This is a genomic window from Methylobacterium sp. J-118, from assembly GCF_057836565.1.
Genome location: NZ_JBYQFA010000001.1, coordinates 5,740,875 through 5,797,170, shown reverse-complemented (window position 1 = coordinate 5,797,170; position 56,296 = coordinate 5,740,875). Strand labels below are relative to the sequence as shown.

49 protein-coding genes (2 of these 49 only partly in view) are annotated in these 56,296 nt (G+C 71.6%); 22 read left to right on the top strand and 27 right to left on the bottom strand.

Annotated features, from left to right (window positions below; all coding sequences use genetic code 11):
• The 11 genes from AC3IF3_RS28280 to AC3IF3_RS28230 all read right to left on the bottom strand — a co-directional run.
• A protein-coding gene (locus tag AC3IF3_RS28280) for a hypothetical protein (RefSeq protein ID WP_243967267.1) crosses the window boundary here: on the bottom strand, positions 1-219 show its 5' portion. It extends 21 nt beyond the left edge of the window; only the first 219 of its 240 coding nucleotides appear in the window; it begins with the start codon at positions 217-219; its stop codon lies beyond the left edge, outside the window.
• Positions 220-235: 16 nt separating this feature from the next.
• Positions 236-547, bottom strand: a complete 312-nt coding sequence (locus AC3IF3_RS28275; RefSeq protein ID WP_243967268.1) for an oxidase — start codon at positions 545-547, stop codon at positions 236-238.
• A gap of 1 nt (position 548) precedes the next feature.
• Positions 549-1,208: a cytochrome c oxidase subunit 3 gene (locus AC3IF3_RS28270; RefSeq protein ID WP_489231178.1), complete on the bottom strand. Its 660-nt coding sequence runs from the start codon at positions 1,206-1,208 to the stop codon at positions 549-551.
• On the bottom strand, positions 1,205-2,881 hold the full coding sequence (locus AC3IF3_RS28265; protein WP_489219180.1) for a cytochrome c oxidase subunit I: 1,677 nt from the start codon (positions 2,879-2,881) through the stop codon (positions 1,205-1,207). Before AC3IF3_RS28265 ends, AC3IF3_RS28270 begins: the two co-directional genes overlap by 4 nt.
• Positions 2,882-3,164: 283 nt before the next feature.
• Positions 3,165-4,130 (bottom strand): cytochrome c oxidase subunit II, encoded by a 966-nt coding sequence (coxB, locus tag AC3IF3_RS28260; protein ID WP_243970702.1) that lies wholly within the window; start codon positions 4,128-4,130, stop codon positions 3,165-3,167.
• Positions 4,127-4,615, bottom strand: a complete 489-nt coding sequence (locus AC3IF3_RS28255) for a hypothetical protein (RefSeq protein ID WP_243970704.1) — start codon at positions 4,613-4,615, stop codon at positions 4,127-4,129. Before AC3IF3_RS28255 ends, coxB begins: the two co-directional genes overlap by 4 nt.
• Positions 4,612-5,664, bottom strand: coding sequence for a hypothetical protein (locus tag AC3IF3_RS28250; RefSeq protein ID WP_489219179.1), 1,053 nt, complete (start codon positions 5,662-5,664; stop codon positions 4,612-4,614). The genes AC3IF3_RS28255 and AC3IF3_RS28250 overlap by 4 nt, the downstream gene beginning before the upstream one ends.
• On the bottom strand, positions 5,661-6,194 hold the full coding sequence (locus tag AC3IF3_RS28245; RefSeq protein WP_489231177.1) for a c-type cytochrome: 534 nt from the start codon (positions 6,192-6,194) through the stop codon (positions 5,661-5,663). Before AC3IF3_RS28245 ends, AC3IF3_RS28250 begins: the two co-directional genes overlap by 4 nt.
• Complete coding sequence (locus AC3IF3_RS28240) at positions 6,191-8,203, bottom strand: quinol:electron acceptor oxidoreductase subunit ActD (RefSeq protein WP_489231176.1); 2,013 nt, start codon at positions 8,201-8,203, stop codon at positions 6,191-6,193. The genes AC3IF3_RS28245 and AC3IF3_RS28240 overlap by 4 nt, the downstream gene beginning before the upstream one ends.
• Before the next feature lie 2 nt (positions 8,204-8,205).
• On the bottom strand, positions 8,206-11,445 hold the full coding sequence (locus AC3IF3_RS28235; protein ID WP_489231175.1) for a TAT-variant-translocated molybdopterin oxidoreductase: 3,240 nt from the start codon (positions 11,443-11,445) through the stop codon (positions 8,206-8,208).
• Positions 11,442-12,101 carry a cytochrome c3 family protein gene (locus AC3IF3_RS28230; protein ID WP_489231174.1) on the bottom strand — a complete coding sequence of 220 codons (660 nt, stop codon included), beginning with the start codon at positions 12,099-12,101 and terminating at the stop codon, positions 11,442-11,444. Before AC3IF3_RS28230 ends, AC3IF3_RS28235 begins: the two co-directional genes overlap by 4 nt.
• A gap of 439 nt (positions 12,102-12,540) precedes the next feature.
• Here AC3IF3_RS28230 and AC3IF3_RS28225 point away from each other — a divergent pair, with 439 nt between their 5' ends.
• The 5 genes from AC3IF3_RS28225 (at position 12,541) to AC3IF3_RS28205 (ending at position 20,300) form a co-directional block, all read left to right on the top strand.
• Positions 12,541-15,114: an ABC transporter ATP-binding protein gene (locus tag AC3IF3_RS28225; protein WP_489231173.1), complete on the top strand. Its 2,574-nt coding sequence runs from the start codon at positions 12,541-12,543 to the stop codon at positions 15,112-15,114.
• Between the two features lie 291 nt (positions 15,115-15,405).
• Positions 15,406-17,001: a TonB-dependent receptor plug domain-containing protein gene (locus AC3IF3_RS28220; RefSeq protein ID WP_489231172.1), complete on the top strand. Its 1,596-nt coding sequence runs from the start codon at positions 15,406-15,408 to the stop codon at positions 16,999-17,001.
• Entirely contained in the window at positions 16,902-17,729 is an 828-nt protein-coding gene (locus tag AC3IF3_RS28215; protein ID WP_489231383.1) for a TonB-dependent receptor domain-containing protein, read from the top strand. The genes AC3IF3_RS28220 and AC3IF3_RS28215 overlap by 100 nt, the downstream gene beginning before the upstream one ends.
• A gap of 239 nt (positions 17,730-17,968) precedes the next feature.
• On the top strand, positions 17,969-19,165 hold the full coding sequence (locus AC3IF3_RS28210; protein ID WP_489231171.1) for a L,D-transpeptidase family protein: 1,197 nt from the start codon (positions 17,969-17,971) through the stop codon (positions 19,163-19,165).
• A gap of 205 nt (positions 19,166-19,370) precedes the next feature.
• On the top strand, positions 19,371-20,300 hold the full coding sequence (locus tag AC3IF3_RS28205) for an MBL fold metallo-hydrolase (RefSeq protein WP_243970722.1): 930 nt from the start codon (positions 19,371-19,373) through the stop codon (positions 20,298-20,300).
• 6 nt (positions 20,301-20,306) lie between these two features.
• Here AC3IF3_RS28205 and AC3IF3_RS28200 read toward each other — a convergent pair whose 3' ends face one another.
• Positions 20,307-20,513, bottom strand: a complete 207-nt coding sequence (locus tag AC3IF3_RS28200) for a hypothetical protein (RefSeq protein ID WP_243970724.1) — start codon at positions 20,511-20,513, stop codon at positions 20,307-20,309.
• Between the two features lie 341 nt (positions 20,514-20,854).
• Here AC3IF3_RS28200 and AC3IF3_RS28195 point away from each other — a divergent pair, with 341 nt between their 5' ends.
• Positions 20,855-22,024 (top strand): complex I NDUFA9 subunit family protein, encoded by a 1,170-nt coding sequence (locus AC3IF3_RS28195; RefSeq protein WP_489220433.1) that lies wholly within the window; start codon positions 20,855-20,857, stop codon positions 22,022-22,024.
• Positions 22,025-22,089: 65 nt separating this feature from the next.
• Positions 22,090-23,055, top strand: coding sequence for an NAD-dependent epimerase/dehydratase family protein (locus AC3IF3_RS28190; protein WP_489231170.1), 966 nt, complete (start codon positions 22,090-22,092; stop codon positions 23,053-23,055).
• A gap of 15 nt (positions 23,056-23,070) precedes the next feature.
• Here AC3IF3_RS28190 and AC3IF3_RS28185 read toward each other — a convergent pair whose 3' ends face one another.
• The 4 genes from AC3IF3_RS28185 to AC3IF3_RS28170 all read right to left on the bottom strand — a co-directional run bounded on the left by AC3IF3_RS28185 (position 23,071) and on the right by AC3IF3_RS28170 (position 27,010).
• Positions 23,071-24,273, bottom strand: coding sequence for a CaiB/BaiF CoA transferase family protein (locus AC3IF3_RS28185; protein ID WP_489231169.1), 1,203 nt, complete (start codon positions 24,271-24,273; stop codon positions 23,071-23,073).
• A 171-nt stretch (positions 24,274-24,444) separates the two neighbouring features.
• Positions 24,445-25,245, bottom strand: coding sequence for an IclR family transcriptional regulator (locus AC3IF3_RS28180; protein ID WP_243970730.1), 801 nt, complete (start codon positions 25,243-25,245; stop codon positions 24,445-24,447).
• A 14-nt stretch (positions 25,246-25,259) separates the two neighbouring features.
• Complete coding sequence (locus AC3IF3_RS28175; protein WP_489231168.1) at positions 25,260-25,997, bottom strand: enoyl-CoA hydratase/isomerase family protein; 738 nt, start codon at positions 25,995-25,997, stop codon at positions 25,260-25,262.
• Positions 25,994-27,010 carry an NAD(P)H-dependent flavin oxidoreductase gene (locus tag AC3IF3_RS28170; protein ID WP_489231167.1) on the bottom strand — a complete coding sequence of 339 codons (1,017 nt, stop codon included), beginning with the start codon at positions 27,008-27,010 and terminating at the stop codon, positions 25,994-25,996. The genes AC3IF3_RS28175 and AC3IF3_RS28170 overlap by 4 nt, the downstream gene beginning before the upstream one ends.
• A 327-nt stretch (positions 27,011-27,337) precedes the next feature.
• On the opposite strand from AC3IF3_RS28170, the gene AC3IF3_RS28165 reads away from it, so the two are divergent.
• The 4 genes from AC3IF3_RS28165 (at position 27,338) to AC3IF3_RS28150 (ending at position 33,287) form a co-directional block, all read left to right on the top strand.
• The gene (locus tag AC3IF3_RS28165; RefSeq protein WP_489231166.1) at positions 27,338-29,410 is read left to right on the top strand and encodes a 3-hydroxyacyl-CoA dehydrogenase NAD-binding domain-containing protein; all 2,073 of its coding nucleotides are present in this window, start codon (positions 27,338-27,340) and stop codon (positions 29,408-29,410) included.
• Between the two features lie 157 nt (positions 29,411-29,567).
• Entirely contained in the window at positions 29,568-30,752 is a 1,185-nt protein-coding gene (locus AC3IF3_RS28160) for an acetyl-CoA C-acyltransferase (RefSeq protein ID WP_489231165.1), read from the top strand.
• A gap of 2 nt (positions 30,753-30,754) precedes the next feature.
• Complete coding sequence (locus AC3IF3_RS28155; protein WP_243970740.1) at positions 30,755-31,951, top strand: acyl-CoA dehydrogenase family protein; 1,197 nt, start codon at positions 30,755-30,757, stop codon at positions 31,949-31,951.
• Positions 31,952-32,132: 181 nt separating this feature from the next.
• The gene (locus tag AC3IF3_RS28150; protein ID WP_243970742.1) at positions 32,133-33,287 is read left to right on the top strand and encodes an acyl-CoA dehydrogenase family protein; all 1,155 of its coding nucleotides are present in this window, start codon (positions 32,133-32,135) and stop codon (positions 33,285-33,287) included.
• Positions 33,288-33,462: 175 nt separating this feature from the next.
• On the opposite strand, the gene AC3IF3_RS28145 is transcribed toward AC3IF3_RS28150, so the two are convergent.
• From AC3IF3_RS28145 to AC3IF3_RS28130, 4 genes are all read right to left on the bottom strand, one after another.
• The gene (locus AC3IF3_RS28145) at positions 33,463-34,335 is read right to left on the bottom strand and encodes a tetratricopeptide repeat protein (protein WP_243970745.1); all 873 of its coding nucleotides are present in this window, start codon (positions 34,333-34,335) and stop codon (positions 33,463-33,465) included.
• Between the two features lie 332 nt (positions 34,336-34,667).
• Positions 34,668-35,780, bottom strand: a complete 1,113-nt coding sequence (locus AC3IF3_RS28140) for a 5-(carboxyamino)imidazole ribonucleotide synthase (RefSeq protein ID WP_489231164.1) — start codon at positions 35,778-35,780, stop codon at positions 34,668-34,670.
• Positions 35,777-36,274, bottom strand: a complete 498-nt coding sequence (gene purE / locus AC3IF3_RS28135) for a 5-(carboxyamino)imidazole ribonucleotide mutase (protein ID WP_243970749.1) — start codon at positions 36,272-36,274, stop codon at positions 35,777-35,779. Before purE ends, AC3IF3_RS28140 begins: the two co-directional genes overlap by 4 nt.
• 78 nt (positions 36,275-36,352) lie before the next feature.
• Positions 36,353-36,571, bottom strand: a complete 219-nt coding sequence (locus tag AC3IF3_RS28130; RefSeq protein WP_243970751.1) for a YdcH family protein — start codon at positions 36,569-36,571, stop codon at positions 36,353-36,355.
• Positions 36,572-36,744: 173 nt separating this feature from the next.
• Between AC3IF3_RS28130 and AC3IF3_RS28125 the strand changes: the two genes are divergently transcribed.
• The 4 genes from AC3IF3_RS28125 (at position 36,745) to AC3IF3_RS28110 (ending at position 40,950) form a co-directional block, all read left to right on the top strand.
• Entirely contained in the window at positions 36,745-36,927 is a 183-nt protein-coding gene (locus AC3IF3_RS28125; RefSeq protein ID WP_243970753.1) for a YdcH family protein, read from the top strand.
• Positions 36,928-37,164: 237 nt separating this feature from the next.
• Entirely contained in the window at positions 37,165-39,090 is a 1,926-nt protein-coding gene (locus AC3IF3_RS28120; protein ID WP_489231163.1) for an AMP-binding protein, read from the top strand.
• Between the two features lie 97 nt (positions 39,091-39,187).
• Complete coding sequence (locus tag AC3IF3_RS28115) at positions 39,188-39,607, top strand: CopG family transcriptional regulator (protein WP_243970757.1); 420 nt, start codon at positions 39,188-39,190, stop codon at positions 39,605-39,607.
• 77 nt (positions 39,608-39,684) lie between these two features.
• Positions 39,685-40,950: an extracellular catalytic domain type 1 short-chain-length polyhydroxyalkanoate depolymerase gene (locus AC3IF3_RS28110; RefSeq protein ID WP_489231162.1), complete on the top strand. Its 1,266-nt coding sequence runs from the start codon at positions 39,685-39,687 to the stop codon at positions 40,948-40,950.
• Positions 40,951-40,983: 33 nt separating this feature from the next.
• On the opposite strand, the gene AC3IF3_RS28105 is transcribed toward AC3IF3_RS28110, so the two are convergent.
• Positions 40,984-41,460, bottom strand: a complete 477-nt coding sequence (locus AC3IF3_RS28105) for a phospholipase A2 family protein (RefSeq protein ID WP_489231161.1) — start codon at positions 41,458-41,460, stop codon at positions 40,984-40,986.
• 219 nt (positions 41,461-41,679) lie between these two features.
• On the opposite strand from AC3IF3_RS28105, the gene AC3IF3_RS28100 reads away from it, so the two are divergent.
• Complete coding sequence (locus AC3IF3_RS28100) at positions 41,680-42,810, top strand: NADH:flavin oxidoreductase/NADH oxidase (protein ID WP_243970762.1); 1,131 nt, start codon at positions 41,680-41,682, stop codon at positions 42,808-42,810.
• Positions 42,811-42,819: 9 nt separating this feature from the next.
• Here AC3IF3_RS28100 and AC3IF3_RS28095 read toward each other — a convergent pair whose 3' ends face one another.
• Positions 42,820-43,557, bottom strand: a complete 738-nt coding sequence (locus tag AC3IF3_RS28095; RefSeq protein WP_489231382.1) for a phosphodiester glycosidase family protein — start codon at positions 43,555-43,557, stop codon at positions 42,820-42,822.
• A gap of 201 nt (positions 43,558-43,758) precedes the next feature.
• Here AC3IF3_RS28095 and AC3IF3_RS28090 point away from each other — a divergent pair, with 201 nt between their 5' ends.
• From AC3IF3_RS28090 to AC3IF3_RS28080, 3 genes are all read left to right on the top strand, one after another.
• Complete coding sequence (locus tag AC3IF3_RS28090; RefSeq protein ID WP_243970871.1) at positions 43,759-44,262, top strand: hypothetical protein; 504 nt, start codon at positions 43,759-43,761, stop codon at positions 44,260-44,262.
• 130 nt (positions 44,263-44,392) lie between these two features.
• Positions 44,393-45,697: an MFS transporter gene (locus AC3IF3_RS28085; RefSeq protein WP_409564848.1), complete on the top strand. Its 1,305-nt coding sequence runs from the start codon at positions 44,393-44,395 to the stop codon at positions 45,695-45,697.
• A gap of 2 nt (positions 45,698-45,699) precedes the next feature.
• Positions 45,700-46,569 carry an amidohydrolase family protein gene (locus AC3IF3_RS28080; protein WP_489231160.1) on the top strand — a complete coding sequence of 290 codons (870 nt, stop codon included), beginning with the start codon at positions 45,700-45,702 and terminating at the stop codon, positions 46,567-46,569.
• Between the two features lie 7 nt (positions 46,570-46,576).
• On the opposite strand, the gene AC3IF3_RS28075 is transcribed toward AC3IF3_RS28080, so the two are convergent.
• From AC3IF3_RS28075 to AC3IF3_RS28065, 3 genes are all read right to left on the bottom strand, one after another.
• Positions 46,577-46,777 (bottom strand): hypothetical protein, encoded by a 201-nt coding sequence (locus AC3IF3_RS28075; protein ID WP_489231159.1) that lies wholly within the window; start codon positions 46,775-46,777, stop codon positions 46,577-46,579.
• 69 nt (positions 46,778-46,846) lie between these two features.
• On the bottom strand, positions 46,847-48,166 hold the full coding sequence (locus AC3IF3_RS28070; protein WP_489231158.1) for an MFS transporter: 1,320 nt from the start codon (positions 48,164-48,166) through the stop codon (positions 46,847-46,849).
• 316 nt (positions 48,167-48,482) lie between these two features.
• Positions 48,483-49,043: a cupin domain-containing protein gene (locus AC3IF3_RS28065; protein WP_243970771.1), complete on the bottom strand. Its 561-nt coding sequence runs from the start codon at positions 49,041-49,043 to the stop codon at positions 48,483-48,485.
• Positions 49,044-49,210: 167 nt separating this feature from the next.
• On the opposite strand from AC3IF3_RS28065, the gene aptA reads away from it, so the two are divergent.
• Positions 49,211-50,545, top strand: a complete 1,335-nt coding sequence (gene aptA, locus AC3IF3_RS28060; protein ID WP_489231156.1) for an omega-aminotransferase AptA — start codon at positions 49,211-49,213, stop codon at positions 50,543-50,545.
• 241 nt (positions 50,546-50,786) lie between these two features.
• Positions 50,787-51,848, top strand: a complete 1,062-nt coding sequence (locus tag AC3IF3_RS28055) for an SDR family oxidoreductase (protein WP_489231154.1) — start codon at positions 50,787-50,789, stop codon at positions 51,846-51,848.
• Positions 51,849-52,136: 288 nt separating this feature from the next.
• Here the strand turns inward: AC3IF3_RS28055 and AC3IF3_RS28050 are convergent, their stop codons facing one another.
• Together AC3IF3_RS28050 and AC3IF3_RS28045 are read right to left on the bottom strand one after the other, a co-directional pair.
• The gene (locus AC3IF3_RS28050) at positions 52,137-54,203 is read right to left on the bottom strand and encodes a rhamnan synthesis F family protein (protein WP_489231152.1); all 2,067 of its coding nucleotides are present in this window, start codon (positions 54,201-54,203) and stop codon (positions 52,137-52,139) included.
• A gap of 375 nt (positions 54,204-54,578) precedes the next feature.
• On the bottom strand, positions 54,579-55,364 hold the full coding sequence (locus AC3IF3_RS28045) for an ABC transporter permease (protein ID WP_243970779.1): 786 nt from the start codon (positions 55,362-55,364) through the stop codon (positions 54,579-54,581).
• A gap of 466 nt (positions 55,365-55,830) precedes the next feature.
• Here AC3IF3_RS28045 and AC3IF3_RS28040 point away from each other — a divergent pair, with 466 nt between their 5' ends.
• Positions 55,831-56,296, top strand: partial view of an acylneuraminate cytidylyltransferase family protein gene (locus AC3IF3_RS28040; RefSeq protein WP_489231150.1) — the 5' portion only. 221 nt of this gene lie beyond the right edge of the window; the window shows 466 of its 687 coding nt (coding positions 1-466); its start codon is at positions 55,831-55,833; the stop codon falls past the right edge of the window.

The following is a 56,296-nucleotide window of genomic DNA, read 5'->3' as shown; positions in this document are numbered from 1 at the left end:
CACGCGCCTTGCCCCTAGATGTAGGCTGACCGCGATCGAAAGCCAAACGGTCGTTCCGATAAGCAGAACCCAGGGCTCGACCAGCGTACGGAAGTTGCTGACATTGTAGATATAACCGGCCAGCGGCGTCGCGATCCCCACCGTGACGCAGGACGTCGCGACCGTGTTGAGGGCCGATGCGAGCAGCTTCGTCTGCTCGACGCGTACGGGATCGGTCACGCGCGTGTCCTGGCTCCTACCGCGCCAGATAATCCGTCAGCGTCATTCCGACCATGATGGCGACCCAGAAGAAGCCGAGCCCCGAGAACAGCCGGATCAGGGGCGGCTCGTGGATCACCTCCATGGAAACGAGGAGGATCAGCATCACCATCACGGCGACCACCAGCAGTTCGACGATCCAGACCTCCGCGAACGGCAGGGTGGCGCCCAGCGTGACGTTGACGGCGAGCAGCGCCAGCAGCGCCAGGAAGGTCAGAACCGGCGTGCGCAGGCGCTTCCGGAGGAGGGCGCGGTCGTCGGCGCTCAGGGCGGCGAGGGGGCTGCGCATCCTACCGGTTCACCACGTAGAGGATCGGGAAGGCCAGGATCCAGACCAGATCGATGAAGTGCCAGTACAGGCCGTAGACCTCGATCCAGTTCTGGTGGCGGGACAGGAAGCCGGCCTTGGCGGCCATCCAGGTCATGCCGAGCAGGAGTCCGATGCCGGTGAACAGGTGGAGCGCGTGGAGCAGCGTGGCGACGTAGTAGAGGTTCACGAACAGCCGCGCCGCCGGCGTCTCGGCGAGCGCGAAGGGACGCTGGCTGAGGAACGGCATCATGTGCTCGGTCCAGTCGGCGTAGTACTCGTAGCCCTTGAGCACCAGGAACAGGCCGCCGAGCGCCGCCGTCGCCAGCATCGCCCGGACCATGGCGCGCTGCCAGCCGATCCGCGAGAATTCGATCGCCATCGACATGGTGAGCGACGAGCAGATCAGCACCACCGTGTTGGTGGCGCCGATCCAGAACTTGAGGTGCCGGGCCGCCGCCACCGTGGCCTCGGGGTGCTGGATTCGGGTGATCAGCGCCACCAGGAACAGGGCCGAGAACAGCAGCAGCTCGGTGATCAGCCACGCCCAGATCCCGAGCGTCGCCGCCGCGCGCTGCTGGGCCACGGTCTCGAAATGTCCGGCGCGGGCGACCCCGACGCCGTCCGCCAGGGACTCGCTCATCCGTGCTGATCCTGGGATTCCTGCGACTGGATCGGGTAGTCGTAGGGGACGCGCGGCACCTCGGGGGGCGTGAGGAAATTGTGCGTCGGCGGCGGGGAGGCGGTCTCCCATTCGAGCCCCTTGGCGTTCCACGGGTTGGCGGGGGCCTTGCGCCCGGACCACAGGGAATAGACGAGGTAGACCATCGGGAAGATGTAGCCCGCCGCCAGGATCGTGGCGCCCGCCGAGGACAGCACGTTGAGGAGCTGGAACTCCGGCGGGTAGGTCGCGTAGCGCCGCGGCATCCCGAGATAGCCGAGGATGAATTGCGGGAAGAACGTCACGTTGAAGCCGAGGAAGATCAGCAGCGCCGAGACCCGGCCCCAGGGCTCGCTGTACATCCGGCCGGTGAATTTCGGCCACCAGAAGTGCAGGCCGCCGAGGAACGCCAGCACCGTGCCGCCGACCATGATGTAGTGGAAGTGGGCGACTACGAAATAGGTCGCGTGGATGTGCTGGTTGATCGCCAGCGTCGCGAGGTAGAGGCCGGTGAGCCCGCCGAGCACGAACAGGCCGATATAGCCCATCGCGTAGAGCATCGGCGTGTCGAGCCGTAGGCTCCCCTTATGGATTGTCGCGGTCCAGTTGTAGACCTTGACGGCCGAGGGCACCGCCACCGCGAAGGACAGGGCCGAGAACACCAGCGAGGCCAGGTCGCTCTGGCCGTTGATGAACATGTGGTGGCCCCAGACGAAGAAGGTCACCGAGGCCAGCCCGATCGACGCGTAGGCGACGAAGCGGTAGCCGAACAGCTTCTTCTGCGCGAAGGCGGGGACGATCTCGGAGATCACCCCCATGCCGGGCAGGACCATGATGTACACGGCCGGGTGCGAGTAGAACCAGAACAGGTGCTGGAACAGCACCGGGTCGCCGCCATAGGCCGGGTCGAACACGCCGATATGGAAGCCGCGCTCCGCGATCAGCAGGATCAGCGCCGTGGTGATGACGGGCGTCGCCAGCAGGAAGATCAGGCTCGTGGCGTAGTGCGTCCAGACGAAGATCGGCAGCTTGAACCACGTCATGCCGGGCGCCCGCATGGTGTGGATCGTCACGACGAAGTTGAGGCCCGTCAGGATCGACGAGAAGCCCACGATGGTGACGCCGATCAGCGCCGGCAGCACCCAGGTGTTCGAGAAGGCGGTGGAGAGCGGGGCGTAGAAGGTCCAGCCGGTATCGACCCCGCCGAGCACCACCGAGACCAGGGTGAACAGGGCGCCGGTCATGAACACGTACCAGCTCGTCAGGTTGAGTTTTGGGAAGGCGAGGTCCTTGGCCCCGATCATGAGGGGGATCAGGAAATTGCCGAAGGTCGCGGGGATCGACGGGATCAGGAAGAACCAGACCATCACCACCCCGTGGATGGTGAAGGCCTTGTTGTAGGTGTCGTTGGCCATGATCGCGCCGTTCGGCACGATCAGCGCGAGGCGCACGATCCCGGCCGCCAGGGCGCCGATCACGAAGAATCCGGTGATCGAGGTCAGGTACAGGATCGCGATGCGCTTGTGGTCGGTGGTGAGGAACCACGAGCGCAGGGTCGATTCCGCGTGCAGGTAGTCGGCCTTGCGCCCGATCGTCGCTTCCGCGGCGTGGGGTTCCCGGCGGGCGGTGCCGCCGATGCTGCCCGATGCGCTCATCGTGTCGCCCGCAATAGAAGGGGATGAAGGCCAAGCGTTGGGACGATCGCGCGGGTTGCCCTCCCCCCTCTGCGGGGGAGGGTGGCCCCTGCGTTAGCAGGGGTCGGGAGAGGGGAGCGACGGTGCAGAACAGGGCGCCGGCCTTCATGAAGGCCGCGCCCCTGCCGGAAGCGGGGTTCCCCTCTCCCGACCCCCTTCGGGGGCCACCCTCCCCCGCAGAGGGGGGAGGGGGAGCGGCCCGCCCGGTGATCGGACGGCAGGATGTCCAGGGTGACGCCGTTCATCATCGTGTCGCGTCCGCTGCCTTTGAAGTCGGATACGCTTTCAAAAAATCGATCAGCGTCCCGAGTTCGTCCGCCGGGATCCGGCCGGCGAAGCTCGGCATGACCTGCTTGCCGCCCCCGGCGAGACGGTCGCCGTTCGGGTTCAGGATTTTTTCGCGCAACCACGTCGCGTCGGCCGTGACGGTGCGGCCGTCCGCGAGCTTGACCTCGGATCCGTAGAGACCGGCGAGGCTCGGGGCCTTCACGGGGGAGCCGGGCTCGTGGCAGCCGGCGCAGCCATAGGCCTCGTAGAGGGCGCGCCCCGCCGCGACCTTGCCCTGCTGGGCGCCGGCATGGGTCAGCCAGTCCTGGTAGTCGCCGGGGTTCATGAAGGTGACCTCGCCGCCCATCACGGAATGGTCGGTGCCGCAATATTCCGAGCAGTAGAGGTGGAACGTGCCGGTCTTGTCGGCCTTGAACCACAGGTCGGTGTAGCGGTCGGGCAGGGCGGCGACCTGCAGGCGCACGGCCGGCAGGTAGAGGGCGTGGATCACATCCTGGCTGATGATGTGCAGGCGGATCGGCTGGCCGATCGGCAGGTGCAGGTCGTTGATCTCGGACTGGCCGGTGGGGTGCTGGAACTTCCACATCCATTGCCGGCCAACCGCCTCGACCACCAGGGCGTCGGGGGGTGGGTTGCGCGACTGGACGAACAGCTTCGCGCCCCAGACGAAGAAGATCAGCGTCAGCAGGAACGGGATCAGCATCCAGCTAATCTCGATGAGGTTGGAGCGGATGCCCGAGGGGCTCCGGTCCGCCGCGGAGCCCTCCCGGTAGCGCACGGCGAAATAGGTGATCGCCACGAAGACCGGCACGGTCAGCAGCAGCGTCAGCACCGTGAAGGCCAGGATGAGCAGGTCGGTCTCGCTCGCGACGGCCGAGACCGCGGCGGGCCAGAGCTGGAGGGAATCGTGGCTCGGCGTCATCGCGCGACGGGCTCCGCCGGGTCGAGGGGGCGGCCGACGATCAGATCCATGGCGCGCCCGATCGGGATCCGGGCCCGGGTGCGGGCCGCGTCGCGGTAGCCGTAGCCCGCCAGATGCGCCTCGGTCGCCGCCCGCTGGCGATCGATATCGGCATAGGGGTTCGCCTGGAGGTTCGGGGGCGGCGGCGCGAGGCGGGCGGTCTGCTGGGGCGTCAGCGTCGGCAGCGCCCGGCGCTGGCCCGCCGCGAAGGTACTCATCAGCCAGATCATCGTGCCGATGACCGTCAGGGCCGCGAGCGCGAGGCCGGCCATGACCAGGGCGGTGTTGCGGACATTGACGTCGCGGACCTCGTGCCCCGGGTCGTCGGGGTCCCGCTGGCTGTTGGCGGGCGGGCGCGACGGGCGCCCGTTCAGGACAGAGCTGCCGCGCAGGGTCAGACCCGCCAGGATGGCGGGGATCAGGCCGGAGGGGCCGCCCGCGCTCATGCCGGCCTCCCGGCGCGGCGGGGGGACGCGGCCGCGCCGAGGCGCAGCGCGGGGCGGAGCGCGGCGGCGAGGCAGGCCACGGCACCGGCCGCCAGCCCGTCGCTCGGGCGGAGCACGAACCGGTCGCGGATCGCGGGAGTGACGAGCCAGAACATCTCGAGGGCGTGCACCGCCAGCGCCGCCCCGGCCAGGATCCGCGTGGTCGGCCGACCGGGCCGGAGGGTCGCGAGCCCGGCGAGCACCGCCACGGCGCCGGCCGCGATCGACAGGGCCCGCCCGAGCCAACCGCCGCGGGCGAAGTACCACGCCACCTCGGGGGGCAGGTTCGCCGACCAGACGATCAGGAACTGCACGAAGTGCAGGTAGGCCCAGAGCCCGAGCAGGACGACGAGGGGCACCAGCCGGCCGCGCCCCGGGGCCGTCCGACCGCGGCCCACCGGTTCCGGCTCCTCCCAGGCCAGCAGGATCGCCGCCGCGAAGGCGAGGCCGCTCCAGGCGGTCATGACCAGGAGGCCGAGCAGGGTCGAATCGAGCCGTGGGTCCAGGGAGGCGATCACGTCGGTGACGAAGAGCGTGCCGATCACCGCATGGAGGCCCACCGCCGGGACGGTCCGGCCCTCGCCGGGGGCGTCGAAGGGCCGGGCGAAGCGCAGCGCCAGCCAGGTCCAGGCGGCGAGATAGGCGATCACCCGCGCGGCGAAGAACGGCACCGTGAACCAGAGGGCGGCGAGCGGTGTGCGCGCTGGGGCGCCGGCCCACGGATAGAGCAGGGGCGCGGCCGCGAGCAGCGGCAGCGCTAGCACGGCCGCCACCGGCATCAAAGTCGTCAGGCGGCGCAGGCCGGCCAGCATCTCGACGCCGCCGCGCGCACGCACGCGCTGGCCGAAGCGCTCGGCCACGATGACCACCGGCAGGGCGCCGACCGGCAGGGCGAGGAGCACCAGCCAGGCGGCGAGGTACGAGGCCGCCGCCCCGCGCCAACCGCCCGCGAGCCCGCAGCAGGCCAGGAGCGCGAGGCCGGCCAGGCCGAGGAGGGCGGGGCGCCTCACCGGGTCGCCTCCAGCCGGGCCCGATCCGACTCCGGCAGGCTCGTCACCGGGGCGTCCTGGCTGAGCTGGAGCGCGCGGACATAGGCGACGATTGCCCAGCGGTCGGCGGAGGGGATCATCTGCGCCATGCCGAACATGGCCCTCCGGCCGTTGGAGATCGCGTCGTAGAGCTCGGCCGCGGAGGCCCGGGTGACCGGCTCGGCGGCGAGATTGCCGGCCTGCGGGAAGCCGCGCGCCACGATCATGCCCTGGCCGCGCCCGTCCTGGCCGTGACAGGGGGTGCAGAACACCGCGTAGCGCTGCCGCCCCCGGTCGAGCAGGTCGCGGCTGACGGTCTCCGGCTGCGGCGCCGGCCGGGCGGGATCGTTCCGCGGCACGGTGCCGGCCACCGGCTGGCGCATGGTGATCGCGCGGGGGAAGAACGGGTTCCGGTCCCAGGTCTTGGCCCGGGCCTGATCGGCCATGTCGGCGTCGCCGCAGGCCGAGAGCGGCGCCAGGGCGAGGAAGGCGAGGGGGAGGGCGCGCCTCATCGCGGGATCCGCCGGATCTCGAGGGGGCGCCCGGCCTCGGCCGGAAGGCCAGTGAGCCGCCGCTCGATCTTGCCCGCGTCGAACCGGTCGCTCCGGGCCTCCGCGGTGAGGAAGAAGCGGTCGTCCGAGGCGCGCAGGAAGCCCGGGATGTTGAAGGCCGGGTGGTTCAGCCGCGGTAGGCGGTTGAGCACCAGGAGCGCGCCGTGGATCGCCACGCAGCCCGCCATCGTGGCGAAGGACAGGCTCGGCACCACGAAGGACGGCCAGGACAGGCGCGGCCGCCCGCCGATCAGGAACACGTAATCGTAGGCCGTGGCGTAGACGCACATCGCGAAGAAGCCCGCGCCGCCGAGCAGGGCCCCGGCCAGGGCATAGGGCAGGATCGAGCGGCCCTCCAGGCCGAGCGGCCGGAGGGTCCGGGGCATCGGCACCGGGCCGTGCCCGTCGAGGCGGACGTGGTCGGGGCCGAGGCCGGAGACCGCCTGCAGGGCGGCGGCGAGGTCGCCCTGGCTCGCGAAGGTGGCCGACACGCCCCACAGAGGGGCCGCCACCGGATCCTCCTCCGGCCGGGCGGCGGTCCGGGACGTGGCCGCGCGCGCGGCCTCCTGCGCGGCCGGGACCTCCGCCAGGGCGAGGCGCCGGCTCTCGACGATCGAGACCGCCGGCAGGTAGCGCAGGAACAGGAGCAGCAGGGTCAGGAACAGGCCGATCGAGCCCGCGAAGGTGGCGATGCCCCAGGGATCGACCCCGTAGGGAAGCCGCGAGGAGGGCAGGAAATCCTGCGTCAGGGTCACGACCAGGACCATGACGTGGTCGGCATAGGCGCCGATCGCCACCAGCAGGCCGACCGCCGCGAGGACGAGGGGCGCCGTTCGGGCCCGGGCCGACCACAGGACCTGCGCCGGCAGGACGAGGCCGAGGATCGCCGTCCAGGAGACCAGAGCGTGGTCGCCGGTCAGGCGCCGCACCAGCACGGCGCGGCCCTGCGCGTCGCCGTTGAGAAACGTGTCGAACGCTTCGGCGGCATAGCAATAGGCGCTGGCGCAGCCGAGGCAGAGCAGCAGGCGCCCGAGCACGTCGAGGTGGCGCGGGGTCACCAGGGTATCGAGGCCGTAGACCAGGCGGATCAGCATCACGATCATCGCCGTGACGCCGACGCCAGAATAGACGGCGTTGATCAGGAAGCTCACCGGCAGAAGCGTGCTGTGCCAGCCCGGCATCAGCGAACCCGCCAGCATCACCGAGGCGCCGGTCTGGACCGAGACCACCAGCAGCACGCCGAGCAGCGCCACCGTCTGGTAGGCCTGGACCCAGATCTGCCAATGGGCCGCCGAGCCGCGCCAGCCGGAGGCGACGATGCCGTAGACCTGCGCGCGCAGCAGCGCGAGCCCGCGGGTCGGCGCCTTGGCGTCGGCCTGGCGCATCGCCTCGGCGAAGGCGCGGTCGCGCAGGGTTGCGAGATCCGGCAGCAGCCCGATGAACCACAGGCTCACGCAGATCACCAGGAAGGACACGATGTCGATCGCGTCCCAGAGCAGCGGCGAGCGGAACTGCGGCCAGAGATCGTAGGTGTTGGGGTAGGGCAGGTTCCAGAAGAAGAACCACGGGCGACCCAGATGGATGATCGGGTAGAGCCCGGCAGCCGCGGTGGCGAGCAGCGCCAGGGTTTCGGCAACCCGGTTCACCGCCCCGCGCCATTCCGCCCCGAGCAGGAGCAGGATCGCCGAGACCAGGAGGCTCCCCGAGGCCACGCCGATCCACCAATCGTAGCTGGCGATGTCCAGCGCCCAGACGACGGCGTTGTTGTTCCCCCAGATCCCCGGGCCGGCATAGAGCAGGTAGGCGAGGGTGACGGCAAAGATGCCCAGCAGCGCCCCCGCCCCCGCGAAGGCGATCCACCAGCGCCGGTTGCCCGGATGCGTCAGCGGGATCGCCGTCACGGCGCCGCCGATGCCCTGGAGGGTTTCCTCCGGCGGGATCAGGGAACCATCCACGAGAGCGCCGGCCATGCTCAGCCCTCCCGACCGCTGCGATCCGCGGCGGGCGCGAGCCCGGCGAGGTAGGTGGTGCGCGGCCGCGTGTTCAGGTGGCCGAGCAGCGCGTATTCCCGGGGATCCCTGCGGGCGGCCGAGACCTGGCTCCCCGGATCGGCGACGTTGCCGAAGGTGATGGCCCGGGTCGGGCAGGCGCCCTGGCAGGCGGTCTCGACGGCGCCGTCGGGGATCGGGGCATGGGCGTCCTTGGCGGAGGTGATCCGCGCCGCGGTGATCCGCTGGATGCAGTAGGTGCACTTCTCCATCACGCCGCGGGCGCGGACCGTGACCTCGGGGTTGCGCTGCTGCTGCTCCACCGGGGTCATGCCGCCGGTATAGTCGAGGTAGTTGAACCGGCGGACCTTGTAGGGGCAGTAGCTCTGGCAGGTCCGGGTGCCGACGCAGCGGTTGTAGACCTGCAGGTTCAGGCCCTCGCTGTCGTGCAGGGTCGCCTCCACGGGGCAGCCGAGTTCGCAGGGCGCCTGCTCGCAATGCATGCACGGCACCGGCTGAAAATGCGTGGTCGGCGCGTCGAGGTCGCCCGCGTAGTAGCGGTCGACCCGCAGCCAGCCCATCCAGCGCCCCTTCTCGACCTCCGCGCGGCCGACCACCGGGATGTTGTTCTCCGCCTGGCAGGCGGTGACGCAGGCGTTGCAGCCGGTGCAGGCGTCGAGGTCGATGGCCATGCCCCATTGCGCGGCGACCCAGCGGTCCTGGCTCTCCGGGGGCGGGTAGAACGAGGCGGGGCTCGGCGCGCCCCTCGGGTCGCCCACCGGCGCGGCGCCGAGCGCCTGCACCCGGACGATGTCCTCCCCCTCCATCGTGCCGAGGTGCTGGGTGGTCGCCGGCATGCTGCGCCGGCCAGTCTTCGTCAGCCGCGCGCCAGCGAGCCGCCAGCCCGAATCGGCCGGTCGCAGGGGTGACGCGTCGTAGCCGAGGCCGCGGGACAGGTGATCCGGCACGTCCCGGCCGTAGCCGAGGGTCAGGGTCAGCGTGTCGTCGGCCTGTCCCGGCAGGATCCAGGCCGGCCCCTCGACGGCGCGGCCGTCCGCCTCCAGCCGCACGATGTCGCCGGTGGCGATCCCCTCATGCTCGGCCAGCCGCGGCCCGAGGGCGATCACGTTCTCCCAGACCACCTTGGTGAGCGGCTTCGGCAGTTCCTGAAGCCAGGCAAGGTCGGCCGGGGTGCCGTCCCAGACGGTGGGGTCGGGGCGGAACAGGACCTCCAGGGCGCCGGTCGATGGCGCCTCCGGATTCACGTGTCTCCCTCCCCCCTCTGCGGGGGAGGGTGGCCCCCGCAGGGGGTCGGGAGAGGGGAACCCGGTTTCCGGAAGGGGCTCAGCCTTCATGGAGGCCGCAGCCTTACTCTGCACCGTCGCTCCCCTCTCCCGACCCTCGCTCACGCGAGGGCCACCCTCCCCCGCAGAGGGGGGAGGGAGGGCGCGTGCCAGATCTGGCGTATCCGTTCCGTCGAAGGGTTCAGGCGGAGAGGTCGCCTCGGCCGGGGGGGTGTGAACACCGTAGGGGGAAATCGCAGCAGCTTGCGTCAGCGCCACGGTCTCGGCCGGCCGCGCGCTGTCGGCCCAGAAACCTTGGCGCAGGGCCTCCGAGAAGCCGGCCTCGAACGCCGCCTCGTCCGTGCCCTGCTCCCGCCAGCGCGCCTTGAGGAGGCCGAGGGCGTCCTCGGCGCCGTCCCCGCCCGTGCCGTCCGCCAGGAAGGCCAGCATCTGCGGCAGGGTGCGGCCGTTGTAGAACGGGGCGATGGTCGGCTGGATCAGCCCCACGGTCCCGTCGAGGGACCGGACGTCGCCCCAGGATTCGAGGGGATGGGCCACGGGCAGGTGCCAGTCGGCATGGGCGGCGGTCTCGTCGGCGTAGAGCCCGGCATGGATCTTGAGCGGCACGCGCCCCATCCCGGCGGCGAAATCGAGGGCTCCGGGCGCCTCGTAGACCGGGTTGGCGCCGAGCACGATCAGCGCCGTGACGGCGCCGCGCGCCATCGCGTCGGCGAGGTCCGCCAGCGTGCCGGCCCCCTGCGCCTCGGCGGGCTCGGTGTGCCGCAGGGTCGTGCCGGTGTTGCCGAGCGCACCGTTGAGGCGGTGGACCAGGTCGTGCAGCGCCGGACTCGCCGTGAGCCCGGCCGTGACCAGGCTGGCGCCCCGGGCCTCGGTCAGGGCCTTGCCGGCGCCCCGCGTCCAGCGGGCCACCGGATCGTCGCCGGACGGTGCCGCGCCGCCCTCGGCAAGCCCCAGGAGCGCCCGGGCGAGGGCTTCGAGCCGGGCAGCCTGGACGGGAACGGAGACATCCGCCTTGGCGCTGGTCAGCGTCGGCGTCGGCGCCGCCGCGTGCAGGGTCAGCAGCCGGCCCTCCGCGTAGGCCGCGCGCCGGGCCGCGCTCCAGCGCCGGGACAGCCCGACCTGGCCCGGGCCGAGGTCGAGGAAGTCGCCGTCGAGCGCCACGATCGTGCGCGCCCGGTCGAAATCGGGGATCGTCTCCAGCGGCCGGCCATAGGCAAGGCGGGCACCCTCGTAGAGCCCCGCGCGCCCGGCACCCGCGCCGACATGCCAGCGCAGGGCCGGATAGGCGGCCCGCAGCCGGGCGATCTGCGCCGCCACCGTGGGCGAGGTCACCGGGCCGGTGAGCAGGGCGAGGCCCGCGCCGCCGGTCTCGCGCCAGGCCGGCATCTGCGCCTGCAGGGCCGCACGGAACGCCGCCCAGGAACTCGGCCGGCCGAGATGCTGAACCGCCTGGGAGCGGAACGGGTCGTAGAGGCCGAGCACGGAGGCCTGGGCCAGGACGTCGGTGCCGCCGCGGCTCCAGGGATGGTCGGGATTGCCCTCGATCTTCAGGGGCCGGCCGTTGCGGGTGGTGACCAGGATGCCGTTGCCGAACCCGTCGAACAGCGCCGAGGAGGCGTAAGCCAGGTCGGTGCCCGGCACGATCCGCTCGGGCTGGTTGACGTAGGGCACCTCGTGGTCGCGGCCGCCGGCCCCGCCGCAGGCGGTGAGCCCGCCGAGCGCGAAGGAGGCCGCCATCAGTTTCAGGAAGCCGCGCCGCTCCGGAGCGGCGGCGAGCCGGGAGGCCGAGGGGAACTCGGCGGCGAGGTAATCGCGGAATTCCGGGCTGTCGGCCACGGCGTCGAGGCTGCGCCAGAAGCGCGGGCCGTCGCCGCTCGCGAGTTTCGCACGCAGGGCCGGGAAATCGGGAGGGCCGGTCATCGGTGGCAGATCCCGCACTCGGTGAGCCGCGCGCCGCCGCGGATGTGGTACTCGGCCGCGAGCTTCGGCCCGAGGGCCGCCTGGTCGGCCGGCGGCGTCCAGGTCATGTTCCAGACCTGATCGGGCGGGCGGACATACTTATCCGGCGCCCGGTGGCAGTCGAGGCAGAAGCGCATCTCGAAGGCGTTGGCCCGGTAGGTCATCTGCATCGCCGTCACGTCGCCGTGGCAGGTGGAGCAGCCGATCCCCTTCGTCACGTGGACGGAGTGGTTGTAGTAGACGTATTGCGGCAGCTTGTTCAGCCGCTTCCATTCCAGCGGGATGTCCTGCGCGTAGCTGTCGCGCACGGGCTTGAGCATGTCGGAGCCGGTCCAGATCTGCGAGTGGCAGGTCATGCAGGTCTGGGTCGGCGGGATGCCCGCTGTGGCCTCCTTGTCGACGGTGGTGTGGCAGTAGCGGCAATCGATGCCGAGCTCGCCCGAATGGTGCTTGTGGCTGAAGGGCAGCGGCTGGGCCGGCGCCACGCCGACGCCGGTGACGTAGTTCGAGCGCACGATTCCGGCCGCCAGCACAGGCAGCCCGACCAGGCAGGCGACGCCGGTCATCAGGGCGAGGCGGTAGAGCGCGTCCGCGCCGGGCGTGAACAGCTGCGCCATCAGCCGCGCCCGCGGGACGACGGAATGATCGGGAGATCGCGTTCGATCGGCTCAGCTCCTGGCCACACGCGTCGCCCCACGTTCCGATCCCAGCCAGACCCATGCCGCAGGCCGGTCCGCGCGCGGACCGGGCGACCGAAGCGGCCGCGTTGCGCCGCGGCGGCGCCCCTATCGGGAGCCGTGCGCTGCGGTCCATAACCTAGAGCGCTTCCAGACCGGAACCAGAACTTGGATCAGGCTGGCGGACATGTCGCAGTGCGGCAGCGACAGGTCCCGCGCCCTGCGCCGAGCCCTGGGGCATCGTCGCGAGAGGGGCCCGCCGGCTTTCAGAAAAAGGCGATGCCGATCAAAAAGCTAGCGGATCGCACCGGTTCCGGTCTCCGGCGCGATGCGCTATGCCCCTGGCCGCGGAAGGCCCCCCGATCCCGCCCGGAGACGCATGGAATCCGATCCCCTCGTCCTGACCTGGCGTGCCGCGCGGCGTCTGCATGCCGCGGCGGCGGCCCTCGCGGTCGGGATCGGCGTGCCGCTCTGCGCGCTGGCCCTCCTCTGCCTGCGCGACCTCGTGGCACTGCTGCCCCGCGACGGGGCGGCGGCGCTGCCCTTCCTGCGCCTCGCCGTACCGCTCCAGGGCCGCGAGCTCGTCCTGGCACCCGGCCTGCCGCTGCGTCCCGCCGGGCTCGAATTCGCGGCGTTCCTGTGCATCGCCGCCTGCGCGCTGATCCTGGCGGCCCTCGGCTGGTGGGTGGCGCGCCTGTGCTTCAAGGCCCAGAACCGGGCCGCCGACGCGGTCCGGGACAGCGTCCTGCGGGCGATCCTCGACGCCCCGGCCGGGGCGCGGGACGAGGCGCGCAGCCTCGCCCGCCTCGTCGGCGACATGCTGGCGCGGGCCGACCGGCTGCTCGCGGCCGGGATCGTCCTGCCGGCGATGACGCTCGCCGCCCTGATCCTGGCCCTCGGCTTCGCCGCGCTGGCGGCGCCCCGGCTGGTCCCGGCGGCAATGGCCGGCCTCGCGGCGGTCGGCCTCGCCTACGGGCTGGTGCTGGAACGGGCGCGGGATCGGCAGGAGTTACGCCTGCGCACCGGCGCGCGGGCGGAGGAGAACCTGAACGACCTCGTCCGGCGCCTGCCGGCCGTGCGCAACCACGGAGCCGCCGCCCTGGAACGGACGCGCATCGCGGCCCGCGTGAGCGCGATGCGCGGCACCGTGGCCCGCGCCGAGGCGCGGCTGGCCTATGCCCGGGCGCCGGCCCTCGCCCTGGCGGTGATCCTGCCGGCGATCGCGGTCGGCACCGCCCTGTGGCGCAGCACGGCGCCGGGGGTGCCGCCGGCGCCGCCGGTGGATCCGGCCGCACTCCTGGCGGCGGCGGGCGCCTTCGGCCTCGCGGGCTGGCTCGCGGCGATCTGCGCGCGCCTCTGGACGGTGCGCCGGGCCGTGCGCCCGCGCTTCCGCGACCTCGCCCGCATCATCGCGGCCCTCGAAGGCCGGCGGGCACGGACCGGCGCCCCCGTGCCGCTGCCCCGGTCGGGGCTCCTGGCGACCCAGGGCGTCGGCGCCTTCGATCCGGTCACGGGCGAGCGGCTGACCGGCGTCGACGTCGCCGTCACCATGCCGGGCCATGTGGCGATCACCGGCAGCCGCGGCAGCGGCGCCCGGGCGCTGGCGGCGGTGCTGGCGGGGCAGGTCGAGCCGACGGCCGGCGCCGTCACCTATGCGGGCACGGACCTGCGCGGCTTCGACGCCGCCGAGCGCGCCCGGCGCATCGCCTTCGCGGCCGGCGAGGCGATCCTCATGGCGGGCTCGCTCCGGCAGAACCTGCTCTACGGCACCGACCCGGCCCGCGCCCCCGACGACATCGCGCTCATCGGGCTCAGCCGGCTGACCGGGCTCGACGGCTTCGTCTACGCCCGCGGCCTGACCGGGCGGCTCGACCCCGCGGCCCAGCCGCGGCTCGCGGCCGCGGTCGTCGCCGCCCGCCGGACCATGCGGGTGGCCCTGGCCGCCAAGGGGGCCGAGCGCCTGGTCGAGCCGTTCGACCCCGACCGCTACAACCATCAGGCGAATATCGGCGAGAACATCCTCTTCGGCGAGCCGGTGGGCGGCGCCTTCTCGCCCCTGCGCTTCGCCCGCCATCCCTACCTGCGGGCGGTGCTGGAGGCCGAGGGGCTGGTCCGGCCGCTGACGGAGATCGGCCTGTCGGTGGCCAGCAGCACCGTGGAGATCTTCGCCGACCTGCCCAACGACCATCCCCTGTTCGACGCCTACTCGCTGTTCCAGGCCTCGGAGCGGGGCTATTTCGAGGATCTCGTCGTGCGCCTGGCCGACGCCGCCAGCCTGCGCCGGGGGCCGGCGGGCCAGCGCGACCGCACGCGCCTGATCGGACTGGCCCTGCGCTACAGCGAGTCCCGCCACCGCTTCGGCCTGATCGACGCCGCGTTCGAGGCGCGGCTGGTCCAGGCGCGGCGCTCCTTCGCGCGGATGCTGCCGGCCCATCTCGCCGGCGCGGTGGAGTTCCACGATCCCGGCCGGGTCAACCCGGCCGCCAGCCTGGAGGAGAACCTGCTGTTCGGCCGGATCAGCCTCGGCGAGGCCAATGCCGAGCCGCGGGTGCGGGCGCTGGTCCGGCGCGTGCTCGCCGAGGAGGGGCTCGAAGCCGCCGTCTACGGGCTCGGGCTGGACAGCAAGGTCGAGATCCAGCCGAGCACCGGCGCGCTGGCGGACGGGGCGATCAACGCCCGCGAGCGGATGGCGATCGAGCTGGTCCGCTGCCTCGCCCGCGAGCCCGACATCCTGGTCGTCGCCCTCGCTCCCGACGAGCGGAGGGAGGACCTGCACGACCGCCTCCTCGGGCTGCGCCGGGCGCGGGCCGGGCGCGGCCTGATCGTCTGCCTGCCCGGGACCGCCGTGTCGGAGGGTTTCGCGCCGTTCGACGCGGTGATCGCGGTGGAGAACAGCGCGGTGGTGGGACCGGTGACGGTGCCCGCGGAGGCCGAACTCGCCCCGGCGGGTTGAGGCGGCCCCGGTCGGGAGATTTCGGGGCGCAGCCGTCCTTCGACGGGGGCGCGCTAACGCGGTCGCGCCGCGATCAGGACCTCGCGCTTTCGGAGGCGAGACACGGTCGCCCGCGTCCGGATCGAGCGAGGTGCCGATGATACTTTGTCCTGGACTTGAATAGCCGTCCCCTTGCAGAGACAAGCTCGGCAGTTCATTGATACGGCGCCTTGAGCGAGCGTCATGCCCCGAGATAACAAGATCAAGGCGGGTATCGCCGCAAGACTATCGCTCCGAAGAAGATGACGGCTCTTGCGTAGCCCAGCCTTCCTAGCCCTCTGCGCATGCGCCTACCTCGGCACCGATCACGCCGCCGCGCAGACCGGCCGACCCCGCGACCTTGAGGAGTTGTCCGTCGTCCTCGACCGCGCCCCCACGCCTGCCGACGCCGAACCGTGGGCCGCGCGCGGCGATGCGGGGCCAACCCCGCCGGGCGGCACAGCGCCCGGCGTCGGGATCACGTTCGGGGGGGCCGCGACGACGATCACCCGGCGGGACGCGATCGCCGATCGGCCAGCCGCCGACATAGGCTCGATCCTGCTCGACAGCCCCGGTGTCACCGTGCGCCAGGGGACGGGCGGCCGCGACGTCATCGTCTCGATCCGCGGCGCCAACGCCCGTTCCACCGGCGTGAACCGCTCCATCGCCGTGGTCGAGGACGGCTTCCCGCTGACTCAGCCCGACGGTGGCTCGCGCTTCGACCTCACCGACCCGCACGCCTACGCCGACGTCACCGTCCTGCGCGGGCCGCAATCGGCGCTGTTTGGCAACTACGCCACCGGCGGCGCCATCGCGTTCCGGACCCGCACCGGCGCCGAGATCGACGGCTACGAGATCGGTGCCGACGCCGGTTCGTTCGGGTATCTCAACACCTACGCCGCCGCGGGGCGGGCGAGCGGCCCGTTCGATCTCGCCCTGTTCCTCAGCGACGCACGGGCGAACGGCTACCAGGATCATGCGAGCTACGACACGCAGACGGTCAACCTGATCGCGCGCTACGCGCCGACCCCGGACGACCGATTCACCATCAAGGCCATCGACAACCAGCTGCACGCCGATGTCCCGGCGCGCGCGTCGCTGGCGCAGTACAGGATCAACCCCTACCAGCGCGGCTGCGCGGCGGCGGCCACGGCAGCGCCGGGCTGCACGACCTACGCCTACTTCGCCAACGGCGCCTACGGCGCGACGGTGGCCGTGACGGCGAGCGAGGCGGCGCTGCTGCGCGACGACAGGCGCACCGTCCTCGGCCTGCGCTACGAGCACGACCTCGATGCATTCACCACCTGGAGCGCGCAGGCGGTGCTCGATGAGCGCAACTTCTTCCAGCCGTTCTACACCGCCTCACCCCAGGGTTCGTACCCGTCCCAGAACCTCCTCACCGACGTGACCCGGCGCGCCGACCTGTTCGGTCTGCCGGCGACCGGCTACGCGGCGCTGTCCTACGACCGGATCGAGTCCCACGCCGCGATCTACACCCGCGCCCCTTACAGCGGGCCGCGCCTGGGCGCGCTGACCAGCGACCAGCGGGCGGTCCAGGACAACCTCGGCGCACGGGCTCGGGTGGAGCTACAGCTGTCCGAACGGTGGTCGGTGGCGGCCGGGCTCGGCGCGCAGGCGACCGGCGTCGCGGGGCGCAACATCTTCTACACGACGACCCCGGGCGGCACGGCTGGAGCTGGGGCCGGCGTGGACCGCACCTTCCTCAACGCCGCGCAGGACCTGTCGCTGACCTACCGGCCCAGCGCGGACTGGCGGTTCCTCGCCCGCGCGGCGACCGCCTACGCGACCCCGGCGGCACCAGCCTGTTCATCACGCCCGCCGGAATACCGGGCAACAACACGCTGCTGAGGCCGCAGCGCAACCTCGGACTCGACCTCGGCGCGACCTGGATGCCGCTGCCAGGACTGCAACTGTCGATCACCGGCTTCTACGAGTTCCTGCGCGACGAACTCGTCTCGCAATCGCCCGGCGGCGGCCTCCTGCCGTTCATCGTCAACGCGCCGGCCTCGGAGCACCGCGGCGTCGAGGTCCGCGCGACCTGGGCGTCTCCGGACGGGTGGCGGGCGACGCTGGCCTATACCCACGACGACCAAGTCTACACGCGGTACACCGAGCAACTCAGCGCGGGGGCGAGGACCGCCACGTTCGATCGGGTGGGCCGGCACATCCCGGGCGTGCCCGTCGATGCGGGGCTGGTACGGCTCGGCCACGAATGGACGACCGGCCTGCTGCACGGCTTCGGGGCGTTCGTCGAGGCGGTCTCCCAGAGCGGTTTCCCGCTCGACAACGCCAACGTGCTGAAAGCCCCGGGTTTCGGGATCGTCAACCTCAACGTCCACTACGACCGAGCGCTCTCGGGTCGGGCGGATGCCGGCTTCGCCAAACGCGTGAGCGTCTATGTCGAGGCGCGCAACGTGCTGGGTCAGGTCTATACGAACGCCGCCCAGAACGTCGCCGACACGATCAGCGCGGTGAACGGACAGCCGAACGGAGCGCGCGTCCTGGCCCAGGCGACCGGCTCCGTATTCGCGGGTGCACCGCGCAACATCGTCGGCGGCGTACGCGTGGCGTTCTGACGATGAGGGCCGCGCGTCATACATCGGGCGATGGCCCGTTTCTGGAGCCGTGCCGGCCGCCGTCGGCTTCGACCGCGCAGCGCATGTCGCCAAGCCCCAGACGACGGCCCGAATCGGATCAGCCGCGCCCGTCCGTCGGTGCGGTCCGAGCCACAGCCTCACCGCCGCCGCAATGGCCCGGCAAGCCGATGGCCCGCGTCCGTCCGGCGCCATTCCGGCCGATCCAGTGCGGACGGTTCATGCCTCGAACGCTCCCGATAACGCTCGCCGCCGGTCTGGCGCTCCTGGTGGCCCATGGCGGCCCGGCCGCCGCGCAGGCCGGGAAGGCCGAGGCGCCGATCCCGGCCGCCACCCTGGCGCTGATGGCCCACAAGGGTGTCACGGCCGCGTCCCCGGTCCTGTTCCGGGCCTACAAGAAGGAATCCGAGATCGAGGTCTGGAAGAAGGGCCCGTCGGGCTACGTCTTCATCAAGACCTTCCCGATCTGCCGCTGGTCCGGGCAGCTCGGGCCCAAGCGCCGGAGCGGCGACCGGCAGACCCCGGAGGGGTTCTACACGGTGCCCCGGGGCCAGATGAACCCTAACTCGCACTACTACCTGTCCTTCGACGTCGGCTATCCCAACGCCTACGACCGGGCCCACGGGTCCACCGGCTCGGCCGTGATGGTCCACGGCATCTGCTCGTCGATGGGCTGCTTCGCCATGACCGACGGCACGGTCGGCGAGATCTACGCCATCGCCCGCGACGCCCTGAAGGGCGGGCAGGCGGCGTTCCAGTTCCAGTCCTACCCGTTCCGGATGACCGCCGAGGCCATGGGCCGGCACCGGCTGGACCCGAACATCGCGTTCTGGCGCGAGCTCAAGGCCGGGTCCGACCGGTTCGAGGCGAGCCGCGAGGAGCTCCAGGTCTCGGTGGCCGCCGGCCGCTACGCCTTCGCCCCGTCCCGGAATCCCGCCGTGGAGGCGGCGGTGGCGACCCGGCGGGCCGTGGAGGACGCGCGGATCGCCGCCCTGGCCGAGACCGGGGAGCCCGCCGTGCGCATCACCTATTCCGACGGGGGGCAGAACGCCTTCTGGGCGGCCTACACGGCCCGGGGCGGCACGGTCGGCGACATCAGCCGCCCGGAGGCCCTGGCCTTCGCCGGACAGGAGGTGGTGGTCGTGCCGGCGCACCGCGCCCCGCGCCCGGTGCCTCAATCCGTCTGGGCCGCCTGGGCCGCGGCGGATTCCGTGCTGTCCCCCCGGCGGATGGCCGGCTTCGTCCCGGTCTACGAGCGCGCCGCCGACCCGTTCGGGGCGCTGGCCGCCCCCCTGCCGACCCGCTACGGCGACGGTCTGCCCTCCTGGCTCGCCGCCGGCCTCGGCGGCCGGGTTCCCGGCTCCCCGAATCTGCCCGGCGCGACGCCCGGTCTCCTGGCCTCGGCCGAAGGCCCTTGAGGCATGCAAGCGCCCGGCCCGGCGACCCGTCCGTGTGCGAAGACGCACATCACGGGGGCTCTCGGCACACCAATTCATGGTACGGCAGGGGACGAACGGTACTCTCGTTCCGTCGGCCTGCCGTAATCAGAGCACTCTTCCCGGAACGGCGACGGGGTTTCGATCGTAACGGATCGGGATTGACGTCCGCAGATTCGTGATCGCCATGTCCAATCGTTTTGAGCCGGCCCTCCCGGCGGCCGACCAAGACCTCGTCCTCCGGTTCTGGGGCGTGCGCGGCTCGACCCCGGTCAGCGGCCCGCAATACGCCGAGTTCGGCGGCAACACGCCGTGCCTGGAGGTGCGCTGCGGGCAGCGCCTCTTCATCGTAGACGCGGGCTCGGGCCTCTACAATCTCGGGCAGGGCCACCGCACCGACCTGCCCCGGGAAGTCGACCTGCTGTTCAGCCACCTGCATCTCGACCACACGGCGGGTCTGCCGTTCTTCAAGCCCGCGGTCCTCGACTGCGACCGCGTGATCAACACCTATTGCGGCAATCTCGGCGGCGAATCGGCCGGGCCGACCCTCGACCGTCTGTTCGCGCCGCCGCTCTTCCCGGTTACCCTCGACAAGCTGTGCTGCACCTTCCACCACCATGGGTTCGAGGCGGGGCAGACCCTGACCTTCCCGGACGGGGTGCGGGTCGACACGATCCCGCTGAACCATCCGCAGGGCTCGGTGGGCTACCGGTTCGAGCATGGCGGCCGGCGCCTGTGCCTGATCAGCGACATCGAGCACAGCGATCCCTGGCCGGACCCGGAGCTCGCCCGGTTCGTCGCCGGCGCCGACCTGATGGTCTATGACGGCATGTTCACCGACGGCGAGTACCCGACCTGCCGGGGCTGGGGCCATTCCACGTGGCAGAAGGGCGTCGAGCTGGCGCGGGTCGCGGGCGTGAAGGCGCTGGCCATCATCCACCTGCATCCGGCCCATTCCGACACGGCGCTCCGCGACATGGAGGCCGATCTCCAGGCCGAGATGCCCACCGCCTTCATCGCCCGCGAATCGCAGAGCATCACCGTGGGCACACCCCGGACCGTGACCCGCCGCCCCGCCGTGGCGCGCGAGGTGCGCCGCCGGATCAAGGTCGCCTGAACCGCCTCAGACGGAGCGACCCGCCGCGCGGGCCCTGCGCGCCCGGTCGAACCGCCGGAATCCGAACAGCACGAACAGGGCGACGCCGATCGTCAGGATGCTCCAGCCGTAATTGCTGACGAGCTGGGCGTCGATCGGATGGCCGATCCAGCCGAGGGCGACAAGCAGCCCGAAGGCGGCGATCGCCGCTGAAACGAGCATCCCGACAATCATCGAATTCTCCGGCGAACCGCGCCCGCACCGTCCGACGCGGCGCGCGAGACCGGAAGAATGCGCGGGACCGGCAGCCGTTCCGTGCCTCCGCCGGGCATGTCCCCGGCACACCGGGACCCCGAAGCGGGAGCCCTAAGGCGTCAGGAAGCGGCGCAAACCGCGATCTTCGCACCGCACCTGATTGCAACGCCCTCGGGCCCCGCTCTAAGTAGGCGCCCTGACGGCGCCCCGGGGCGCGCGCGGAACCCGAGACCACGGCGATGACCGGCCACCAGAACACGACCGCGGGCCCGACCGCGGATACGGCGGCGAACACGCCCCAGGACAGCGGCCCCGCCACCATGGCCGGCCCCAATCTGCTGCGCCCGCAATCCCAGCTCGTGACGATCTACGGCGGCTCCGGCTTCCTCGGTCGGCACGTGGTGCGGGCGCTGGCCAAGCGCGGCTACCGGATCCGCGTGGCGGTGCGGCGGCCGGACCTCGCGCTGTTCCTGCAACCCCTGGGACAGGTCAACCAGATCGTGGCCGTCCAGGCCAACCTGCGCTACCCCGAGTCCGTGGCCCGCGCCGCCGAGCGCGCGGACGTGCTGATCAACCTCGTCGGCATCCTGCAGGAGACCGGGTCCCAGAGCTTCGCGCGGCTGCAGGTCGAGGGGGCCGAGACGATCGCCCGGGCGGCAGCCCGGCAGGGGGCCCGGATGATCCAGGTCTCGGCGATCGGGGCGGACCCGGCCTCGCCGTCGCTCTACGCCCGCACCAAGGCCGAGGGCGAGGCCAAGGTGTTCGCCGCCTGCCCGGACGCGGTGGTGTTCCGGCCGTCGCTGATCTTCGGCCCCGGCGACGGCTTCTTCAACCGGTTCGCCGGTCTCGCCCGGGCCCTCCCGGTCCTGCCGCTGGCCGGCGGGCAGTCGCGCTTCCAGCCGGCCTTCGTGGGCGATGTCGCCGAGGCGATCGCCCGGGCGGTCGACGGCACGGTCGCGGGGGGCCGGGTCTACGAACTCGGCGGCCCGGAGGTGGGGACGCTGGAGCACTTCGTGCGCTACATGCTCAAGACGATCCAGCGCAAGCGCGTCGTGGTCGATCTGCCCCTGCCGGTCGCCAAGCTTCAGGCCCGCATGCTGGAGGTCGCCGACACCCTGACCTTCGGCCTGCTGCCGGACTCGCTCAAGCTCACCCGCGATCAGGTGATCCTGCTCCAGAACGACAACGTCGTCTCCGAAGCGGCGAAGGCCGAGGGCCGGACCTTCGAGGGCCTCGGCATCCTCCCGACCGCCGCCGAGGCGGTGGTGCCGGGCTACCTCTGGACCTACCGCAAGGCGGGTCAGTTCGCCACCGATCGGGACGAGGAGCTGCTGTCCGAAGTGCCCGACACGCTGGCATCGAAGCCCATGGCGGCCGGCTCGCAGCACAGGCCCCAGACCGCCTCCGGCCCGGCGATCGGCGCCGATGCCGGCAGCTCGCCGGGGCGGGGCGGCGGAAGCGTGCGCTGGGGCACCCGGAAGCCGGGCTAGATGGCGCATCCCATCCCGAGCCGCGCGCAAGCGGCGCCCGCGCACCGCGAACCGGCGGTCCGGGCGTGAGGCGCATCCTAGTCACCGGCGCCGCCGGCTTCGTCGGCGGCCACGTCCTGCCGCTCCTGGCGGCGGCGGGGGATCGCGTCGCGGGGATCGGCCGGGGGCCGTCCCCCCGCCTGCCGGAGGGCGTGACCTACGAGACCGTCGACCTCCTCGACGACGCCGCCCTCGGCGGCTTCGTGGACCGGTTCCGGCCGACCGCGATCCTCCACCTGGCCGGCCTCGCCTCGGTGGCGGATTCCGCCAGCGGGCCCGGGCAGACCTGGCGGGTGAACGTCAACGGCCTGATGAACCTCGTCGCCGCCGTGGAAGCCGTGCCGGACTGCACGTTCTTCTTCGTCAGCTCCGGCGAAGTCTACGGCAGCGCCTTCCTGGCCGGCCACGCCCTCACCGAGGCGGCCGAGCCGCTGCCGCGCAACACCTATGCCCGGTCGAAATGGGTCGGCGAGCAGCTCCTGCACGACCTGCTGCCCCGGATCGGCGTGAAGCTCGTGGTGCTGCGGCCGTTCAACCATATCGGACCCGGCCAGGACGAGCGCTTCGTGGTGGCCTCCTTCGCGGGCCAGATCGCCCGGATCGAGGCCGGGCTGGTGCCGCCCCGCCTCGAAGTCGGCAACCTCTCCTCGCACCGCGACTTCCTGGACGTGGCCGACGTGGCGCAGGCCTATGCCGATCTCATCGGCCGGGCGGAATCCCTGGCGGATGGCAGCGTGTTCAATATCAGTTCCGGCGTGCCGCGGACGATCGCGAGCGTGCTCGAGGACTTGCGCACCCGGGCCCGCGTGCCCTTCGAGATCCGGATCGCCCCCGAGCGGGTGCGCCCGGCCGAGATCCCGATGGCGGCGGGCGATGCCGGCCGGCTGCGCGCCACCACCGGCTGGCAGCCGCGGGTCGCGTGGGACGCTGCCCTGAACCGGGTGCTGGACGATGCCCGGGCCCGGCTGGCGGCCGCGCACGGCGCCGGGTGAGGGCGCGCGTCGCCGCTACCGCACCACGCCCTTCGCGTTGAGCGCCGCCCACGCCTCCGCCGGGTCGTCCAGGCATTCCGCCAGGATCTCCGCACTCGAATCCCCCAGGCTCGGCGGCATCCGGCGGACCGGCAGCCGCCGCCCATCGAGGCGGTAGGGCGGGGCGATCACGTGCGCGTTCCCGGAGCCCTCGACCACGAGCCCGGCCTCCCGGGCCCTGTCGCAGGTCAGCGCCTCGCGCAGGCCCATCACCTCGCCGCAGGGGATGCCCGCCGCCCGCAGCCGGGCGATCAGCGGCGCGCGTTCCCACGTGGCGAGTTCGGCCTCCAGGATCGGGATGAAGGCGGCGCGGTTCTTCGAGCGGTCGAGATTGGTGGCGAAGCGCGGATCGGCGACGAGGTCCGGCCGCGCCAGAACCTGCTCGCAGAAGCGGCGGTACTGGGCGTTGTTGCCCACCGTGATCACCACCGGCCCGTCCCCGGCCTCGAATACCCCGTAGGGCACGATCGACAGATGGGCGTTGCCGTAGCGGGGCGGGTCGATGCCCCGGGCGAGCGCCTCCAGCCCGTAATAGGAGGTCAGGGCCACGCCGCAATCGAACAGGGCCAGGTCGATGGTCCGGCCGCGCCCGGTCCGCTCCCGCTGGAACAGAGCCGCGAGCACGGCCTGGGCGGCGTATTGCCCGGTGAACAGGTCGACCGCCGCGACCCCGAACTTCAGGGGCGGCCCCCCGGCCTCGCCGTTGAGTGCCATCACGCCCGATTCGCCCTGCACCACGAGGTCGTAGCCGGGCCGGCCCGCCTCGGAGCCGGCCGGGCTGTAGCCGGCGATCGAGCAGTAGATCAGGCCGGGATTCTCGGACGCGAGCGCCGCGTAGCCGAGGCCGAGCTTCTCGGCCCCGCCGGTCTTGAAGTTCTGGACCAGCACGTCGCTGTCGCGGGCCAGCGCCCTGACGATCGCCAGCCCCTCCGGCGTGGCGAGGTCGACGCCGATCGAGCGCTTGTTGCGGTTCACGCTGTCGAAATACGAGGTGTTGCCGGGGGTCGTGGTCACCCCCCAGTCGCGGGTGTCGTCGCCGCGCTCCGGATGCTCGACCTTGATCACGTCGGCCCCGAGGTCGCCGAGCACCTGCGCGCACCACGGCCCCGCCAGGACCCGGGACAGGTCGAGGACCCGGATCCCGGCGAGCGGGAGGTCGTGAGCCGGATCAGCATCCATCGGAGGGCTCCTCGGTGCGGGGGTCGCGCATCATGAATGTTCCGGATCCAAAAGGTCTTCGACCCTTTGCGGGTGCAGGGTGGAACCCTGCTGCCGGTCTTCGACCGGTGTCGGGCTCCGCCCCGACGCCCCGCCAAAGGGCTCGCCCTTTGGGAACCAGCTCGTCATCAGCTAGGCGCCCATCACGCCGTCAAGGCTGCGCACGGCCGCGATCAGTTTCGGACGCGCCACCTCCATGAGGAAGCGCGGGTCGGTGATGACCGTCGGGGCGCCGCAATTGACCGACATCGGCGGCAGGCCGCCGCCGGGATGGAACCCCACCGCGATGGCGCAGACCGTCTCCTGCCATTCGCCGAACGAGGTGCAGCAGCCGATCTCCCGGTGCTCGGCCACCGCCCGGTCGAGGCCGGCGCGGAGGGCGGGCCACGCCACCGGGTCGAGGGCCTTCAGGTCCTCGTAGATGCCCACGCGCTCGCGGTCCGGGCAGATCGCCACGTAGGCCCGGCCCATGGCGCTGCGGGCGAGCGAGATGCGCGAGCCGGTATCGAGGTTGAGGGAGATCGCCGCCGGGCCGCGCTGGCAGTCGACGTAGCGCATGCTCAGCCGGTCGCGGACCCCGAGCCCCACCGAGGCATTGGCCGCCTCCGCCACCGCCCGCAGGACCGGCCGGGCGATGCCGCGCACGTCGAGCCCACCCAGCGCCGCCGAACTGAGGGCGATGGTCGCGGTGCCGAGCCGGTAGCGGCCGAGCTCAGGCATGTGCTGGAGATAGCCGAGTCTGGTCAGGGTGTAGGTGAGCCGCGACACGGTGGAGCGCGGCAGCCCGCAGGCCTCGGCGATGTCGTGGTTGGCGAGACTCGTCCGCCCCGGGCCGAAGCAGGCCAGCACCGCCAGCCCCCGGGCCAGCGCCGTGACGAAGTGGCGGTCCTCCTTCGCCCCCTCGGCACCCGGCCCGGCCGGATCGGGCAGCACCGCCCCCTCCGCACTCATCGGCGCAGGAACGCCGCGAAGGCCGCCTGCGCCTCCGGGCTCCGGCGGAGCGCGTGGAACACCTGCGCCTCCTCGGCCAGCGCGCGGGCGACGCTGTCGTCGTGGCCCCGGCGCAGGGCCCGCTTGGTCGCGGTGATCGAGGCCGGGGGCAGGGCGGCGAGCGACCGGGCTCTCGCCATCGCGGTATCGAGCGCCGCCCCCTCGGGCACCGCGGCGTTGACGAGACCGGCCGACACCGCGTCCTGCGCCGTGAAGGGCTCGCCGAGCAGGAGCAGTTCGGCCGCGCGCTTCGTGCCCGCAGCGAGGGGCAGCAAGTAGCTCGACCCGCCCTCCGGACTGAGGCCCAGAGCCGTGAACGGCAGCCGGAACCGGGCGCCGGCCCCGGCATAGGCGAGGTCGCAATGCAGCAGCAGGGTCGTGCCGATGCCGACCGCGTGCCCCTCGACGGCCGCGAGCACCGGTTTCGGGCAGGCGCGCAGGGCCTTGAGGAAGGTCAGGCCGGGGCTGTCGCCGGCGGTCTCGACGTCCTGGAAATCCCTCAGGTCGTTGCCGGCAGTGAAGCAGCCGCCCGCGCCGGTGAGCACCACGGCGCGCACGGCCTCTTCGCGTCCCGCCGCGTCGAGGGCGGCGGTCAGGCCGGCATAGGCCGCCCGGTCGAGGGCGTTGCGCCGTTCCGGACGGTCGAGGGTGACCAGCCGGATCCCGGGCTCCGGATCGGCGACGCGGACGCTCACGGGACGGCCGCGCCGGCGTAGTCCCCGGAGAGGCCCGCGAGGCCGGCCCGGGCCGCCGCGTAGTCCCGGGCGAGCCGGGCCACGAGGTCGGCGGTGGCCGGCGCATCCGCGATGGTGCCGACCCCCTGGCCGGCGCCCCAGACGTCCCGCCACGCCTTCACGCTGCCGCTGCCGAAATCCATCGCGGTCTTGTCGCGCACCGGCAGCGCCTCGGGATCGAGCCCGGCGGCGCGGATGCTCGGCGTCAGGTAATTGCCCGGCACGCCGGTGAAGTACGGGGTGTAGACGATGTCGGCGGCCGCGCTGCCGGCGATCATGTCCTTGTAGGCCGGAACCGCGTTCGCCTCCCGGGTGGCGATGAAGCGGGTGCCCATATAGGCGAGGTCGGCGCCCATGGCCTGGGCGGCCAGGATCGCCGCGCCCGAGGTGATCGCCCCCGACAGGATCAGCGGCCCGTCGTAGAAGCGCCGGATCTCGCCCACGAGGGCGAAGGGGCTGAGCGTGCCGGCGTGTCCCCCGGCGCCGGCGCAGACCAGGATCAGCCCGTCGACCCCGGCCTCCAGGGCCTTCTCGGCGTGCCGGACGGTGGTGACGTCGTGGAACACCACGCCGCCATAGGCATGGACCGGGCGGATCACCGCGTCCGGCGCCCGCAGGGAGGTGATGATGATCGGCACCCGGTGCCGGACGCAGGCCTCAACGTCCTGCGCGAGGCGGTCGTTCGAGGCGTGAACGATCTGGTTCACCGCGAAGGGCGCGATCCTTTTCGCGGGGTCCGCCGCCCGGGCTTCGGCGAGGGTGCGGGTGATCCGCGTCAGCCATTCGTCCAGCAGGTCGGCGGGCCGGGCGTTCAGAGCCGGAAACGACCCGACCACGCCGGACAGGCACTGGGCGATGACCAGGTCCGGCCCGGAGACAATGAACATCGGCGCGCAGATCACCGGCAGGGCGAGCCGGCCGCGCAGCATCTCCGGCAGGCGGGCCCCGGAGACCTGTTCGGGACCGTCGCTCACCGCCCGCACTCCGCCGCCCCACAGGCGCCTCCGGGCCGCTCGCCCCGCTCGATGCCGCGCACCGCGATCCTCCCCGTGATTCCCGCGATCCGCCCGCGACCCCAGCAGCGGTCGTGGCCGAGTCCCAGCCCGCCCAGAGCCGTTTTGATGGCATGGTCCCCCGGCGGCGGTCAAACGGCAGCCCGAGCGCGCTTCTGCAATGCGGAACAGCGGCAGTCGCAGTGTCGGCAGCCGGGATCCATTCTTGACGCGGGCCCTCGCTCGGACCAACATTCCGCGAAATTGCAGACGATCATTCTGCATCGCAGAACGACAGGGAGGCTCGGGTTGGTTCGTCAGGAGGTCGATGGCGGCGTGGCCGTGCTCACGCTTGCCAATCCGCCGGTCAACGCGCTCGGCGCCGCGTTGCGGGCGGCTCTGGACGCGGCCATGGGCCAAGCCATCGCGGACGATTCGGTCCGGGCGATCGTGCTGGCGGCCGCGGGCAAGGTCTTCGTGGGCGGCGCCGACATCACCGAGTTCGGCAAGCCGCCGCAGGCGCCGAGCCTGCCCGACATCCTAGACCGGCTCGATGCCAGCCCGAAGCCCGTGGTGGCGGCGATCGGCGGCGCGGCGCTGGGCGGCGGCCTGGAGCTGGCGATGGCCTGCCACGGCCGCCTCGCGGCGCCCGCCGCCACGCTCGGCCTGCCGGAGATCAAGCTCGGGATCATCCCGGGGGCCGGGGGCACGCAGCGCCTGCCCCGCCTGATCGGGCCCGACGCCGCCTTCCCGATGATGCTCACCGGCGCGCCGGTCTCGGCCGAGAAAGCGGCCGCGCTCGGCATCGTCGATGCCGTGGTGCTCGGCGACCTCGTGGCGGCGGCCCGGACCCGCGCCCTGGAGATCGCGGATTCGGGCCGGCTTCCGCGGGTGCGCGACCGGTCGGACAAGCTCACGCCGGAAGCGCGCGAAAAATTCGACGCCCAGGCCGCCGAGGCGGTCAAGCGCGATCCCGACGCCACCAACGTCCACGCCCTGGCCCGGGCCGTGCGTGCCGGCCTGGAGCAGGGTTTCGACGCCGCCGTAGCGGCCGAGCGGGCCGAGTTCCGGGCCCTGGTGGAGGATCCGCGCTCCAAGGCCCTGCGCTACGCCTTCTTCGCCGAGCGCGAGGCGGCCCGGGTTCCGGGACTGGCGAAGGACACGCCCCGCCGTCCGATCCACACGGCCGCTGTGATCGGCGCGGGCACGATGGGCGGCGGCATCGCCATGTGCTGCGCCAATGCCGGCATCCCCGTCACCGTGATCGAGACCGAGGCCGGCGCCCTGGAGCGCGGCCTCGACCGGGTGAAGGACCTCTATGCCGGCTCGGCCAAGCGCGGCTCGATCACCGAGGCCCAGCGGGAGGAGCGGGTCGGCCGGATCACCGGCGCGGTCGGCCTGGAACACGCGGGCGAGGCCGACATCGTCATCGAGGCGGCCTTCGAGGATATGGGCGTCAAGCGCGCGATCTTTTCGAAGCTCGACGGCATCGCCAAGCCTGGGGCGATCCTGGCGACCAACACCTCCTACCTCGACGTGAACGCCATCGCGGCGATGACCGGCCGGCCGCAGGACGTGCTCGGCCTGCACTTCTTCAGCCCGGCCAACGTGATGCGCCTCGTGGAGGTGGTCCGCGCCGAGAGGACCGCCCCGGAGGTGCTCGCCACCGCCGTCGACCTGGGCAAGCGCCTCAACAAGCTGCCGGTGACGGTGGGCGTCTGCTTCGGCTTCGTCGGCAACCGCATGCTGGAGCGCCGCAGCCGCGCGGGCGAACGCCTGCTGCTGGAGGGCGCGCTGCCCCACGCGGTCGACGCGGCGGTCACCGGTTTCGGCTTCCGGATGGGCCCCTTCGCCATGGGCGACCTCGCCGGCCTCGATATCGGCTGGCGCTCGCGCAAGGATTTCGGCGGCCGGGCGCCGATCGCCGACTCCCTCGCCGAGCAGGGGCGCTACGGCCAGAAGACCGGCCGCGGCTTCTACCTCTACCCGGACGGCGCCCGCACCGGCACCCGCGATCCCGAGGTGGACGCGCTCATCGAGAAGACCGCCGCCGAGCACGGCATCGCGCGCCGCAGCTTTGATTCGGAAGAAATCGTGGCGCGGCTGATGTACCCGATGGTCAACGAGGGCGCGCGGATCCTGGAGGAGGGCATCGCGGCCCGGCCCGGCGACATCGATACGATCTGGATCAACGGCTACAACTGGCCGGCCTGGCGCGGCGGCCCGATGCACTGGGCCGACACGGTCGGGCTCAAGACCGTCGCCGGGGCGCTGTCCCGATTCGCGGCCGAGACCGGTGACGACAGCCAGGAGCCGGCCCCGCTGCTGCGGAGGCTGGCGGACGCTGGCGGCCGCTTCGCCGACTGGAAGGCGACGGCCTGATGGCCTGTCGGGCCGCGTCCCGGTTTCGAAAGGTCCGGGACCTTTCGCGGGTGCAGGGCAGCGCCCTGCTGGCGGCCGAGGCCGCATCCGACGGGGCGTCGCCCCGACACCCCACCAAAGGGCGTGACGCCCTTTGGAAACCCCGGAGGACCCCGGCATGACCGACGCGGTGATCGTCGCGACCGCCCGCACGCCGATCGGCAAAGCGCATCGCGGCGCGCTGAACCTCACCCGCGGCGCCGACCTCGCCGCCCACGCCATCCGCGGCGCCCTGGACCGGGCGCGGCTGGAGCCGGAGGCGGTCGAGGAGGTGGTGCTGGGCTGCGGCTATCCGGAGAACGCCACCGGCGGCAACGTCGCCCGGCACGCCGCCCTGGTGGCGGAAATTCCGGTGGACTCGGCCGGTGTCACGGTCTCGCGCTTCTGCGCCTCGGGGCTGGAGGCGATCGCCAGCGCCGCCCGCCGGATCATCCTCGACGGCGTGCCGGTGGCGGTGGCCGGCGGCGTCGAGTCGATCAGCCTCGTCCAGCCGAAGGTCCAGCGGGACTTGACCCGCAATGCCTGGCTGGAGGCGCACCTGCCGGCGATCTACATGCCGATGATCGAGACCGCCGACATCGTGGCGCAGCGCTATGGGATATCCCGGGAGGCGCAGGATGCCTTCGCGCTTGAGAGCCAGCGCCGCACCGCGGACGCCCAGGCACGCGGGCTGTTCGACGACGAGATCGTGCCGATGTCCGCCGTGATGGCGGTGACCGACAAGGCCACCGGCGAGACCCGGGAGATCGAGACCCGGCTCGCCAAGGACGAGGGCAACCGGCCGGATACGACGCTCGAGGGCTTGGCCAAGCTCAAGCCTGTGCGCGGGGAGGGCGCCTTCGTCACGGCGGGCAATGCCAGCCAGCTCTCGGACGGCGCCTCGGCCAGCGTGCTGATGTCGGCCGCGGAGGCCGCACGGCGGGGACTGACCCCGCTCGGCACCTTCCGGGGCTTCGCGTCGGCGGGCTGCGGGCCGGACGAGATGGGCATCGGCCCGGTCTTCGCGGTGCCGCGGCTCCTGGAGCGGCAGGGCCTCAGCGTCGATGACATCGACCTGTGGGAGCTGAACGAGGCCTTCGCGTCGCAGTCAGTCTATTGCCGCGACCGGCTCGGCATCGACCCGGACAAGGTCAACGTCAACGGCGGGGCCATCGCGGTCGGCCACCCGTTCGGCATGTCGGGGGCGCGGCTCGTGGGCCACGCCCTGCTGGAGGGTCGCCGCCGCGGGGCGCGCTACGCCGTGGTCACCATGTGCGTCGCCGGCGGCCAGGGCTGCGCCGGCCTGTTCGAGATCGGAGGCTGACCATGGATCTCCGCTTCACGCCGGACGAACTCGCGTTCCGCGACGAGGTCCGGACCTTCTGCCGCGAAGAAATCCCGGCGGACATTCGAAAAAAGGTCTCGGAGGGCCGCAGCCTCACCAAGGACGATTACGTCACGAGCCAGCGGATCCTCAACGCCAAGGGCTGGGCGGTGCCGCATTGGCCGCAGGAATGGGGCGGCCGGGATTGGACCTCGATCCAGCGATACATTTATACGGAAGAACTGTTCCAGGCGGCGGTGCCGCTGCCGCAGCAGTTCAACTGCTACATGTTCGGGCCCGTGCTGGCGACCTTCGGTCAGGACGACCAGAAGGCGCGCTTCCTCCCCCGGGCGGCCAACCTCGACGATTGGTGGTGCCAGGGTTTCTCCGAGCCCGGCGCCGGCTCGGATCTGGCCTCGCTGAAGACCAAGGCCGTGCGCGACGGCGACCACTACGTCGTCGACGGCCAGAAGACCTGGACCACGCTGGGCCAGCACGCCGACTGGATTTTCTGTCTGGTCCGCACCGATTTCGAGGCCAAGAAGCAGCGCGGCATCTCTTTTCTTCTGATCGACATGACGACCCCCGGCATCACCGTGCGCCCGATCCTGACCCTGGAGGGCCGGCACGAGGTCAACGAGGTTTTCTTCGACGCCGTCCGGGTGCCCGTGGAGAACCTCGTGGGCGAGGAGAACCGGGGCTGGGATTACGCGAAATTCCTGCTCGCCAACGAGCGCACCGGCATCGCCCGGATCGGGCTCACCAAGGAGCGGATCGCCCGGATCAAGCGGCTCGCCCGGGAGATGCCGGCCGGGCCCGGCACGATGTGGGACGATCCCGCCTTCCGCGCCCGGGTCGCCGAGGTCGAGGTCGAGCTGAAGGCGCTCGAGATCACCCAGATGCGGGTGGCGGCCAAGCAGGGCCGGGCGGATTCGGTGGAGCCCGATCCGGCCTCCTCGCTCCTCAAGATCCGCGGCTCGCAGCTCCAGCAGGCGGCGACCGAATTGCTGGTCGAACTCGCCGGGCCGTTCGCGCTCGCAGCCCCGGCGCGGGGGGCGGGGGCCAACAACCTGCCCGGCGGCTTCGACTGGGTCGATGCCGCGGCGCCGAGCTACTTCAACAACCGCAAGGTCTCGATCTACGGCGGCTCGAACGAGATCCAGCACAACGTCATCGCCAAGGGCATTCTGGGGTTGTGAGCGGCGGGCCCATCCCATCCACACCCTCATCCTGAGGTGCCCGCATCAGCGGGCCTCGAAGGAGGGCTCCAGCCAGCCGTGCGATCCCTGGAGGGCTCCTTCGAGGCGGCTGCGCCGCACCTCAGGATGAGGGTGTGAGTGGGATGAGCGCCGCCGCCGCGACCATCCGCGAGGGAACACCATGGATTTCGACCTGAACGAGGACCAGTCGCTCCTGCGCGACAGCGTCGAGCGGCTCTGTGCCGACCTCTACCCGTCGCTGGAGAGCCGGCAGGCGCGGCTGAAGGCGGCGCTGGGATTCCCCGCGGAGGGCTGGGCGGCCTTCGCCGAGCTCGGCGTCGCCGGCCTGCCCTTCGCCGAGGAGGAGGGCGGGCTCGGCGGTGGGCCGGTGGAGACCATGCTGGTGATGGAGGCGGTGGGTCGAAACCTGGTGGTCGAGCCGCTGCTGGCGAGCCTCGTCCTTGGCTCGACGGCCCTGCGGCTCGGCGGCAGCCCGGCGCAGAAAGAGCGCCTCGTCCCGGGCCTCGTCGCCGGCGACCTGCGCCTCACCCTGGCCCATACCGAGCGCCAGTCCCGCTACGACCTCTCCGACGTGGCGACGACGGCCCGGCGCTCCGGGGACGGTTTCGTCCTGAGCGGCGCCAAGAGCGTCGTGCCCAATGCCGACGCGGCGGGCCTGATGGTCGTGTCGGCACGGGTCTCCGGGGAGCGGCGCGACCCGCACGGGATCGGCCTGTTCCTCGTGCCGGCCGATGCAGCGGGGGTGGCGATCGAAGCCTATCCGACCCAGGACGGCGGCCGAGCCGCCGAGGTGTCCTTCTCGGACGTGGCGCTCCCAGGCGACGCGGCGCTCGGCGACCCCGAGGGCGGCCTGCCGCTCCTGGAGCGGGTGGTGGAGCACGGCATCGCGGCGCTGGCCGCCGAGGCGGTCGGCTCCATGGACGCGCTCCACAGGCTGACCGTGGACTACCTCAAGACCCGCAAGCAGTTCGGCGTCAGCGTCGGCTCGTTCCAGGCCCTGCAGCACCGGGCCGTGGACATGCTGATCCAGCTGGAACAGGCCCGCTCGATGGCGCTCTACGCCGCCATGATGGTCGACACGCCTGACGCCGCGCCGCGGGCCGCGGCCCTCTCCGCCGTGAAGGTCCAGATCAACAAGGCCTGCCGCTATGTCGGCCAGGAGGCGGTGCAGCTCCACGGCGGCATCGGCATGACCCTTGAATATATCGGCGCCCACCACTTCAAGCGGCTCGCCATGATCGAGTACCAGCTCGGCGACACCGCCCACCACCTTCGGCAGATCACGCAGGGTGAGAACGGACTGCTGGCGGCGTGATCCAAGCGAATAAGGGTTTCCAAAGGGCGAGCCCTTTGGTGGGGCGTCGGGGTGAAACCCCGATGAACAGGTCTCCGACCCCCGGAAGGGGGCCGGAGACCTGTTTTGCAAGGCTCTGCCCTGCACCCGCCAAAGGACTCGTCCTTTGGGATTCCGTTTTCGGATCGTCGCGCGATCAGTTGAACAGCGAGCCGACCCCGCCCTGCACCCGGCCGAGGCCGGCGCGCGCCACGGCGTTGTTCGGGTCGATCGCCGAAGCGCGCTGGTAGTTCTCCATCGCCTCCTTGCGCTGGCCCGACTTCTCGTAGGCCAGGCCCCGATAGGCCCAGGACGTGGCGTCCTTGTTGTTGACGTTGAGCGCCGCGTTGTAGTCCTCGATCGCCTTCGGATACTGGTTGGTGGCGATCAGGCTCTGGCCGCGGGCCGCGTAGGGGGCGGACTTGAACGGGTCGCGGTCGATGGCGGCGTCAAAATCGGCGATCGCCTGGGTCTCCTGACCCTGCTTCTGCCGCACGAGGCCGCGGGCGTGGTACGCCTCGGCCGATTCGGGCATCAGCCGGATCGCGACGTTGAGGTCGGACAGCGCGGCGTCGAGATTGCCCTGGGCGCGCTCGACATTGGCGCGGCCGATATAGGCCGGGCCGTAATTCGGATCGATGCCGATCGCCTTGCTGAAATCCTGCAGCGCGGGTCCATCGCGGCCGATCTGGCGGCTGGCGAGCGCCCGGTTGTTGTAGGCGGAGGCCGAGTTCGGGTCGATCTGGATCGCCTTGGTGAAGTCGGCGATGGCGTCGTTGAACTGGCCGGCCCGGGCATAGGCGGCGCCGCGGGTGTTGTAGGCGGCGGCGTCGTTCGGGTTGCGCTGCACGACCTCGGTCAGCGACGCGATGTTCACGGTGGTGGCGCCCGTGGTGTCCGTCTCCAGCACCGCGTATTGGCGCGGGCCGGCGGCGCTGCCGACGGTCTCGCAGCCGGCCAGAGCCGCGGCCGAAACCAGGACCGCACCGATCAGTACCGTCTTCCGTGCCCGCCCGTTGCGTACGATCATCGCCCCACTCTCCCCGAGGCGCGGCGCGCATCCCGCGCGCCCGCCCCGCCCCTCGCCGTTCAAGTGCCCGCGCCGCGCGCCGGGCCCACCCCATCCGGGGCACCGTCGCGCATCACGGTGAAGGCCGGCTTAAGAAGCGCCGCGGGCTGACACGACCCGTCGCCCGTCCTGGGAGGACACGGGCGGCGCAGGTGAATCGCACGACGGCATCGGGCACCGGCCACGGCATCGTGGAAGCGGCGGGATGTGGCGAAGGTATGACCCGGCGGCGTCCCGGCGGGGCCTCGGGGTCGTTGCCCGTCACGCGGCGGCGCGGGTGTGCCCTCGAAGCCTCAGGAACCGGCCGGATCGGACCCCAGCCGGGTGACGTGCCCCATCTTGCGTCCGGGCCGGGCCTCGCCCTTGCCGTAGAGGTGCAGGTGGGCGCCGGGCTCGGCGAGCAGCGCGGCCCAGTCGTCGGCCTGGTCGCCGATCAGGTTGCGCATCTCCACCGGCAGCCCGCCGACCCGGGCCGGGTCGCCGAGCGGCCAGCCGCAGACCGCCCGGACGTGCTGGGCGAATTGCGAGGTCCGCGCCCCCTCGATGGTCCAGTGCCCGGAATTGTGGACCCGGGGGGCGATCTCGTTGACCACGAGGCGCTCCGCCCCGTCCTCCCGGACGAGGAACATCTCCACGGCGAGCACGCCGACATAGTCGAGCGCGTCCGCGATGCGCTTCGCGATGTCGAGGGCGGCGCGGCCGGTCTCGGCCGTCAGGCCGGGGGCGGGCACCCGGGTCAGCGCCAGGATGTGGTCGCGGTGCTCGTTCTCGCACAGGTCGAAGGCCGCGAAGCTGCCGTCGCGCGCGCGGGCACCGACCACCGAGACCTCGCGCTCGAACGCGACGAAGCCCTCCAGGATCAGCGGCGCGCCGCCGAACTCGGCGAACAGCGCGTTGCGGTCGCCCTCGGAGCGCGCGCGCAGGATGCGCTGGCCCTTGCCGTCGTAGCCGAAGCGGCGGGTCTTGAGCACCGCCGGCAGGCCGATGGCCTCGATCGCCCGGTCGAGGTCGTCGGGCGCGTCCACCGCCCGGAACGGGGCCGTCGGGATGCCGAGGCCGTTGATGAAGTCCTTCTCGGACAGGCGGTCCTGCGTGGTGGCGAGCGCCCTTGCGTTCGGGTGCAGGGCAGCGTGCCGGGCCAGGATGTCGGCGGTGGCGTGGGGGATGTTCTCGAACTCGTAGGTGACGACGTCGACACTCGCCGCGAAGGCCGCCAGCGCCTGCGGATCGTCGTAGGCCGCACAGGTTGTGAAGGCGGCGACGTCGAAGGCGGGGCTGTCCTGGTCGGGGGCGTAGACGTGCACCTTGAGCCCGTAATTGGCCGCCGCGAGCGCGATCATGCGCCCGAGCTGCCCGCCGCCGACGATGCCGAGGGTGGAGCCGGGGCCGAGGGTCTGGTCCGTCACGATTGCGCTTCCGTCTCCGGCCGCTCGGCCACCGATGCGGTTTGGGCCGCACGCCATGCCTCGAGGCGCTCCGCCAGATCGGGATCGGCGAGCGCCAGAACCGATACGGCCAGCAGGGCCGCGTTGACCGACCCGGCCCGGCCGATCGCCAGGGTCCCCACCGGGATGCCGGCCGGCATCTGGACGATGGAGAGCAGGCTGTCCTGCCCGGACAGCGCCTTGGATTCCACCGGCACGCCGAAGACCGGCAGGCGGGTCATGGAAGCCGCCATGCCGGGCAGATGCGCGGCGCCGCCCGCGCCCGCGATCACGACCTTGAACCCCTCTGCCACGGCGCCCTTGGCGAAGGCCACGAGGCGGTCGGGGGTGCGGTGGGCCGACACGATCCGCGCGTCGTAGGGCACGCCCAGCGCGTCGAGCGTCTCGGCGGCGTGCCGCATGGTCGCCCAGTCGGACTGGCTGCCCATGATGATCGCGACCGGAGGCGACGCCATCGTTGATCCCGGCAAAAGAGGGCGCTTACAGGCGGCGCGGGCCCGCGGCAAGGCGCGGCCCGGCGGCGTCCACCGGCATCAGGCGATGATGTCCGGGGTGATCATATCCTCGATGTGGAAGATCCGGTCGCGCAGGGTGAGCTTGCGCTTCTTCAGGCGCTGGATCTGGAGCTGGTCCCCGGCGACGCTGTGCTCCAGCGCCTCGATGGCGCTGTCGAGGTCCCGGTGCTCCTCGCGCAACCGGGCCAGCTCGACCTCGAGGTCCGGCTGCGCGCTCTCACCCGACTCTGCCGCCATCGTCACCCGCGGACCCGTAAACCGTTCATCACCCCAGAGCATGCGTCACGCCCTTCCGCGGGACAAGCCGGACCGGCAAGCATTCACCAAGCTTGACCAGAGAAAACGCTTCAACAGGTGCGGCATCCTGTGTCAGTCTCGGCATGTCGAAACGATGACAGGAGATTCGACTCATGTCGCTGCAGACGCATCTGAGCCAACTCGCCCGGAAGCACGAAGCCCTCGAGCGCGAGATTCAGGAAGCGATCCACAGGCCTTCGGCAAACGACCTCCGCATTGCCGAGCTCAAGCGACGGAAACTCCTCCTCAAGGACGAGATCAACAGGCTGCAATCGGGCAGCGGCACGCTGCACTGAAGCGCTGATCCGTCCACCCGGACTGTAAACTCAAACACCACGGACGCCGCCGCATCGGGAGCCCCGGTGCGGCGGTTTTCCTGTGATGCGCGCTGAGCCGCTGCAGCCCGTCTCGACGGAGAGCCAGGGGCCATCGCGCGATCGTCAGGGTTGGGACCGAACCGGCCTCGCGCCCGCGCAGGAATGATCTACTCTGCGCCGACCGCCGGAGAGCGGCGGTGGGGGAACGCCGAGACGATGACGACCGCCAGCCTGCCGGGCCGCTATCCCGGGATCTACGAATCGGCCAGCCGCGATCCGGAGGCGTTCTGGCTCGACGCGGCCCGGGCGCTCGCCTGGTCGCGGGCGCCGAGCCGAGCCTTCGCGGCGGAGTCCGGCCCCTACGGCCGCTGGTTCCCGGACGGGATGCTCAACGCCTGCCACAACGCGGTGGACCGCCACGTCGAGGGCGGCCGGGCGGACCAGGTGGCGATCCGCTACGATTCCCCCGTCACCGGCACCAAGCGCAGCATCACCTACCGGGCGTTGCACGACGCCGTGGCGGCGCTGGCCGCCGTGCTGGCCGGGCTCGGCGTCGGCAAGGGCGACCGGGTCATCCTCTACATGCCGATGGTGCCCGAGGCGCTGTTCGGCATGCTGGCCTGCGCGCGGCTCGGCGCGGTCCACTCGGTGGTGTTCGGCGGCTTCGCGGCGAACGAACTGGCGGTGCGGATCGAGGACGCGGCGCCCAAGGTCGTGCTGGCCGCCTCCTGCGGGATCGAGCCGAACCGGGTGGTCGCCTACAAGCCGCTCCTCGACGCGGCCATCGCCGCCTCCAGCCACAAGCCGGATGCCTGCCTGATCCTGCAGCGCCCGCAGAGCCCCGCGACGCTGGTGCCGGGGCGGGACCGCGACTGGGCCGAGGCGGTGGCGGCCGCCCAGGCGGCGGGGGAGCGGGCGGATTGCGTGCCGGTCGCCGCCACCGACCCGCTCTACATCCTCTACACCTCGGGCACGACGGGGAAGCCCAAGGGCGTGGTCCGCGACACCGGCGGCTATCTCGTGGCGCTCGCATGGTCGATGCCGAACCTCTACGGCGTCGCCCCCGGCGAGACCTATTTCTGCGCCTCCGACATCGGCTGGGTCGTCGGCCATTCCTACATCGTCTACGCGCCGCTGCTCCACGGCTGCACGACGGTGCTCTACGAGGGCAAGCCGGTGGGCACCCCCGATGCCGGGGCGTTCTGGCGGGTCGTCGCCGAGTACGGGGTCGTCTGCCTGTTCACAGCACCGACGGCATTGCGGGCGATCAAGAAGGAGGACTCTTCGGGCGCCCGGATCGTCGACTACGACCTCTCGGCCTTCCGCAGCCTGTTCCTGGCCGGCGAGCGGGCCGATCCGGATTCCGTCGCCTGGGCCGAGCGGATGCTGAACCGGCCGGTCATCGACCATTGGTGGCAGACCGAGACCGGCTGGCCCATCGCCGGCAACCCGCTGGGGCTCGGCCTGCTGCCGGTGAAGCACGGCAGCACCTGCGTGCCGATGCCCGGCTACACGGTCGCGGTGCTCGACGAGGGCGCCAAGCCGGTCCCGGCCGGCACGATGGGCACGATCGCGCTCCGCCTGCCCCTGCCCCCCGGCTGCCTGCCGACCCTCTGGGGTTCGGATGCGCGGATGCGGTCGAGCTACCTCGCCACCTTCCCGGGCTACTACGACACCTCGGATGCCGGGGTGATCGACGCGGACGGCTACATCACGGTGCTGGGACGGACCGACGACATCATCAACGTCGCGGGCCACCGCCTGTCCACCGGCGGCATGGAGGCGGTGCTGGCCGGCCATCGGGACGTGGCGGAATGCGCGGTCATCGGCATCCGCGACGCCCTGAAGGGCGAGGTGCCCTGCGGCTTCGTGGTGCTCAAGGCCGGCGTCGACCGACCGACCGAGGCGATCGAGCGGGAACTCGTCGCCAAGGTGCGCGACGAGATCGGCCCGGTGGCGGCGTTCAAGCTGGCGCTGACCGTGCCGCGGCTGCCAAAAACCCGCTCGGGCAAGATCCTGCGCGCCACCATGAAACGCATCGCCGATCACGAGCCCTGGACCATGCCGGCGACGATCGACGATTCCGCGGCCCTCGACGAGATCGGCGAGAGCCTGAAGGCGCGCGGGATCGGCGCCGACTGACCGCCGACGGACGCCGTCGCTCCGCCAGCCCTTGTAAGTACCACGCCCATAGCCATCTCTAGACCATCCAACCGGATGGCCTGGAGACTCCAACCCGATGAGCGAGCCGGTAAACGCGCCGCGCCCGAAGGTCCCGGACAGCGAGAAGATCACCGTCAATCTCGGCTTCGTCGATCTCGGGCGCGTCGACCTGATGGTCCGCGACGGGTTCTACGCCAACCGCGCCGATTTCATCCGCACCGCGGTGCGCAACCAGCTCGACCGCCAGAACGAGGCGGTCCGCCAATCCGTGGCCCGTCGCCAGCTCCGCCTGGGGGTGGCGCACTACACCCGGGCCGATCTGGAGGCGGCCCGGGATGCCGGGACGCCGCTGCACATCCAGGTCCTGGGCCTCGCCACCGTCGCGGGCGACGTCACCCCCGAACTGGCCCGCGCCGCCATCGCCGCCGTGGAGGTGCTCGGCGCCTTCCAGGCCAGCCCCGCCGTGAAGGCCGCCCTGGCCGACCGGATCACCTGACGCCCCCCGATGCACCGGTCCCAGAGACGGATGAACCGTCCGGCCGCGTCCGAACCGCTTCCCGAAGGATCGGCCCCATGTTCCGTTTTCCCAAACTCGACCTCTCCAAACGCGATCCGTCGAAGCTCGAAGGGCTAAATCCCGGCCGCTTCGGCTCCGGTGCCGACCCGACCGGCCGGTTCACCGACGCGATGGCCAAGCTCCGGCGCGAGCAGGCCGCGGCCTTCGCCCGGTGGAAACAGAGCTACGGGCAACCGGGCGATCGCCCCGCTCCGGCGGGCGGCGACAGCGCGATCATCGACATGGAGGCGCCCGCCGCCCCCGGCGGCGCCTGGAAGGCGCCCCGGCCGGACCGGACCGGCACGGCGGAGCCCGAAGCGGGTTCTAACGCGCGCCCCAAGGCGGGGCTCGACCTGTCGGCGATGATGCGCGGCCTGCGCGAGGGCCACCCGGCGGGAAGCGGGGGATCGCCGGCCCCGGTCCCGCCCGGCGCCCGGTTCGAGGAGCGGGTCTTCACGGGGGCCGCCGGCAGCCGGCGCTACAAGGTCTACGTCCCGAGCGGCCATGCCGGGCAAGCGCTACCCCTGGTGGTGATGCTGCACGGCTGCACCCAGAATCCGGATGATTTCGCCGCGGGCACGCAGATGAACGCCCTGGCCGAGGCGCAGGGGTTCCTGGTGGCGTATCCGGAGCAGTCGCAGGCCGCCAACATGCAGCGGTGCTGGAACTGGTACGCGGCCGGCGATCAGGCCCGCGCGGGCGGCGAGCCGGAACTCATCGCCGGCATCGCCCGGGCGGTGCTGGCGGAGTTCTCGGGCGATCCCACCAAGGTCTACGCGGCGGGACTCTCGGCCGGCGGCGCCGCGGCGGCGATCCTGGCGGCGACCTACCCGGACCTGTTCGCCGCCGTCGGCGTCCATTCCGGGCTGGCCTGCGGCGCCGCCCGGGACATGCCGACGGCCTTCGCGGCGATGAAGGGCAAGGCGGGGGTCACCGGGCGCAACAGTCAGGCGGTGCCGACCATCGTGTTCCACGGCGACGGCGACCGCACGGTGCACCCGGCCAACGGCGATCAGGTGATCGCCCAGGCCGGCGCGGCCCCGGGCCTCGCCGAGACGGTCAGCCGGGGCACGAGCCCGGGGGGCATCGCCTATACCTGCACGACCCGCAGCGATGCGGATGGACGTCCGGTCCAGGAATACTGGGTCCTGCACGGGGTCGGGCATGCCTGGTCGGGGGGCAGCCCGGCCGGCTCCTACACGGAGCCGCGGGGCCCGGACGCGAGCGGCGCGATGGTGCGCTTCTTCCTGTCCCACACACTCCAGCCGCGCCCCCGGACCTGAGGCCGGGCGGCGCGGCCGGAACGCCGACGTCCCTCAGTCGGCGTCGGCGTCGTCGTCCGGCGCGAGGCCGGGCTCGGCCTCCGGCATACCCCGGGACAGGACCGGCGCGTCGGCGCCGGGCCGCACCGTGGCGGCGAGGGCAGTCGGCGCGCGCTGCGGGCCGGGCTCGGACGGGATCAGGGTCGCGGTGGCCGCCACGAAGCCGGCCATCGCGCGCAGATCGTCGGTCTGGCGCGGATCGCGGGCGATCAGCGCGGCCTCGCGCTTGAGGCGGAGGTTGCAGGCCTGCGAGGGCATCCCGCCCTCCGGCGTGCAGGCGTCGTGGCGGGCGCAGGCGGCGTCGAGGGCGTCGATCGGCGGCAGCGGGGCGTTGTTGCCCGGACCGCAGTAATTGCCGTGGATCAGGATCTTGGGTCCGCCGAAGGCAGCGGGCTGGGCCTGGGACGGCGCCGCCAGGACGGCGCAGCCGGCGGAAAGAAGAAACGGGGCGGCGTGTTTTGCGAGCATCATCGGAACCTCGGGCGATCTCACCCCCTCAGGCGGTTCGCGTCGTGGTGACAACGTCAAAAACCGGTGGCCGCGCCGGCAGGTTCCCGGCACGCCGTCCCGATGACAGGCTCTTGAACGCCCCACGGCTGCGCGACGGCGCCGTCATGGCTGCCCTGCCGGAGCGCACTGGCCGGCGGGTCCGTCCTGCGCCAGATTGACACCACGCCTCCGGAGCCGACCATGACCGCCGCGACGACCGCCCGCCTGTTCGAGCCGCTGACGCTCGATGCGCTCACGCTCGAGAACCGCATCCTGATCGCGCCGATGTGCCAGTATTCGGCCCGGGACGGTGAGGCCACCGATTGGCACATGATGCATCTCGGCCATCTCGCCGCCTCGGGGGCGGGCCTGCTGACGCTGGAGGCCACCGCGATCTCCCCCGAGGCGCGGATCACCGCCTGGGATCTCGGCCTGTACTCGGACGGATGCGAGCGAGCGCTCGCCCGGGTGCTCGACGCTGTGCGCGAATACGCCCCGATCCCGATCTGCATCCAGATCGCCCATGCCGGCCGCAAGGCGTCGAGCGACGCCCCCTGGGCCGGCGGACAGCAGATCCCGCCGGAGCACCCCTACGGCTGGCGCACCGAGGCGCCCTCGCCGGTGGCGCACGGGGAGGGCGAGGTCCCGCCCCACGCCCTCGACGGCGCCGACCTCAAGCGTATCCGCGACCAGTTCGTGGCCACGGCCAAGCGCGCCGTGCGCCTCGGCATCGAAGCGGTGGAGCTGCACGGGGCCCACGGCTACCTGCTGCACCAGTTCCTGTCGCCGCTCGCCAACAAGCGCACCGACCAGTACGGCGGCAGCCTCGAGAACCGCATGCGTTTCCCCCTGGAGGTCTACGCCGCCGTGCGCGACGTCGTCCCGGCGGGCAGCCCCGTCTGGCTGCGCGTCTCGGCCACGGACTGGGTGGAGGACGGCTGGAACCTCGACGAGACCGTGGCGCTGGCCCAGGCCCTGAAGCGGGCCGGCTCGCCCGCGATCCACGTCTCCACCGGCGGCGTCTCGCCCAAGCAGGCGATCACCCTCGGGCCGGGCTACCAGGTGCCCTATGCCGAGCGGATCAAGGCCGAGACCGGTCTCATCACCATCGCGGTGGGGCTCATCACCGAAGCTCAGCAGGCGGAGGCGATCCTGCAGGAGGGCCGGGCGGACGCGATCTCGCTGGCCCGTGCCATGCTCTACGACCCGCGCTGGCCCTGGCACGCCGCCGCCGAACTCGGCGCCCGGGTGCGGGCGCCGAAGCAGTACTGGCGCTCGCAGCCGCGGGAGTACAAGGACCTGTTCACGGATACGGCCTTCGGGCAACGCTGAGCGTTCGTCTCAGCGGGCCATCGCCCCCACCAGCGGTCCCAGCGGCCGGCTGATGTCGGTGCGGCCGAGATTGGGCGCGTAGAGGCTCGACACCGAGCCGTCCAGGAACAGGGCGTTGCGGCAGCCGAGATCGTCCCGGAACAGCCGCGCGAAGGCCCCGAAGGTCACCGGCCGCTCGGAGATGGCGAAGATCGCCACGTGCCCGTCCTCAGCCATGCCGACGCCGTTGCGGATCTTCTGGCTCGGCCCGTCGACGGAGATCTTCGGGTGGATCTGGCCGTCGATCACCAGCATCGGGCCGGATTGCGTGGCGTAGTCCGGCCGGATCTTCGCCCGGAGATAATGGGCGGTGTCGAGCACCCCGGCCCGCTCGCCCTTCACCCAGAAGACGCCGTTGGGCTTGAGGTGGAAGTTGCCCGGACCGTCGGCGGTCGAGACGTGCTTCATCTCGTGCCCGCCCTCGACGTAGAGGCCCACCGGCGCTTGGTCCTTGTCGTACATGCCGGCATTCATCGCGAAGCTGAGGGGCTTGCCCTGCGCCGCGGCCAGCGTCCCGAGGGCCCCGTAGGGCCGCCCGTCCGCCTGCAGCCAGAACAGCTGCAGGCGCTGCCGCCGCAGATCGATCGTGCAGACCGTGAAGCTCTCGCCCTGGGCCTCCATCGCCCGGCAGGGCTCCGGGGCCGCCACGGCCCGGCCGGGTACGGCCAGGGCGAGGAGCATGATCAACAGGGCGTGAGCGGGGCGCATCGTCATCACTCGGTCCGTGCCGGCTTTTCAGGGGCTTGAGGGCGCTGGGGGCGCCTGTCACCCCGGAAAGCGGCGATTTTCGAGTCCGGAGCCGTGCCGGGGCTTGCCGGCCAGCGTCGGCAGGTCGCGGGCGCCGCCTGAACTGTTTCACGCCTTCCACGTTTCTTGCCCCAGAGGGCGGTTTTCGACGGAGATGACGTGATGAAGGGTGCAGTGCTCGGCTCGGCCCTGCTGGCAGCGGGTGCCTTGGCTCTCGCGCCGGCCAGCGCGGATGCCCGCGGCTTCGGCGGCGGCGGCTTCCATGGCGGCGGTTTCGGCGGCGGGTTCCACGGCGGCGGCTTCGGCGGCTTCCGGGGCGGCGGCTTCGGTGGCGGCTTCCGCGGCGCCGGCTTCCGCGGCGGATACGGCCGCGGCTTCTACGGCCGCGGCTACGGCTATCGCGGCGGCTATGGCTACGGCCTCGGCGGCCTGGGTCTCGGCGTCGGGCTCGGACTGGCGGCCGGCGGCCTCTACGGCGGCTACGGCTACCCGGGCTACGGCTACGGCGGCTATGGCGGCTACGGTTACGGCGGCGGCTACGCCCCGGTGGGCTACGGCTACGGCGGCGATTACGGCTACGGCGGCGGCGGCGGCTGCTACACGGTCCCGCGGGTGCGCTGGACCCCCTACGGCTACCGCCGGGTCCTGGTCGAGCGCTGCTACTGAGCCGCGTTTCGACAGCGAAAAGACTGGAGAGGCCGCCTTCGGGCGGCCTTTTCTTTGCTTGATCCCCCCGCGGCGTTGGACAGCTCCGTCCCGGACGCCGATACACGTATCGGGCGGCGGGAGAGGGCGGATGAGCATGGCAACCGGGCAGGGGCATTCGGGCGTGGACGCGGTCGAGATCCGCGACGCCAGCCTCATGGCCTTCTACCGCTCCATGACGCCGCCGGAGCGGCACACCTTCTGGGCGTGCGCCGCCGGGTGGTGCCTCGACGGCATGGACTTCATGATCTACCCGCTGGTGATCGGGACGATCATGGCCCTGTGGCACGTCGATTCCGGCACGGCCGGGCTCGCCGCCACGGTGACGCTGCTGGCCTCGGCGCTGGGCGGCTGGCTCGCGGGCTTCGTCGCCGACCGGATCGGCCGGGTGCTGACCCTGCAGATCACGATCCTGTGGTTCTCGGTCTTCTCCCTGCTCTGCGCCTTCGTACAGAATTTCGACCAGTTGCTCATCGCCCGGGCGATCCTGGGGCTGGGCTTCGGCGGCGAGTGGGCGGCCGGGGCCGTCCTGATCGGTGAGACGATCCGGGCCGAGTATCGCGGCCGCGCCGTCGGCTCCGTCCAGTCCGGCTGGGCGATCGGCTGGGGCCTCGCGGTCCTGTCGCAGGCGGTGCTGTTCTCGCTGCTGCCGCCCGAGACCGCGTGGCGCTGGATGTTCGGGGTCGGCGCACTGCCGGCGCTGCTGGTGTTCTACCTGCGCCGCTACGTCGAGGAGCCGCAGGTCGCCGCCGAGACCCGCGCCCGGGCGGCCGCCTCCGGCGACCGGCCGCAGATCTGGGAGATTTTTTCGGGGCCGATCCTCAAGACCACCCTGCTCGCCTCGCTCGCGGCGGCGGGCTGCCAGGGCGGCTACTACGCGATCACCACCTGGGTGCCGCGCTTCCTCACCACCGAGCGCCACCTCTCGATCGTCTCCTCCACCGGCTACCTCTCGGCGCTGATCGTCGGCTCGTTCACCGGCTACCTCGTCGGTGCGTGGCTCGCCGACCGCCTGGGGCGACGGCCGCTGTTCCTGATCTTCTCCGTCGGCGCCATCGCGGTGGTCGTCGCCTACACGCAGATCCCGCTCTCCAACGGTATGCTCTGGGTGCTGGGCTTCCCGCTGGGGTTCTTCGCCTCGGGCTATTTCTCCGGGATGGGCGCTTTCCTGACCGAACTCTACCCGACCCGCCTGCGCGGCTCGGGGCAGGGGTTCTGCTACAATTTCGGCCGGGGCGTCGGCGCCCTGTTCCCGGCGCTGGTCGGCTACCTGTCGGAGCGCGCCGGCCTCGCCTCGGCCATCGCGATCTTCGCGGCCATCGCCTACGGGGTGTTCTTCCTGGCGGCCTTCGCCCTGCCCGAGACCCGCGGCAAGGTCCTGCACGCGGATTCCTGACCATGCCCGAGATCCGAGACTGCCCCGCCCCGGACCCGCATCCCCGCGGCCCGACCCGCTACGCCGTGCCACCCGGCGCGGTCGACACCCACGCCCACGTGATCGGCCTGCCGCCGGCCTACCCGCTGGTGCCGGACCGCAGCTACACGCCCCCGGCGGCCCCTGCGGACCGGTATCTCGCGATGCTCGACGGGACCGGCATGGAAAACGGCGTGCTCGTCCAGGTCAGCGTCCACGGCACCGACAACCGGCTGATGGTCGAGACCCTGCGCGCCAACCGGGCGCGCCTGCGCGGCATCGCGGTGATCCCGCTCGGCCTGCCCGATACGGAACTCGCCGCCCTGAAGGAGGCCGGGGTGGTCGGCCTGCGCCTCAACGTGCTGTTCGGCGGCGGGGTCGGGCTCGACGCGGTGGAGTCCTACGGGGCGCTGGCCCGGGAGATGGGCTGGCACCTCCAGTTCCTGCTCGACGCAAGGCACCTGCCGCCGATCGCCGGCCGCCTGTCGCGCTTGGCCGTGCCGCTGGTCTTCGACCATATGGGCCACATGCCGGCGTCGGCCGGATTGGACCATCCGGGCTTCCAGGCGCTGCTCGGTCTCGTCGCCGACGGCCAGTGGGTGAAGCTGTCGGGCGCCTTCCGGGATTCCGTGACCGGGCCGCCCTACGCCGACACGATCCCCTTCGCCCGCGCCCTCAACGAAGCGGCCCCCGAGCGCTGCCTCTGGGGCTCGGATTGGCCGCACGTGGCCGCCTGGGACGGGCCGCCCCGGACCGCGGCGCTCCTCGACCTGATGGCCGATTGGGTGCCGGACGACGAGCGCCGCCGGATGGTCTTCGTCGACAATCCGCGGCGGCTCTACGGCTTCGGGTAGGGCGCGCTCAGACCCGCAGGTCGACGCTCTGGCCCTGTCCGGCGGGCGCCGGCGGGCCGGCGCTGGCCGCGCTCTGGGCGCTGTCCGCCACGAGCCCCGCGACCGCCTTGTCCGATGCGACCTGCTGCCGGGCGACGGCGATGCCGATCTGCTGGTTCTGGGACGACGCCAGCATCTGGACGGCGGCGGTGGCGGAAACGGGATCCATGACGCCGATCCTACATCGCGGACCTGAATCCGGCGTTAGCCGGATCCGGGGCCTTTGAGCGATCGGCGCTCATCCGTCGAGGAAGCCCCGCTGCCGGGCCCGGTAGCCGCCGATCAGCGTCACGCAGACGAAGGACACGCCGGCCAGGACGGTCCCGAACGCCGCGATCGGCCACCAATGGCCCTGGAAGCGCTCGGCCAGGACGGTGCCGACGATCGGCGTCAGGCCGCCGGCCAGCGCCCCGCAGAACTGGTAGGCGATCGAGATCGCCGTGTAGCGGATCCGGGTCGGAAAGGCCCCCGCGAGGTAGCCGGCGATCACCGCGTAGAAGGTCGCGCTGCCGATCACGTTGAGGGCGAGCCCGAGGACGATCAGCGGCACCGACTTGGTCTCGACCAGCCAGAACAGGGGATAGGGCGCCAGCATCGCCCAGATCAGTGTCCCCTGCAGGAACAGGCGCTCGTTGCGGATCGCCTCCGCGATCCGGGCGCCCACCGGGGTCATGATCAGTTGCACGACGGCGGCAATCAGCAGGGCGTCGAGGATCGTCCCCCGGGCGATGCCGAGATACTGCGTGGTGAAGGCAATCATGAAGGTGTTGAACAGGTAGACGGAGGCGATCGCGAAGGTGTTGGCGCCCGCCGCGAGCAGCACCGGCTTGAGGCAGGTGGTCAGCACCTCGCGCACGGGGGCCGGCGGCGGGCCGCCCGCGGCCCGGGCCTTCTCGAAGGCCGGCGATTCCGCGACGCCGAGGCGGATCGCGAGCCCCACGGCGAGCAGGAGGATGCTGATGAGGAACGGCACCCGCCAGCCCCACGCCAGAAAGCTCTCCTTGTCGAGGAGGCCGGCGAGGCGGAAGGCCAGGAGCGACAGGATCTGCCCGGCGGGGCTGCCGAGCTGCGCGAAGGAGGCATAGAAGGTGTTGCGCCCGGCCGGCGCGTGCTCGGCGGCCATCAGCACCGCCCCGCCCCACTCGCCGCCGACCGCCAGCCCCTGGATCAGCCGCAGGACGACCAGCAGCACCGGCGCCCACAGGCCGACCGAGGCGTAGGTCGGCAGCAGCCCGATCCCCGAGGTGGCGATGCCCATCATCACCAGGGTCGCCACGAGGGCGCGCTTGCGCCCGAACCGGTCGCCGAGCGTGCCGAAGATCAGGCCGCCGAGCGGCCGGGCCAGGAAGCCCACCGCGAAGGTGCCGAAGGCCGAGAGCGTGGCGATGTAGGGCGATTCCGCCGTGAAAAAGAGCGGCCCGAACACCAGGGCCGCGGCGGTGCCGTAGATGAAGAAGTCGTACCACTCGATCGTGGTGCCCACGAAGGCCGCCAGCGCCGCCCGGGCGGACTGGTTCGTTCCGGTCCCGGTAACCGGAGCGGCGGTGGTGGCGGCCATCGATCCTCGCGTGGCATTATGAATTCAAGCGTAAGTCCTCATGCCCAGCCGGGCAGCCCACCGCAACGCCTGCACGCGAAAGGGCGCGTGTTTCAACCGGACGTGGAGTCGCCTGTCGCGGTCTTCCAAGGTTGCATCTCCACGACGAGCCGGCACCTCCATCCAATCCCCTCATCCTGAGGTGCCCGCGTCAGCGGGCCTCGAAGGAGGGCTCCAGGGATCGCGCGGCTGGCTGGAGGGCTCCTTCGAGGCCTCCGCTGCGCGCCGGCACCTCAGGATGAGGGGATTGGATGGGAGTCCTGGCGCCCGCCATTTTTCAAAAACTCGGTGGCGTGCAGGCGCTCACCACCTCGCAGGGGTTGGGCCCGACGCAGCGGAAGCGGTGTGGGCGGCGGCTGTCGAAGCTGTAGGCGTCGCCGGGGCCGAGGATCCGGCGCTCCGCGTCCACCGTCACCTCCAGGCGGCCGGAGAGGACGATGCCGCCCTCCTCGCCCTCGTGGGAGAGGGGCACCCGGCCGGTATCGGCGCCGGGCTCGTAGCGCTCCTTGAGGATCTGGAGCTTGCGCCCGAACAGGCTGTCGCCGACTTGGGCGTACGAGATCGCCCCCTTGGCGGCGCGCCGGCCGATCTCGGTGAGCTCCTCGGCCGCGAAGAACACCTTGCGCTCGGGCTCCGGCTCCAGGGCGAAGAACGCGGCCATGCCGATCGGCACCCCGTCGAGGATCCGCTTCAGGGCGCCCACCGAGGGGTTCACCCGGTTGGCCTCGATCAGCGAGATCGCGGAATTCGTCACCCCGGCCCGCTTGGCGAGCGTCCGCTGCGACAGGCCGTGGCGCGCACGCACGAAGCGCAGCCGGGCGCCAACATCGATGCTCATCCTACGTGGCCCCGTTTCAGGTGTTGCGGATCCCGCAACAGTGCCGTCCTCGGCCCCGTTCCTGCAAGGGGTTGCCGGCGGCCAGAAAAGGACTTGTTGCCGGATCGGCGAAGGTGTCCCCTGGCCCGGTCGCCCGATCCGCGCCGTTCGCCCCGGAGAGCCGCCCCATGACCGATCATCCGCTCCGCAACACGCCCGCGATGGACGCCTTCTGGATGCCGTTCACCGCCAACCGCCAGTTCAAGGCGGCGCCGCGCCTGCTCGTCTCCGCCGAAGGCATGCACTACACCGCCGACGACGGCCGCACGATCCTGGACGGAACCGCGGGCCTCTGGTGCGTGAATGCCGGCCACGGGCGCCGGGGGATCGCGGCGGCCGTGGAGCATCAGCTCTCCACCCTCGACTTCGCCCCGACCTTCCAGATGGGCCACCCCATCGCCTTCGAATTCGCCGAGCGCCTGGCCGAGATCGCCCCCGGCGGCCCCGACAAGCGCCTCGACCGGGTGTTCTTCACCAATTCCGGCTCGGAATCGGTCGACACCGCCCTCAAGATCGCGCTGGCCTACCAGCGGGCGATCGGGCAGGGGACCCGCACCCGGCTGATCGGCCGTGAGCGCGGCTATCACGGCGTCGGCTTCGGCGGGCTGTCGGTCGGCGGCATCGTGTCGAACCGGCGGGTCTTCCCGCAGCTCAACGGCACCGACCACCTGCGCCACACCCACGACCCGGCCCGCAACGCCTTCGTGAAGGGCCAGCCCGAGCACGGGGCGGAACTCGCCGAGGATCTAGAGCGGCTGGTGGCGCTCCACGGGGCGGAGACCATCGCGGCCTGCATCGTCGAGCCGGTGGCCGGCTCCACGGGCGTGCTGGTCCCGCCGAAGGGCTACCTGGAACGCCTGCGCGCGCTCTGCACCCAGCACGGCATCCTGCTGATCTTCGACGAGGTGATCTCCGGCTTCGGCCGCCTCGGCGCGCCCTTCGCGACGGATTATTTCGGGGTCGTCCCGGACCTCGTGACCAGCGCCAAGGGGCTGACCAACGGCACGGTGCCGATGGGCGCGGTCTTCGCGAGCCGGGCGGTGCACGACGGGCTGATGAACGGCCCGGACGGGATCGAGCTGTTCCACGGCTACACCTATTCCGGCCACCCGATCGCCTGCGCGGCCGGCATCGCGACCCTCGACATCTACCGGGACGAGGGGCTGCTGACCCGCGTCGCCGACATCGCCGACGACTGGGCCTCGGCGATGCACGACCTGCGCGGACGCAAGGGGGTGATCGACATCCGCACCATCGGGCTGATCGCCGGCATCGAGCTGGCGCCGCGTCCCGACGCACCGGGCAAGCGTGCCTACGACGTGTTCGTGGACTGCTTCGCGCGCGGCCTGCTCACCCGGGTCACCGGCGACATCGTCGCGCTGTCGCCGCCGCTGATCATCGAGAGGGACCAGATCGGCGAGATCGTGGACGTGCTGGGCGCGGCGATCGACCGGGCCGCCTGAGCGGTCTCCGTCCGGGCTTCCAAAGGGCGTGCCCTTTGGTGGATTGTCAGGGCAAAGCCCTGACCGTCTCGGGCGCTGCCCGACACCAGGGCTCTGCCCTGGACCCGCGAAAGGTCTCGACCTTTCGAGACCAGGACGCGATCCCACCGCATGGGTGTCCGCCCTGCACGGTGGGGTTGTCGCGACACCGCCCGTGCCCATCTGCCCCGGACCCGGATTTGGCCCGGGCACGAGGCTTTGCATGTCGAACACCGCCCTGATCGTCGGCGCCAGCGGAATCGTCGGCAGCGCCACCGCAGCACTGCTCACTGAGGAGGGCTGGCGGGTGGCCGGCCTTGCCCGTCATCCGGTGGACCAGGCGGGCGTCGAGCCGGTGGCGGGCGACCTGCAGGATCCGGCCTCCCTGGAGCGGGCGCTCCCCGAGGTCGCACCGACCCACGTGTTCCTCGCTACCTGGCAGCGGCGCCCCACCGAGGCGGAGATGATCCGCGTCAACCGCGCCATGGTCGAGAACCTGCTCGACGCGCTCCGCCCGAAGAAGAGCGTCCGCCACGTCGCCCTGGTGACTGGGCTCAAGCACTATCTCGGGCCGTTCGAGGCCTATGGCAAAGGCAGCCTGCCGCAGACCCCGTTCCGCGAGGACCAGGGCCGGCTCGACATCGAGAATTTCTATTACGCGCAGGAGGACGCGGTTTTTGCCGCCGCCGCGCGCGACGGCTTTACCTGGAGCGTGCACCGCCCGCACACGATCATCGGCAAGGCGGTGGGCAACGCCATGAACATGGGCACGACGCTCGCCTGCTACGCCACCCTGTGCCGGGAGCTGGGGCGTCCGTTCGTCTTCCCGGGCTCGGCCGCGCAGTGGAACGGGCTGACCGACATGACCGACGCGCGGCAGCTCGCCCGCCACCTGCTCTGGGCCTCCACCGAACCGCGGGCCGCCAACGAGGCCTTCAACGTGGTCGACGGCGATGTCTTCCGGTGGAGCTGGATGTGGGGCCGGATCGCCGCGTGGTTCGGGATCGAGGCGGTGCCGTTCGACGGCACGCACCGCCCCCTCGAACCCCGGATGGCGCAGGACGGGCCGGCCTGGGCCGAGATCGCCCAGCGCCACGGCCTCGCCGAGCCGAACCTCGAAAAACTCGCCTCCCCCTGGCACACGGATGCCGATCTCGGCCGGCCGATCGAGGTCGTCACCGACATGAGCAAGAGCCGCCGCCTCGGCTTCACGGCGTATCAGCCGACCGACGACGCGTTCTACGATCTGTTCGGGCAGCTTCGGGCGGACAAGCTGATTCCGTAAGCCACATCCAACCCGGCGGCCGCGGGGGACCGTTTCCGCGCCTATGCCGCCGGGGCCTCGCCGTCGTCCTTTGGGGCACACGCCGCGGTCACGATGGCGGCCGCGCGGAACCGCTCGCCCGGTCCCGCGCGGCTCCTGTTCGCGGCGGTGTCGGTGCTTCCGATCGTATTCGGTCTCAGAGCGACCTGCCGCGAAGCCCGGTCGATTGAAACGCTGGCGGTCTACGGCTCCGGCGTCAGCGCGTCCTTCCTCCCCCAAGGGCCCGGCATCGCCCGGAGGGCGTTTCCGTCAGAGCACGTTCGGATCAAAAACGTCCCCCTCCGGGGACGGCTCCAGAAGGTCGACGAGCTGCTCCAGGGCCCGCGGCGCATCGTGACGCCACATGGCGTAGGCCACCCCGAGGTGGTCGCCGTGATGCTCGAAGCCGAGGGCGCACCAGGACGCGTCTGCGGCCACCTGCAGTTCCGCGATGCGCAGCCCGTCCCCGGCCGGCCAGACCTGTTCCAGACGGTCGCGCAGGGGCTGCCCGTCCGCCGCCCCGGCGCCGGCCGGCGCCTCCGGCCCGCAGGCTCGCCCCGCCTCCGGGCGCCAGAGGACCACGATGCCCCCCCGGGCCTGGGCGAGGGCCCGGCGGGCCGCGCGCAGCGGCGGCAGGGGCGCCACGTGCGTCAGGATGGTCGCGCCCGCGAGCCGCCCGAGGACGTGATGCGTGTCATCGATCGCGGCATTGTCGACGATCACGACCTCGCCCGGCGCGCGGCGGCGTTCCGCGAGGACGCGGATCAGGTGCAGGAACCGCGCCGGGCGTCCGTCGAGGACGGCGAGGACCGAGACGAGCGGGGCCGCGCCCGGCGTCAGGTCGATCGTCGCCCCAGCCGCCAGGAACGCGTGCATCTCGGCGCGGATGCGGCGCTCCGCGTCGTCCCCGGCCCCCGCCCGGGCGAGTTGCGCCAGCGTCGCGTCCGCCGGGGCCGTGTCGTAGCCGCGCCCGGCCATCTCGGCGCGCCAATCCGTGGTCTCGACGTCCGGGACGAGGGCCCGCGCCGTCCCGACCTTGAGATAGGGGAAGCCGGCCCGCAGGAGCCTGCGCCAGTTGTGCAGCGTCGCGTCGAGCCAGTCGGGCGTCGGGAACAGGACCTCCGCGCGAAACCCGCGCGCCGTCGCGTGGCGTGCCAGTTGCGTTTCGTACTCGTTCACGACGTCGTTCTTGTGGGTGTACGACACCACGCCGTCGAAGAACGCCCGCCCCGCCGCGGATCCGAGGAAGCGCTGTTTCAAGGCGAGGAAGTAGCTCTGGACGTGCCAGCCGCGGTCGGCGTTGTCGGTCAGGCCGACGAGGTCGGCCGCGCTCGTCCGGATCCGGGCGACCACCCGCTCCAGCGCCTCCGGGCTCGTGGGGCCGAAGACGCTGTCGTTGACGAGGTACAGGATCTCCGCGCCGAAGAGTTCGGGATGCCGGCGCAGCACGTGGGCCCAGGCGGCGAAATCGAAACCCGCATTCGCCCGCCGGAAGACGTGTTCGGCCCGGTCGAGGGCCGGGCCCGTGACCGGCGCGTCACCGTCATCGCAGACCACGATCAGGGCACAGGCGATCCCGCATCGCTGCAGACCCGCGACATGGTGGACGACATGCGGCTTGATCGCGCCGTCGCTCGTGTGCGTCACGAACAGGGCGACCTCGGCGGCGAATGCGCTGCCCCTCAGACGATCGAGCCGCGCCGCCGTGACCGGCTCCGACTCGAGGACCGCGTGCGGGTTGGGGCGGCGGCGGTCGACGAGGCCTTCCGTGAGGAAGTGCTCCAGGGGGTCGAGCCCGCGCCGGGCGACATCGGGATTGCGGGCGCGGTACCAGTCCGGATCGAAGATGCCGTGCCATACCGCCCGATCCTCTTCGGCCGCATTGGCCGCCCGGCCCTCCAGGAGGCCGATCCGTCGGAAATGCTCCAGGGGGTCGTCCCGGTAGGGACCGAGATCCGCGTTCCGCGCCCGGTACCAGGTCGGATCGAAGCGGGTGTTCCAGACCTCCCGCGGCTCGCGATCGGCGTTGGGAAAGCGGCCCTCGGCCCGACCGTAGAGGAGGTAGTGCCGGACCGGATCGGCGCCCGTGGCGGCCACGTCCGGATAGCGCGCGCGGTACCAGGCGGGGTCGACGATCTCTCCGAGAGCCCTCATCTCGGCCTCGGGATTGGGATACCGCCCCTCCGCCTGTCCGTGGGTGGCGTAGTGCGCGCCGGGATCGACCTGCGCCGACGCGACGTCCGGGTAACGCAGGGTGTACCAGCCCCGATCGAACGCGCCGTGCAGATCCGCGGCGGGACCTGAGCGTGAGTCAGCGGCGCGGGCATCCTCGGTCAACGATCTGGTTCCTGTGCCTGGCTACGGATCGGTGTCCGGCCGGGCCGGATCGTCTCGCTCCAGCCCCGCGCCGGCATGGGTCGGCGCCGGTATGGCGGAGGAGACGGGGCGCGGCGCAGGCTCGGCCGCAGACCGGTTCCTTAGCCATGACCCTACGCCGGGCTCGTCGGCAAATCGACACCGCCGCACCGTCGAGACACGGTCGGCCGTTCCGGCTGGGATCAATCCCCCGCGTTGATCCTCCGGGATGCGGACAGCCGCACCATCCCGGCAGCGCCGTGGCTCGCGGTGTCCTTTCAGCGCGAGAGCCGCAACCAAACGCGGGCTCATCGCGCCCTATGGGCCGCTCGCGGCATAGCAAAGAAAGATTTCGCGTCAGCTCTGCTTCGCCACGACGTGTTTGAGCAGCAGCAATCCCACCGTCATGCATGTGAGGGAGAACATATACACGTAGAGATAATCGACTTGCAGATTAAACGCGGGATAGTAAGCCGATCTGACCCATTCCACGACCTGAACGGCGGGATTGAATTTCATCCAATAGTAGACTCGATCCGGCATGAAACAGGCCATGAACATCACGCCGCTGGACACGTACATGATGATGCTGAACAACGCGTAGCCGATGATCCATCCGGGGAAGAAGCCGACAATCGCGACGTTGATCGTTCCGATGCCGATGCCGAGCAGGATGGCCGCGCTGTACCCGCCCACGGCTGTGAATGGATCGATGGGAAGCGGATTATCGCCGATCGCCACCAGGATGAGGGATACGACGACGAGCCCGAGGAAGCCGGTCACGATTTCCACCAGCACCCGGGCAAAGACGATGTCGAACAACTTGACCTGTGGATAGTAGGTCAGCGGCCTGTTCATAATGACCGCCTTCATGACCTCTCTTGATATGTACTGAAATATCAAGACCGGCACGGCGCCGCTGGCGAAAAACACCGCGAAGCTGCCGTCGACCGGGACGGGGAGATGCTGAAAGCTGTAGATCAGAATCAGCATGAACACGTGGACGCATGGCCACAGCACGACCACGCCGTATCCCCACAGTGATCCACCGAAGCGCGTCCGCATATCGCGCAGCATCAGCGCGTACAGCACATGCAAATACGACTCTACTGCGCTGCGCGGCAGGCGCTCGGTGCTGGACATCGATCAGGACCCACCTTCCACACAATGGCCATCGCGCCGAACTTCGGCCAAAATACGACCTCTCCCGAACGGTAAAGTCGGCTGCTGCGGGCCTGCGACCCCTGCGGCTCAGCCAACGCGTCCACAACCGGCAGCCGATATCCGCCGCACGCTACCAATCCTCATCGTTCTTTAGATCGCTCGCCCGTCTCGGCCCGCCGGCGGTCGCGTCCTGCCCCTCGCGACTTTGCTCCTTTGCAGCGCGAGGCGGCGTCACCGAGAACCGTTGGTCCGCGCGATCCTGAAACCGGGCCGCGGCGCGACGATGACCGTCCGGCGCGTCCAGGACCGTGATCGAGAGCGGAATCCCATGAACGTCCCCATTCTCAACGGAACGTCTTGCCCTTCCCCATCCGGCGGTCGCATACGGACCGGCCCAATGCGCGTGCTCTAGTTCGGTCGGCGCCGAACTGGTAGAAGGCAACCGATGTCAACGCTTGCAATCATTCCAGCGCGGGGGGGATCGAAAGGTATCCCACGCAAGAATCTCACGCCGGTTGCAGGTCGACCGCTCATAGCGTGGACAATCGACCAGGCCCTGGCCGCACGGCATGTCGAACGCACGATTGTCTCGACTGACTGCGACGAGATTGCCGCCGTTGCGCTCAGCTGCGGCGCCGAGGTGCCTTTCGTTCGCCCGGCCGCATTCGCAACCGACCAAGCGTCCACCGAGTCCGTCATGATCCATGCGCTGGAGACACTGGGCGCCTCGGCGTACCAGCCGGAACTCGTCGTTCTCCTGCAGGCAACCTGCCCCGTCCGTCGCCCAGGCCGGATCGATGCCGCGATCGAACGGATCCGTGAGGCGGGAGCCGACAGCCTTGTATCGGTGTCCGAAATTCACCCTTTCCTGTGGCGGAATCCCCATAGCGCGACCGCAACTTACGACTACA

What these genes read in the sequence shown, in the direction of transcription:
- AC3IF3_RS28275 (WP_243967268.1), bottom strand. Translation starts at nt 547, where the DNA reads ATGCGCAGCCCCCTCGCCGCCCTGAGCGCCGACGACCGCGCCCTCCTC.
- AC3IF3_RS28270 (WP_489231178.1), bottom strand. Translation starts at nt 1,208, where the DNA reads ATGAGCGAGTCCCTGGCGGACGGCGTCGGGGTCGCCCGCGCCGGACAT.
- AC3IF3_RS28265 (WP_489219180.1), bottom strand. Translation starts at nt 2,881, where the DNA reads ATGAGCGCATCGGGCAGCATCGGCGGCACCGCCCGCCGGGAACCCCAC.
- coxB (WP_243970702.1), bottom strand. Translation starts at nt 4,130, where the DNA reads ATGACGCCGAGCCACGATTCCCTCCAGCTCTGGCCCGCCGCGGTCTCG.
- AC3IF3_RS28255 (WP_243970704.1), bottom strand. Translation starts at nt 4,615, where the DNA reads ATGAGCGCGGGCGGCCCCTCCGGCCTGATCCCCGCCATCCTGGCGGGT.
- AC3IF3_RS28245 (WP_489231177.1), bottom strand. Translation starts at nt 6,194, where the DNA reads ATGAGGCGCGCCCTCCCCCTCGCCTTCCTCGCCCTGGCGCCGCTCTCG.
- AC3IF3_RS28240 (WP_489231176.1), bottom strand. Translation starts at nt 8,203, where the DNA reads ATGGCCGGCGCTCTCGTGGATGGTTCCCTGATCCCGCCGGAGGAAACC.
- AC3IF3_RS28235 (WP_489231175.1), bottom strand. Translation starts at nt 11,445, where the DNA reads ATGACCGGCCCTCCCGATTTCCCGGCCCTGCGTGCGAAACTCGCGAGC.
- AC3IF3_RS28230 (WP_489231174.1), bottom strand. Translation starts at nt 12,101, where the DNA reads ATGGCGCAGCTGTTCACGCCCGGCGCGGACGCGCTCTACCGCCTCGCC.
- AC3IF3_RS28225 (WP_489231173.1), top strand. Translation starts at nt 12,541, where the DNA reads ATGGAATCCGATCCCCTCGTCCTGACCTGGCGTGCCGCGCGGCGTCTG.
- AC3IF3_RS28210 (WP_489231171.1), top strand. Translation starts at nt 17,969, where the DNA reads ATGCCTCGAACGCTCCCGATAACGCTCGCCGCCGGTCTGGCGCTCCTG.
- AC3IF3_RS28205 (WP_243970722.1), top strand. Translation starts at nt 19,371, where the DNA reads ATGTCCAATCGTTTTGAGCCGGCCCTCCCGGCGGCCGACCAAGACCTC.
- AC3IF3_RS28200 (WP_243970724.1), bottom strand. Translation starts at nt 20,513, where the DNA reads ATGATTGTCGGGATGCTCGTTTCAGCGGCGATCGCCGCCTTCGGGCTG.
- AC3IF3_RS28195 (WP_489220433.1), top strand. Translation starts at nt 20,855, where the DNA reads ATGGCCGGCCCCAATCTGCTGCGCCCGCAATCCCAGCTCGTGACGATC.
- AC3IF3_RS28185 (WP_489231169.1), bottom strand. Translation starts at nt 24,273, where the DNA reads ATGGATGCTGATCCGGCTCACGACCTCCCGCTCGCCGGGATCCGGGTC.
- AC3IF3_RS28160 (WP_489231165.1), top strand. Translation starts at nt 29,568, where the DNA reads ATGACCGACGCGGTGATCGTCGCGACCGCCCGCACGCCGATCGGCAAA.
- AC3IF3_RS28155 (WP_243970740.1), top strand. Translation starts at nt 30,755, where the DNA reads ATGGATCTCCGCTTCACGCCGGACGAACTCGCGTTCCGCGACGAGGTC.
- AC3IF3_RS28150 (WP_243970742.1), top strand. Translation starts at nt 32,133, where the DNA reads ATGGATTTCGACCTGAACGAGGACCAGTCGCTCCTGCGCGACAGCGTC.
- AC3IF3_RS28145 (WP_243970745.1), bottom strand. Translation starts at nt 34,335, where the DNA reads ATGATCGTACGCAACGGGCGGGCACGGAAGACGGTACTGATCGGTGCG.
- purE (WP_243970749.1), bottom strand. Translation starts at nt 36,274, where the DNA reads ATGGCGTCGCCTCCGGTCGCGATCATCATGGGCAGCCAGTCCGACTGG.
- AC3IF3_RS28130 (WP_243970751.1), bottom strand. Translation starts at nt 36,571, where the DNA reads ATGGCGGCAGAGTCGGGTGAGAGCGCGCAGCCGGACCTCGAGGTCGAG.
- AC3IF3_RS28125 (WP_243970753.1), top strand. Translation starts at nt 36,745, where the DNA reads ATGTCGCTGCAGACGCATCTGAGCCAACTCGCCCGGAAGCACGAAGCC.
- AC3IF3_RS28120 (WP_489231163.1), top strand. Translation starts at nt 37,165, where the DNA reads ATGACGACCGCCAGCCTGCCGGGCCGCTATCCCGGGATCTACGAATCG.
- AC3IF3_RS28115 (WP_243970757.1), top strand. Translation starts at nt 39,188, where the DNA reads ATGAGCGAGCCGGTAAACGCGCCGCGCCCGAAGGTCCCGGACAGCGAG.
- AC3IF3_RS28110 (WP_489231162.1), top strand. Translation starts at nt 39,685, where the DNA reads ATGTTCCGTTTTCCCAAACTCGACCTCTCCAAACGCGATCCGTCGAAG.
- AC3IF3_RS28105 (WP_489231161.1), bottom strand. Translation starts at nt 41,460, where the DNA reads ATGATGCTCGCAAAACACGCCGCCCCGTTTCTTCTTTCCGCCGGCTGC.
- AC3IF3_RS28100 (WP_243970762.1), top strand. Translation starts at nt 41,680, where the DNA reads ATGACCGCCGCGACGACCGCCCGCCTGTTCGAGCCGCTGACGCTCGAT.
- AC3IF3_RS28095 (WP_489231382.1), bottom strand. Translation starts at nt 43,557, where the DNA reads ATGCGCCCCGCTCACGCCCTGTTGATCATGCTCCTCGCCCTGGCCGTA.
- AC3IF3_RS28090 (WP_243970871.1), top strand. Translation starts at nt 43,759, where the DNA reads ATGAAGGGTGCAGTGCTCGGCTCGGCCCTGCTGGCAGCGGGTGCCTTG.
- AC3IF3_RS28085 (WP_409564848.1), top strand. Translation starts at nt 44,393, where the DNA reads ATGAGCATGGCAACCGGGCAGGGGCATTCGGGCGTGGACGCGGTCGAG.
- AC3IF3_RS28080 (WP_489231160.1), top strand. Translation starts at nt 45,700, where the DNA reads ATGCCCGAGATCCGAGACTGCCCCGCCCCGGACCCGCATCCCCGCGGC.
- AC3IF3_RS28075 (WP_489231159.1), bottom strand. Translation starts at nt 46,777, where the DNA reads ATGGATCCCGTTTCCGCCACCGCCGCCGTCCAGATGCTGGCGTCGTCC.
- AC3IF3_RS28070 (WP_489231158.1), bottom strand. Translation starts at nt 48,166, where the DNA reads ATGGCCGCCACCACCGCCGCTCCGGTTACCGGGACCGGAACGAACCAG.
- AC3IF3_RS28065 (WP_243970771.1), bottom strand. Translation starts at nt 49,043, where the DNA reads ATGAGCATCGATGTTGGCGCCCGGCTGCGCTTCGTGCGTGCGCGCCAC.
- aptA (WP_489231156.1), top strand. Translation starts at nt 49,211, where the DNA reads ATGACCGATCATCCGCTCCGCAACACGCCCGCGATGGACGCCTTCTGG.
- AC3IF3_RS28055 (WP_489231154.1), top strand. Translation starts at nt 50,787, where the DNA reads ATGTCGAACACCGCCCTGATCGTCGGCGCCAGCGGAATCGTCGGCAGC.
- AC3IF3_RS28045 (WP_243970779.1), bottom strand. Translation starts at nt 55,364, where the DNA reads ATGTCCAGCACCGAGCGCCTGCCGCGCAGCGCAGTAGAGTCGTATTTG.